Here is a 57,671-nt window from a genome sequence, read left to right as displayed (position 1 = left end):
AAGAGGATGAACTCATGGAAGCGGAAAAACTGATAGCGGAACTCTATTGTGCGGGTGCAGATGCCCTTATCGTACAGGATATGGGAATTACCCGTCTTGATATTCCTCCTATTGCTTTACATGCCAGTACTCAAACTGATAACCGGACTCTGGACAAAGTCAGGTTTTTACAAGAAGCCGGATTTTCGCAGGTCGTACTGGCCCGGGAATTATCGTTGGAGGAAATACGTAGAATAGCCCGTGGCACGGATGTGCCTTTGGAAGTTTTCATTCATGGGGCACTCTGCGTTAGTTATAGCGGACAATGTTATCTTAGTCATGCTATGTGCAGTCGTAGCGCCAATCGGGGGGAATGTGCCCAGTATTGCCGTTTGCCGTATACATTGAGAGATGGAGACGGAAAAATTCTTGCGAAAGATAAGCATCTGCTTTCTTTGAAGGATCTGAACCAGAGTGATAGGCTGGAACAATTGCTGGATGCAGGTGCTACCTCTCTTAAAATAGAAGGACGGCTCAAAGAAATTTCGTATGTAAAGAATTGTACGGCTTATTATCGTCGTATGTTGGATTCGATTTTTTCCCGCAGGTCTGAATATGTCCGGGCGTCATCCGGTCGTATCAGTTTGGATTTTGAGCCTGATCTGGCGAAAAGTTTTAATCGTGGTTTTACCCATTATTTTTTGGATGGCCGGACGAAAGAAATGATTGTTTCCCAAGATACCCCGAAGTCATTAGGGGAATATGTCGGGAAGGTGGCTCGTACCGGAAATAATTTTATTCAGGTACAAACTAAAATTACGTTACATAATGGAGACGGGATTGGTTATTTTAATTCTAACGGTGAGTTTTCCGGTTTTCGGATCAACCGGGTAGAGGGTGATCGGATATATCCTGCATCTATGCCCCCGGTTTTTTCCGGTGACGTATTGTATCGCAATTTTGACCAGGAATTTGAAAAACGATTATTGCGTAAAACGGCAGAAAGGCGGATAGGACTTGATATGCATTTATATCCGTTGTATGATGGAGTAGCTTTGTCTCTGCAAGATGAGACCGGAAAATGTGTTACGGTTCGTAGAGATATGGTATTGGAGCCTGCCGGTAAAGATCAAGGGGAACAACAAAAGCGGCTATTGGAAAAATTGGGAAATACTATTTTTGAACCTCATAATATAGATATTTCTGGAAGTAAAGGCTGTTTTATACCTGCTTCACATTTATCGGAGCTGAAAAGGCTTGCCATAGAACGCTTGATGATGGCGCGCCGTTTGGCTCATCGTCCCGATCTCAGGAAAAAAGAAAATGGAAGAATCTCATATCCTGAAAAGATTTTGTCTTACAGAGGGAATGTCGCTAATAGTCTGGCTGAGAAATTTTACCGGGAACATGGTGTTGAAAAGATAGAACCGGCTTTTGAGTGTAAACGGGTAGAACAAGTACCTTTGATGTTTACCCGGCATTGTATTCGTTTTATGCTGGGATATTGTACACGCAAACCGGCCGGAGGAGAATTAAAAGAACCGTTGATGATGAACTATGGTAATAAGGAACTGATATTGAAATTTGATTGTACTCGTTGCGAAATGCAGATATATGAGAAAAAATGAGATTTATTTGTCTGTTATACCTGATAGTTTTTTTGAAAGCATCTTTTTTACTTATTTAGCTATATAACATAAATATCCCAGTTTATAAAAAGCAAAGAGTCTCATACGGGGATGCTTTCCTGTAAGATGAAGAGACAACGGTTTGCGGAGAATAATGAAAACCAGGCGGACGACAGGGGATAATTTAATGCTTTTAATTTTTTTATAGGTATACATCAGGCGGGATTTAACTTTACTTGCGGCGGGTAAAGCAATAAGATTTTCAATGGAAATCTCGGTTTTGCGCAGGAAATTATCGTTTGTTTCCAATCCTTCATGGTAGAGAGGGTTGTCTATGTGGAGAATTTTTATTTTACGCTTTTCCAGTTCTGTTCCGAAAACCGAATCTTCATGTCCGTATTTATAGAACGATTCGTCAAAACGTATCTGTTGGAATACCTCTCTTTTTATCAGGAAGCTGAATGTTGTGAATTTATCATATGGTGTTTTATTCCGCATCTCTGCCGTACGTTCTTCTGCAGAAATACCGTAATAATAGCGTAATGAGAGATCGTACGAGGGAAGAGGACGACGGTATTTGAGACCGCCGCATACGACATCGTATCCGCTGGTCGCTTCCATATAGCATGCCAGAAAATTGCTGTTTATTATGGCTGCATCGCAATCGAGAAACAGTAGCCATTCGTAACGGGATATTCCGGCCAGATAATTCCGGATGACGGCGCGTCCCGAATTATACTCCATCCTCAGGAATCTGCAATTCTCGAGTGCATTTATCTTATTTTCCAGTTGTGATATATCCATGGATGAAGCATCATCAGCAACCAGTATTTCAACGGGATAAGGTAATAATTTAGTCTGTCGGTACAATTCCTGCACCAATGCCGAACAATCATAATTATAACAAGGAATGAGTATCGACAGCATAATAGTCCGTTAAATTTCCAACAAATATAGTAAGTTCTGTCGGTTGATAAAATTTTTTTATTCTGTACGGGTTGCTATCTCTAAAATAATAGAAATAAATATTTATTTGATAACAAAATATTGCATAAAATGCTTTGTTTATTTATGTATATTTTTTAAATTTGTATAAATGAATGGTTGAAGATTGATATTTACAAGATAGAGATCGAACTTGAAATCTTCTATAAGAGGGTGATACGTGATAAATATACTAAGAGCTATAAAAAAGGTCGTTAAATGTAGCTATGACAGCATAAATAATACTTCTTTTCATAATGGGAATTATGCTGTTTCATCATATAAACAGGATTATTTTCCTGTATTCGCTCTTACTACATTACAAAACGAGGAGGCCCACGGAAAGCATTATTTCTTCAGGACATCTTTTGAGATGGGACGAAATGTGGATGGTTCTAAAACGCCCGGTGATTTTGTGCAGGATTCCGATGCACAATTATTTATAGAATCCAGAAAAGGCACTTTAACGCTGGATAAGGGTTTTGAGTTGAAAACAGGAGCAGAATTGGAGTTTAAAAATCAGGAATAATATTTTTAAGGCCGATATTCTGCGTTATATTTTGAAGGAAAAATTTGATAAAAAGCTTATTTGTAATTTTATATATGAAAATATATAATCAGTTTAATCATTGATAATTAATAAATAAACAATATAAAAAATATTTGCGTATGAAACCTTTAAGTTTATCTGGATTAATCATGATGCTCTCATTTTTTCTAACGGTTAATCTGCCATGCAAGGCAGAACAGATTATCGTAACAGTAGATGATCCGGGAACTTTATCTCAAAAAATCTCTCCGGATAAGAAATTTCAGATTACCGATCTTAAAGTAAACGGAAGTCTGAACGGAATAGATATCAGATTTATTCGTGAGATGGCCGGTTCGGATTACTATGGGAATGAAACTGATGGAAAACTGGCTGCTCTCGATTTGGGGAATGTGAATATTATAGGAGGCGACCCTTATTATATGAACGAAAGTCAGGCTCTTATGTATATTGCAGTGTCGGACAAAATAGGGCCGTATATGTTTTATGCCTGTAAGTCTCTTCAAACAATCGTATTGCCGTCCGGTATTACAGCGGTGGAAGACGGTTATTCGTTTATAGATTGTCCGGGTTTAATCTCTGTTTCGATAGATCCGGCGAACCAATATTATAAAGCAGTGGATGGAGTTCTTTATAACAAGGCGGGAACGGAACTTACTTATTTCCCTACGGGAAAATCAGGGCACTATCCGGTTGCTAATGGAGTTGATAAGATTGCGGCTCGTGCGTTTGCGGGTTGTAAAGGTCTGACCGGTGTAACGATTCCTAACAGTGTTCGTGAAATTGAAGAATCCGCATTTATGGAGTGCTACGCATTAGCGTCGATAACTATACCCGATAATGTACAAACTGTCGGGAAAACTGCCTTTTCGATGTGCTTTTCTCTTGCTTCAGTAACGATCGGTGCCGGAGTATCTTCTATAGGAGAAGAGGCGTTCAGTATGTGTAGCGAACTTGAATCGTTAATGGTTTCAGAAAGTAATGCGGCATATAAAAGTGTAAATGATGTGCTGTTTAATAAACAGGGTACGGTTTTACTCTGCTTTCCGGGGAAGAAAGCCGGTAATTATGTGATTCCTGAAGGTGTTGAGGAAATTGCAACTTATGCGTTCGCGTCCAATACGGGATTAGTCTCCGTTATAATGCCGCAGAGTGTTACGTCTGTCGGTAATGCAGCTTTCTGGGGTTGTAGCGATTTGAACTCGGTAACCATGGGTAACGGTGTTTCAACCATAGGACAATATGTTTTCGGGTATTGCAATAATTTGCAAAGAATCGAAATGGGAGAAGGAAATGTTTCTTATAAAAGCATCGATGGCGTTCTTTTTAATAAAAGCGGAACGGAATTGACTCTTTTCCCGACAGGAAGAACCGAATATGTAATTCCTGACGGTACATTATCTGTGGGCATGTCAGCATTCGCTTATGCACAGCATTTGCTTTCGGTTACGATTCCGGATGGCTTACACACAATTTATTCCGGGGCATTCCTGTACTGTTCAAATCTGTCGAAGATATATAGCGTACCGTCGACACCTCCGGTATGTAACGGTTATTTACAGTTTATGGGAATAGACCTGTCTACATGCGTTTTATATGTTCCCAAAGGAGAATTGAATACATATAAAACAACAGCGGGCTGGAATATTTTTCAGAATATTGAGGAATACAATTTTTCCGGAACAGACAAAATCGCGGCAGACGGTATATATGAAGTTGCCCGTTATAATACTCTCGGTCAACGTTTGAACGAGAAAACGGTAAAAGGGATAAATATCCTGCAAATGTCCGATGGAACCACGCGGAAAATATTTATACCGTAAGGATTTTTGTTCTCATTCGGTGGTAACCGTCAATTTATAAGATAGGTTACGGGAGACCGAAAATAAATAAACAGGGGATCGAAGTGGAGATCCCCTGTTTATTATTCCAGGCTTGTTCCCGAATATTACTAAATCATATTATTTATAATCTTTGAGTAAAACTTGTAATCTTTGACGTGCAAAAAATATCCGGCTTTTCACGGTTCCCAAAGGCAATCCCATTTTCTCCGCTATCTCGTGGTATTTGAAACCTGCGACATGCATTGAGAAAGGAATTTTGTATTCGTCGGAAAAACTGTTTATGGCTTTGGTTATTTCTTTTACGGTAAAGGAGCCTTCAGGAGTATTGAAACCCGATTCTTGGGGCAGATTCAGGTGGTAGAGATCCTCTGTTTGGTCTACAATGGTCTGGTTCCTAACTATTCTACGGTAATTGTTGATAAAGATGTTACGCATAATGGTAAACACCCAGCCTTTAAAATTGACGTTGTCGATGTACTTTTCTTCATTGTCAAGAGCTTTAAGTGTCGTGTCCTGCAATAAATCTTTCGCTTCTTCTCGATCGGAGGTAAGCATGTAGGCAAAATTCAGCAAATTGTCTTGCAATCCCAGCAGTCGCTGTTGAAATTTAATTGAATTCATAAAAGCTTAATTCATTAAATTAATAACTCTGTTTATTCCAATGCTACTGCTCTATGACAAAGCTAAGCATATTTGGGAAAATACAAAAGCAAATTTCTTTAAAAGGAATGTGTTATTGTTAAATATAACTACTTCACAATGAAAATATTCCGTAATAATCAATATATTCCGATTAAAGAAAAAGTAGAAAATGAAATTTCTTTGTTTCAGTATTTTAATTATCCACAAAAAAATTATATTTTCGTGTACTAATAACATAACAAGAAACCGATGAAAAAGTTCTGTTGCAGAATTACAATTATTCTATGCTGCCTTTTTTGTTATTTTTATCTATCGGCGGAAGAAAAATTACCGCTTGTATATAAGATCGACTTAAAAAAAGAGATAGGTAGTACTACGTGGCGTTATGTACAATGCGGTATGAATGAAGCGCGGCAACTGGGAGCTTCGGCGGTTCTTGTGCATATGAACACGTATGGGGGAACGGTCGTACATGCCGATTCTATCCGGACCATGTTTTTGAATAGTTCTATACCTGTATATGCTTTTATCGATAACAATGCAGCCTCCGCAGGGGCTCTTATCGCGATAGCCTGCGACAGTATATATATGAGGCCCGGCGCGAATATAGGAGCTGTTACAGTCGTGAACGAGACCGGAAGTGCCATGCCCGATAAATACCAGTCATATATGCGGTCTACGATCCGGGCTACAGCCGAAGCCCATGGAAAAGACACGGTTATTACTGCTCAGGGCGATACGGTAATTAAATGGCGCCGCGATCCTCTGATTGCCGAGGCTATGGTGGATGAACGTATCGTTGTTCCTCATTTGAGTGATTCGGGGAAAGTTTTAACACTGACAGCCGAAGAAGCCTTTCAACATGGTTTCAGTGAAGGGATGGCCGGCAGCGTGGATGAAATTATCAGGAATAAACTGGGATATAAGCAGTATGAATTGAGAGAATACCGTCCTTCTGTTTATGATGAAATCGTCGGTTTCTTGCTCAATCCCGCATTGCAAGCAATACTTGTCATGATTATTATCGGAGGCATTTATTTTGAGTTGCAAACGCCCGGTATCGGTTTCCCTTCGGCTGCCGCACTTATTGCTGCAGTATTATATTTTGCCCCTCTTTATCTCGACGGTCTGGCTGCCAATTGGGAGATCCTGTTGTTTGTTGCAGGGGTCGTTATGCTCATATTGGAGATATTTGTCATACCAGGCTTCGGCATAGCGGGTATCAGCGGTATCGTATTGATGATAGGAGCTCTTGTCCTGGCTCTACTGGGGAATGTCAATTTTAATTTCGATTATGTAGAAAGCGGGGACATAAACCGCAGTATACTCATCGTTGTCATAGGTCTGATAATGGGAACGGCCGTAATGATATATCTTTCGCATAAAATCGGTCGTAAAGGTATTTTTAATCGCCTGGCGTTACATGCTACACAGGATATTGATGAAGGTTTCATCGCTGTCCCGTCCGGTTTGGATAAAAGGGTAGGGGCTATAGGCATAGCGTCTACTATATTGCGTCCTTCCGGGAAAATCCGTATTGAAGATGTGGATTATGACGCCGTCGCTTTATACGGATATATAGAAAAAGGAACTCCGGTCAGAGTGATAAAGACAGGTAACAGCCAGTTATATGTTCTGCCGGTGGATAAGAAATGAGTTTTTAATACGACAAGATATGAATTTTATAGGGATCATTCCGGCCCGTTACGCCTCTACCCGGTTCCCGGGAAAACCGTTGGCCGATATGAAAGGAAAATATATGATACAACGCGTATATGAGCAGGTACGCTTGGTTCTGGACCATGTATATGTTGCCACGGACGATATCCGCATATATGATGCTGTTACCTCTTTCGGCGGCATGGCCGTAATGACATCGGATGAACATAAAAGCGGAACAGACCGTTGTTATGAGGCTTATACAAAGATAGGTGGAACCAGCGACATTGTTATTAATATACAGGGTGACGAACCGTTTATCAAGCCGGAACAGATAGAATCTATTATGGCTTGTTTCGATTCACCCGGTACGCAAATCGCTACTTTAGTCCGGGCTTTTGAAGAGTGCGAAGGCTGGGAAGCCTTATCCAATCCCAATTCTCCGAAAGTCGTATTAAATGACAATTCCGAAGCTATGTTGTTCAGCCGTTCGGTAATTCCGTATATACGAGGTTGTGAACCGGATGAATGGCTGAAACACCATACGTTCTATAAGCATATAGGCATGTATGCTTACCGTTCCGATGTATTGGGAGAAATTACACGTTTGCCGCAGTCCTCGCTGGAGTTATCGGAGTCACTGGAACAATTGCGCTGGCTACAGAATGGATATAAAATAAAAGTGGGGATTACCACGCAGGAGACTGTGGGTATAGATACCCCTGAAGATATGATTAAAGCCCTAACCCTATTATCGTAAAATATGACACTGGACCGAACGATACCTCCGCAGGTAAAAGAACCGGACATGTTCCGGCTGCCACAGCCGCGCCGCGTAGTATTTCCTAATGCAACCGAGCTATATATACTGGATATGGGTGAACAAGATGTCTGCCGGATAGACCTGATGTGGGAAATAGGGAATTACGAAGAACCTGTACATTTATCGGCCGATATGGCTAATAAAATGCTGAAAGAAGGAGCCGGCGGTATGTCGGCTGCCGCTATAGCGGAAAAGCTGGATTATTACGGAGCCTGGTTGCAAACCACCGTAACCAGTCATTGTTCTTATGTAACCCTGTATAGCCTTAACAAATATTTCGATGAAGTGCTGCCTTTGCTGGAAACCATCGTTAAATATCCCGATTTTCCCGAGCAGGATTTTTATACGCTTAAGGAACGGCGTAAACAACAATTACGTATCTCTCTGGAAAAAGTACAGACGTTGTCCAACAATGCTTTTAGAAAACAGATATTCGGAAAGGATCATCCTTACGCTTATGCACCTTCGGTTTCCGATTATGAAAATCTGACTGTAAACCATTTGCGTAAGCTCCATAAATTATATTATCGGCCGGAACGGTGCCGTATCGTAATATCAGGTAAAATATCCCGCAACATATTGAAAGGAATAGAAGAAAAGTTCGGAAGATATACTGTTACTGCTACCGAAGAGCCGTTGGCAATACCTGATTATCCGGTACTGCCAGCCGATAAATTCGAATATATAGAAGATAAACCGGGTGCTTTACAATCTTCGGTAAGGGTGGGCCAACACGTAATATTGAGGTCACATCCCGATTTTCAGAAGCTGCGTGTCGTTAATACGGCGTTAGGAGGTTATTTCGGTAGCCGTCTAATGGCTAATATCCGGGAAGAAAAAGGATATACTTACGGTATATCGTCTGCTGTTGCCGGTTTACGGCATGGTAGCTATTTTACGGTCGGGACACAAACGGGGACAGAATACACACGTCCGCTTATCCGTGAAGTGATCCGTGAAATAAAACGCATGCAAGAGATCCTTATGGATAAGGACGAATTGACAATGGTACGCAATTATATGAGCGGAGAGCTGGCCCGGGGATGCGATTCTCCTTTTTCCGTAGCCGATATGTATATAGGATTGCTGGCGAACGGTCTCCCTTTTGATTATTATTCGCGCCAGGCCGAGACTATCAGAGAAATTACCGCAGAGGAAATACGCCGCGTAGCAGCAGAACATCTGGACATCTCCCGTTTGTATGTAGCCATAGCCGGAGATAAAGAAAAGATAGGGTTTTAACATTTGATTAAAACGTGGGGCGCCATTAGTTCAATGACGTCCCAGGAGAATATATTGCACACACAAATGTTAAGTGTTATTTATTAATAAGCTGATTTGAAGTAAATATAAAGGCTGTATATTATTCCTTTATCCATATACCGGTTATTTCGGCAATGTACATTTTGTGGAGATTCCCGTGTGTTCCTCCGTACCATTGTCCCAGTGGAACTTTGTCTGTGAAGTTTTTTTGATTCAGCATTGTGTCGTATAATTTTTTACATTCCAGTGTTAAACGGGACTGTTTATAAGTGATTTGGTTATTCTCCAGTATTAAGGGGCATAATCCGCTTTCCTTTATTTTATCTATGTCCCTCCCCGATAGAGAACCGCATATTTTATGAATAGCTTTATTTTCTTCACCTAAAAAAGAAAGAGTAAAATACTCGTTACTCTCCATAAATTCATAGGTATATCTCTCGGGACGGATAAAGACAAAAACGACAGGCCTGTTCCATAAGAAACCTGTACCTCCCCAGTTGGCTGTCATTGTATTGAAATGTCCCGGTGTTCCGGCAGTGACAAGCATCCATTCTTTGGATATGATATGGAGAAAATTTTCCTGTAGCGCATCAAGTGTTATTCGTCTCATATTATATAGTTGGGTTTAAAATAGAAATATATATATTATTGTCGTTTTGTATACGTTCGTGTTTATAAACAGCATTTTCAAATATAGCCAAAAATAATGATTAAAAGAGAATTGATAGTATTTCGAGAGCTATTTCCCGTTAGATAAGCATTTTTCTAAAAACGCCGTGCGGTCGAAATCGCTTCGTCCGCACGGCTGGCTTACACAATAATATAACCTAATATTCACTTAAAAAATCAGTTCAAGCATTCAGATTCCAGTAATTCCACCCAGTGGCGTATCCTTTCGTCTGTTTTTTCCGGCTCGTTAGTCTCGTCCAGAGGAAGACCGACAAAACGGCCGTCTATGAAAGCTTCCGATTCGTCGAAGGTATAATCGGCCGATTCGAATGCTCCGCAGAAACGGGCTCCGGTCTTTTGCATCCGTTTGTATATGATGCCTATCGCATTGCAAAACGTATCGCTCATCGATTCATCACCGCAGCCGAATATGGCAATACTTTTATCTTTAAGATCGAGTATTTCTATACCCGTAAGAAAATCGTACCAGTCATCCTGTAGCTCTCCGCTTCCCCAGGTAGAACTGCCCAATAGCAATATATCGTATTCGGCAATTTCCGAAGGCTTAGTTTCTGCTACGTTATGTATATCTTTATCGGCAATGCCGGCTCTGGCAGCTATCCGTTTCGCCACATCTTCGGTGTTTCCGGTCGAAGACCCGTAGAAAATTCCGGTTTTTTTCATCGTTTATGTTCCTTTCTTTTCTGTTAGCAAATTTAGTATGCTTCAACGACTTGTGAAATCACTAAATTCAGTTATTTTTTTATTGTTTTATCCCTAATATCAGGTATATTTTCCTGTTTTTATCGTGTACCTCCCGCCCACCATACCGGATCGGTTTTTACGTAGTCCCCGTTTCCGTAAGCTGCAGCCACATTTTTATTGCTCACAACGTCGCTGTTTCCATAAGTAAAACGTAACGGGAAAGGTTTCGTGTTTGCCAGGGGTATAAGATCCTCTCCCATAGCTTTGAGCCTGCGATAGTCGTTGTATGCTTCAACGGCTTCATCTTCATAGAACGATAAATATTTTTGTATCATGATCTCTTTTAACGGATGGGCACTGAATCTCGCTTGGACGGATTGGGTGTAGTATTCTTCCGCTTCATCCGCGGTGAGGCCTACTTTTTCGAATGCCGCGTTGATACCGGCCTTCAGAGCTGCTTCCGCCGGAGTATTTTCTCCCAGTCGCGCATAAGCTTCTGCTGTCAGGAATTGTAACTCATGGTAACTGAGCATATGAGTAGGAGCCAGCGGATTCAATAATCCTGATATCGCATAGTATCCTTGTCGTTGTTCCGGCTCGCCGTTAGGTGCGAAAATAATGGTTTTCCCGCTGCGGGGATTCGCCTTGAAAAAGACGGCGGAACGCGGATCGTTCATGGACGTAAGTTTATCATTCAGGCTCTGACTGGCTCCGAAATAGTTCCTGTTGGTATAAAAAGCATAGAACGGGTTAATAGAGGTCGAGCCGTCGTAATTAAATTTGAAATCTTCGTCGGCCGAAGTAAAAGATTTTTCGGCGTAGCTGATAACATTCCTGTACTGCGGACTGCGGTATGATAAATGCATGGTATAACGGGCCATCAGCCCGTATGCCGTTTTTATCCATAGTTCTTTTTGCCGGTCTGCGGTCAGATGGCCGTAAATGAGGTCCTGAGCTCCCACGGGAGTGAGGGCCGGGTCATCGTTTTTCTGCAGGTTTGTCACGGCATTGTCCAGTAACTCGAATATGGTTTTATATATATCTTCCTGTTTATCTAATTTGGGTTGGTAGATAACACCCGGTTGCAGGGCTTCCGACCAGGGTATATCCCCCATAAGGTCGGTTAAGATAGCCAGATTGTAGGCTGTAAGTATCTGTGCCATGCCTAACAGGTGGTTAGCCCCTTGTTCCGAACCGCCCGGAGAACATTTCTCCCTGATAATTTTCAAGTTGAGCAATGTCCGGTAAGCTTTATTCCATACGTTATTATATGTCGTAGAAGCATAAGGTTCGAGATTCCTTATCTCTGCATTATATAATTGATTGAAAATTCCCACGTTATGCTCTATATAAGAAGACGCATAAAATGCAAAGTCGCTGGCCGTGACACTAAAGGCCGAAGCTGTTTCGGTATCGGTGAACAGGAACCTGGCCGGCACGTCATGAGGGTCATTTTCGTTCTTGTTGAGGTTGTCCATCGTATCTTCACTGCAGGCAGCCATTAAGATAGCAATGGGTATGATAAAATACTTTTTCATATTGTACATGTTTTATCGGGTTAGAAAGTGACGGAAAGTCCGCCACCGTAGCTGGATGTCTGAGGCATTGAGAATTGTTCGAATACACCTCCCATATTGTTATTTCCCTGAGAAGACTCCGGATCGAAATTCGGCATCTTGGCCCATATGAGCACGTTACGCGCGAATGCGAATACCGATATGTCGAACCATCCTATCTTAGGCAACTGATATTTTACGGTCAGATCTCGCATTTTAAAGAATGAAGCGTCATGTACCGAGTATTCGTTGATGTTTCCCAATACGTCGGAATATAAGGTCTCGTAAGCTCCCGGATCATCTGCTCCGCCGCGTACGATATCGTTGGGAGTTCCATCCGCTTTGTAACCCGGATAGACAAATGCATCCGTTCTGTTTTCAGTCTTTTTACTTACTCCGTACAAATCGAGCAATCCGTTCGTTCCTGAGTACATTTCTCCTCCGTGCTGCCAGGAGAATGTTGCGCTGAGAGAAACCCGTTTATATCTCAAAGAGGTATTTATACCCATAACGAAGTCGGGAGAACATTTGGCGATGACTTTCGGATCTCCCGCCGTAAGAGGCATACCGTAGGTTTTGCTGTTCGGGTTTTCGTCTACTAAAATGCGTCCCTGATCGTCACGCCGGAATGCAGTACCGTATATGACCGGATAAGTATCTCCGATACCGGCTCTTACTTGCGGGGTGACAAATCCTCCCAGGAAAATATTTTCGACTCCCGGCGCCAGTTCATCGACCATATTTCGTATAAATGACCAGTTCATCCCGATATCCCAGGTGAAGTCTGCCGTATTGATAGCTTGTCCGCTGATGATGATTTCATGAGCGTTCGTATGTATTTTTCCGCCGTTAGCCATGTACTGGCTGGCTCCTGTAGATCCTGCCAATGGGACGGGGAATATCTGGTTCTTGATATTCTGCCGGGAGAATGTATAATCTATGGAAAGCCTGTTATTGAACAACCTTACGTCGAATCCGGCTTCATACGAATTCGTGTTTTGCGGTTTTAGTTTGGGGTCATATAATTCCGGATATGATTCGAAAGCGTTAATGCCCCCTATAGGATAGATAATAGGCCTGTTCGTCCAGAACCCCCCTGAATAGGACGGTGAATAATAATAATTCTCATAATAAGTACCGGCTTGTCCTACCTGTGCAAATGATCCCCTTACTTTAGCGAAAGACAGTATAGGGTTCCCTTTCAAGGCTTCCAGCTCTGTAAGCACATATGCCAGAGATACCGACGGGTAAAAGAACGAACGGTTATTTCTCGGCATCGACGATACAATGTCGTTACGTCCTGTTATATTCAGAAATAACTGGTCTTTCCAGGTAAGAGATATACTACCGAAGAAACCTACGGTACGCACCCTTCTCCGTTCCCATGTAGAACTTTGGATGGTCGTGTTTTGGATGGTGGGGTTTCCTCCGAAATTGAAGGATTGCCCGTAATCTTCGTATGTACGTTTGTTTTCTTGATTGACTTCGTTACCCAGCATCGCCGCAAATTGAAGATCCTCCATCAGGTCCATTTCATAATTAGCCGTGAACAGGGAGTTGAATATATTATTGGTTACTCCGTAATTTTTAATGCTCCCTGCTTGTCCCTGTGTGCCGTATTCATATAAGTCTTTATAAAGCGATGTGTAAGAGTCGGTTCCTATTTGCCATTTTACCGAGAGTTTTTTGTCGTCGCTCCAGTTTATGTTTGGAGTATATTCAATGAATGTATTGCCGAAAAAACGATGGGTATTCTCGTTGAATTTATTGTTTTTGGTAGCCCAGTAAGGGTTATTAAATGTAAGAGACCGGAAACTGATTTGTGTATAAGGATCTTGTGGAATAGCATAGGGTATGCCTTTCAGGTCATAACTTGCAGGAGAACCGTATACGGCGGCGAGAACTCCCGAATTTGCAGTAGGTGCTTTATCGACGTTGGTGCGTACAAAATTTCCGCTGAAACCGGTACGCCATTCGTCCGTCAGGTTCAGTTCCACGGTTCCGCGAGCCGAATACCGGGTCATCCCTGTAGAGGGAACGATACCGTTTTGATTCGCTGTTCCTATACCGAAAGAATAATTACCTTTTTCCAGCCTTTGACTTACATTGATAGACGTGTTGAATGTAAAACCTGTTTTAAAAAAATCTTTGGTATTATGGTATACACCTGGTTTTACCCAGGGATCAAGTCCGGCCTGGGCACGTTGAGGTACATAATATAATCCTTGAGTTTGTGAGGGATCCTGGTTGTTGAATGAATTCGGAGTATTGCCACCGTAGACGGGGTCATTGGGCAGTTCCGATATACGTGGACCCCATGACATGGAAGAGGTCGGTGAATACATTTGCTGGCCGTTCGCTGTACTGTAATATCCTTGTGCCCAGGTAGTCTGGAATTCCGGCATGCGTGAGTTGGTTTCCGCGCTAATGTTCGTTGTGAATGAAATGGTGGGACGTCCCTGTTTCAAACCTTTACCGCTTCGGGTGGTAATGACAATAACACCGTTGGAAGCTCTGATACCGTATAATGCGGCGGCGGCTTGCCCTTTGAGTACGTTTATGGATTCTATCTCATTCGGGTCCAGGTCCAAGGTACGGTTCGCTATGTCCGTTCCGCTCACGCTTTGTCCTGTACTGAAATCGGCGGTTGATTGTATAGGCATACCGTCTACAACGTACAGAGGCATGTTATTTCCGGTGAAAGAACGTGCACCCCGGATGACGATCTGGGATGACGCTCCCGGCATACCGCTGGACGGGCGTATCTCAACGCCTGCCAGTTTCCCTTGCAGAGCGTCTGCCAGACTGGTCGTTCCCGCTTTGTTCAATTCGTTGGCTTTCAAGTCTTGTGCAGCATATCCCAGCCCTTTCCGGTCGCGTCTCATTCCCAGTGCAGTGACGACTACCTCGTCGATTTGGTGTTCACTGTTCTGTAATGCGATTTTTAAGCCGTTTCCTACAGGTACTTCCTGTGACTGCATACCTACATACGAGACAACAAGAGTATTTATTCCGTCAGGAACTTGTAACCTGAAATTTCCGTCGATGTCGGTAATAGTACCCTGTGTAAGCCCTTTAGGTATGATAGTGGCACCTATTATCGGATGCCCGTCATCGGCATATACCACAGTTCCGCTTACGCTTCTGCTTTGTGCCTTTGCTTGCAACGAAATGGCGCATAGCGTAAAAAATAAAAGAAATAGTTTTTTCATACATTCTTTTCGTTAGAGATTTTAAAATCATATCGGGCGGGTATCCTTCGCGGTCCTGCCTGGTGTTATTCGGTTGCTGATGAAAAAATAACAGGATTTCACATAGCTTTGTTCGCTCGGTTCTCTTGGAAAATATAATTTTGTTATCTTTTCTGAAAAAGACTGTAAACAGCTTGTGGGTAAACTTCGTGTTTTTTTCAAAAACTTTCTGATTTTCTTATCGTTGGATATGACATTATTTTGTATTTTTGTAGGGTAAATAAAGAATGTTTTGTTATATGTCTGGAAACAAGAGAATTAAAACCGCTTTAGTATCGGTGTTCCATAAAGATGGTCTGAATGAGATACTTAAATTGCTTCATGAACAAGGTGTGAATTTTATTTCTACAGGTGGAACGCAAACGTTTATCGAATCGCTGGGATTTCCCTGTGGTGCCGTGGAAGATCTTACGGGATATCCTTCTATTCTGGGAGGGCGTGTGAAAACATTGCATCCTAAGATATTCGGTGGTATTTTGAACCGTCGTGAGAATGAAAATGATGCCAGCCAGATTGCCGAATATGAAATCCCTTCGATAGACCTTGTGATCGTCGATTTATACCCCTTTGAAGAAACCGTGCTTTCAGGGGCGTCAGAAGCCGATATTATTGAAAAAATAGACATAGGGGGAATTTCTCTTATCCGGGCTGCTGCCAAAAATTTTAACGATGTGGTAATCGTTGCTTCTAAGGCACAATATGGTCCGTTACTTGACCTGCTGCGTGAAAAAAGAGGTGAAACTTCTATTGAAGACCGCAGGTGGTTTGCAAAAGAAGCTTTTGCTGTTTCTTCGGGATATGATACGGCTATATTTAATTATTTCGATAATGATGAATATAGTGTATTCCGTTGTGCCGGAGACCATGCCAAAGTTTTGCGTTATGGGGAGAATCCTCACCAGAAAGGATTCTTTTTCGGGGATTTCGATGAAGTCTTTGAGCAGATACATGGTAAAGAAATATCATACAATAACCTGTTGGATATTGACGCGGCTATTTCCCTTATCAGTGAATTCGAAGAACCTACGTTCGCTATACTAAAACATAACAATGCGTGTGGGATCGCCTCCCGTCCGACTGTTTTGGATGCGTGGAAAGCCGCATTGGAGGCGGACCCCGTATCTGCATTCGGAGGTGTTCTTATTACAAACAGGCCTATAGACAAGGCAGTAGCCGAAGAAGTAAACAAAATATTCTTTGAAGTAGTTATAGCTCCTGATTATAGTGTGGATGCCCTGGAAGTACTCACTCAGAAGAAGAATCGTATTATCCTCATTCAGAAGGAAAATGCAATAAAGCCCAAGCAATTCCGTTCATTGCTTAACGGAGTTTTGGTACAAGACCGTGATTTATATCAGGAAAGACCGGATGAGTTGCGACAGGTGACCGAAAAAGGTGTTACGGATGAGGAAATAGAAGATTTGCTTTTTGCCAATAAGATAGTAAAACATAGCAAATCTAATGCCATTGTGCTGGCAAAGAATAAACAGCTTTGTGCCAGTGGTGTGGGACAGACTTCCAGAGTAGATGCATTGCGTCAGGCGGTGGAGAAAGCCCGTTCGTTCGGTTTTGACCTGAAAGGGGCGGTAATGGCTTCCGACGCATTTTTCCCCTTTCCCGATTGTGTCGAGATTGCTCATGAAGCAGGCATCGATACAGTGATACAGCCGGGCGGGTCTATGCGTGACAACCTTTCGGTAGATTATTGCAACGCCAACGGTATTGCTATGGTAATGACCGGGATCAGGCATTTTAAACACTGATAAAGGCACGGGTCGTTAGAAATCCGTTTCTTTTATAAAAACGAAACTTAATTATTCGAAAAGATAAAAATGGGATTATTTTCTTTTACACAAGAAATAGCGATTGACCTGGGAACGGCCAACACCATTATCATACATAATGATAAAATCGTGGTGGACGAACCGTCTGTGGTAGCTCTCGATAAACGGACCGATAAATTGTTGGCCGTAGGAGAAAAAGCCCGTCAGATGCATGGAAAAACGCATGAGAATATTCGTACGATAAGACCGTTGAGAGATGGTGTGATCGCTGATTTTTATGCGGCAGAGCAGATGATACGGGGAATGGTGAAGATGGTGAGTACCAAGGGACATTGGTTCGCTCCCTCTTTGCGCATGGTAGTGTGTATCCCTTCCGGCAGTACCGAAGTCGAGATACGTGCGGTACGTGACTCTTCGGAACATGCGGGGGGACGTGACGTGTATATGATATACGAACCGATGGCTGCTGCAATAGGTATTGGCCTCGACGTACAGGCCCCGGAAGGTAACATGATCGTGGATATAGGAGGCGGTAGTACCGAGATAGCTGTTATTTCGCTAGGAGGTATCGTTTCCAACAAATCTATCCGTATTGCAGGAGATGACCTGACCGCCGATATACAGGAATATATGCGACGGCAACATAATGTGAAGGTAGGAGAGCGTACGGCTGAACTTATTAAAATAAATGTGGGATCGGCCCTGACTGAACTTGCCGATCCTCCTGAAGATTATATCGTACATGGCCCTAACCAGATGACCGCTTTACCTATGGAAGTCCCTGTTTCATATCAGGAAATTTCTCATTGTATAGAGAAATCTATTTCAAAGATAGAGGCAGCCGTATTAAGTGCTTTGGAACAGACACCTCCCGAGTTGTATGCCGACGTTGTACGTAACGGTATTTATCTTGCGGGAGGAGGAGCTTTATTGCGGGGACTCGATAAGAGGCTGACCGATAAGATAGGTATTCCTTTCCATATAGCGGAAGATCCGTTGCATGCCGTAGCTAAAGGTACAGGTATCGCTCTGAAAAATATTTCGAATTTTTCGTTCCTTATCAAGTAAGAGCCGCGCTTCCGGTATATCCGGTTTAAAGGATTTTGCGAGTTACAACAACGGTTTGCTTCGGGGCGACGCTGTTGTAACTCGTTGTAGTAACGACAGACAGCCTATTAAGAATATATGCGCAACTTATTATATTTTCTTTTGAAACATAGTTCGTGGATAGTATATACTTTCTACGTGATACTCAGTTGCGTTCTTTTATTTCGTTTCAATCCGTATCATCAGAGTGCATTTTTTAGTTCCGCAAATGAAGTTTCGGCCCGTGTATACGATGCTACGGATAATGTAACTTCATATTTTAATTTGCGCGATATAAACAGCGACCTCCAGGTTCGGAACGGTATGCTGGAAATGGAAGTCGTATCGCTCAGGGAACAATTACAGAAATATAAAAACGAAGCTCTTGCCGATTCTGTTGCGGCGGATACTGCATACCGGGATTATACATTTATCATAGCACAGGTAATAAAAAACAGCGTAACGCATAGCCGGAATTATATCACCTTGGATAAAGGAAGTAAAGACGGTATTCGTCCCGAAATGGGTGTATTGGACCAGAACGGGATAGTGGGGATTATTAATGTGGTTTCTGAAAATTATTCTCAGGCTATATCATTACTCAATTCTAAGTTACGTCTTAGTTGCAAAGTGAAAGGCAGCGATTATTTCGGTTCTTTGGTTTGGGACGGAAAAGACGCCCGTTACGCCGTGCTGGAAGAATTACCCCGACATGTGAATTTCTCTAGAGGGGATACTATTATAACAAGCGGTTATTCTGCCGTATTCCCCGAAGGAATCATCGTAGGGACAGTGAGCGATTACAGCAAACAGAAAAATGACAATTTTTACGCTTTGAAGGTTCGGCTTTCATCAGATTTTGCTTGTTTAAGCACAGTAAGGGTTATTGCCAGCCATCGTCATCTTGAACTTAAAAATTTGGAACAGGAAGGAGCAAGACATGAGTAAGATGATATTACACTATATATTCCTGTTTATTATATTGGTGCTGGTTCAGGTCGTTATCTGTAACAATATATCGGTTATGGGGTTAGCCATACCCTTTATCTTCATATATTTTATTATCAGTATGCCCTTATCTGTTCCTGTAAACTGGCTGCTTACCCTTTCCTTTTTATTGGGATTGGTTGTGGATATATTTGGCGATACGCCTGGGATGAATGCTTTGGCGTGTGTAACTCTCGCTTTTGTACGCCGTCCGGTTTTATCTCTTTATTTATCCCGGGGCGATGAAGATTATTTATCTACATTACCGTCGATAGGGACGTTCGGCTTTAGTTTATATGCTCGTTATACTTTTACGCTGGTATTCGTATTTTGCACCCTGCTGTTTTTTATCGAATCGTTTTCATTGTTCAATCCGGCGCAATTGATAGGGAAGATTGTCATGTCTACTATATTTACATTTATCCTCATTTTAGGAATAGATTCTTTATTAGGACGTAAACGTGAGAAAAGATTATAATCTTGAAAAGCGCAAGTATGTGATTATCGGGATCATTTTTACAGTGGTTCTTATTTATCTTGTGCGCCTGTTTTCACTACAGGTACTCGATAATGATTACAAACGTTTTGCCGATAATAATGCTTTTCTTAAAAAGATACAATATCCTTCGCGCGGACTCATCTATGACCGTAACGGGAAGCTGATGGTATATAATCAGCCTGCTTATGACGTTATGATGATTGTACGCGAGGTACAGTCTTTCGATACGCTCGATTTTTGCAAAACAGTGGGGATAACCCGTCAGCAGTTTGATAAAAGGATGGAAGATATGAAAAATCCGAGGCTCAACCCCGGCTATTCTTCATATACGCCACAAACATTTATGACCCAGCTTTCGGCACAGGATTACGGCCGCCTTCAGGAAAAACTGTACCGTTTTCCGGGTTTCTTCATACAGAACCGTATGCTTCGTCAGTATGCTTATCCGGTGGCTGCAAATGTATTGGGAAATATCAGGGAAGTTTCTCCCCGGGATATTGAACGGGATGATTATTATATTCGTGGAGATTATACCGGCGACCTTGGGGTAGAGCGTTCTTATGAACCGGTTCTGCGCGGAGAAAAAGGAGTAGAGATACTTTTGCGTGATGCTCACGGGCGTATAAAGGGAAAATATGAAGACGGCATGTTTGATGTTTCTCCCGTGTCGGGCAAAAATCTGAAGCTTTCTATTGATGCCGATTTACAGGCCTACGGAGAAGAACTCATGAAGAACAAGATAGGTGCTATAGTCGCTATAGAGCCTTCTACCGGAGAGATACTGGCATTAGTTTCCAGCCCTACTTACGATCCTTCTTCTTTGGTCGGACGTGAACGAGGCAAAAATTATGCCCGTCTGAATAGAGATCCTTATAAACCGTTGTTTGACAGGGCTTTGTTGGCCGCCTATCCTCCCGGTTCTACTTTTAAACCTACTCAGGGACTTATATTTTTGCAGGAAGGTATAATAACGCCTAATACCATGTATTCTTGTATGCATGGTTTTGTAGCAGGCCGTCTCAAAGTAGGATGTCATGCGCATGAAAGTCCTTTATCCCTTTTACCGGCTTTGCGTACTTCTTGTAATGCATATTTTTGTTACGGGCTGAGGGCCATGATAGATAATAGAAAAAAATATGGTTCGCCGGCAAAAGCTTTTAACCTGTGGAAAGATTACCTGGTGTCAATGGGATATGGTTACCGGTTGGGTGTTGATCTTCCGGGCGAGAGCCGGGGGTTTATTCCTAACAGTGCTTACTATAGTAAGGCTTACGGAGAGAACAGGTGGAGTGCACTCACTATTATATCGGTAGCCATAGGACAGGGAGAGGTACTGGCTACTCCTATTCAAATCGCTAATCTGGCGGCAACAATAGCGAACCGGGGATATTTTTATACGCCTCACGTAGTAAAAGAGATACAAGATACGGTTCTGAATCCTGAATATACGGTTGCGAAACATACCCGGGTCGATAAACATTATTATGATTATATCGTGGAAGGTATGCGTATGGCGGTACTTGGCGGTACCTGCCGTATCGGGGCGATACCCGGTATCGATGTTTGCGGCAAAACGGGAACTGCACAAAATCCTCACGGGAAGGATCATTCCGCTTTTATGGGATTTGCTCCTATGGACAACCCGAAAATCGCAATAGCCGTATATGTAGAGAATGCAGGTTTCGGGGCGACGTTCGGCGTACCTATCGGAAGCCTTATGATGGAAAAATACCTGACAGGGAAAATATCTCCTGAGCGGCAATATCTCGAAAGCCGCATGTTGGAATCAAATACAATAATATATAGTGGGGTCAAGAAACATTAATATATGGAAATCGGTCGACTGGGTGACGGTCGTCTTATACGCCCTTCTGGTTTTTGCCGGATGGATAAGTATATATGCCGCCAGCTATGATTTCGATCATGCCAGTATCTTCGATTATGCAGAACGTTCGGGCAAACAATTGTTGTGGATAGGTTTGGCTTTTGTTATGGCATTTATGATTCTTATGGTAGAAGCCCGCGTATATGAGACGTACGCGTATCTGATATATGTCATACTTATTGTTTTACTTGCGGCTACGATATTCCTGGCACCGGATATTAAAGGTTCTCATTCCTGGCTGAAGTTGGGGCCGGTGAGCCTTCAGCCTGCGGAATTTGCCAAATTTGCTACCTCTTTGGCCCTGGCCCGTCTTTTTAGTACCTATAATTTTGTTTTGACCAAACCGGCAAATTTTATACGGGCAGTAATTATTATAGTTTTACCTATCCTTCTGATTATGATGCAGAAGGAGACAGGCTCGGCATTGGTTTATACGGCATTAGTATTTGTCTTGTACCGGGAAGGAATGAGCGGAATGGTTCTGTTCGGCGGATTTTGTGCAGTTCTTTATTTCGTCGTGGGTCTTAAATATTCCGATGTGATGTGGGGGGCATCTTCTTTGGGTGAAACGATTGTCCTCATTTTTATATTGCTGGTTATGGCCGGGATGGTTCTTGTTTCCTGCCGTAATCTGTATGTCTTCCGTAATCTTTTCATAGGTTACGCAATAATTGCTATCGGTTGTTACGTGACGACATTGTTCGGTGTTCCGGTACATGGAGTATATGTAGGATTAGCGGCGGTACTATTGACTTCGTTATATCTGTTATTGTTGTATTTACAGAGCAGAATAAGCAAGTGGCTCGTAATTATAAGTTTTGCATTAGCTTCTGTAATCTTTTTGTTTTCGGTCAATTATGTATTTAATGACATTCTGGAATATCATCAGAGAATGAGGATTGAAGTTGCGCTGGGAATGAAAGAAGATCTCCGAGGGGCCGGATATAATGTCAATCAGTCCAAAATAGCTATCGGGTCGGGCGGCTTTTGGGGCAAAGGTTTCCTGAACGGAACCCAGACCAAATTAAAATATGTGCCTGAACAGGATACAGACTTTATATTCTGTACGATAGGCGAGGAGGAAGGATTCTGGGGATCGGCTATCGTACTCATACTTTTTGCCGCTCTTATATTCCGGGTGATTGTACTGTCCGAACGGCAGCGTACGTCATTTGGACGGGTGTATGCTTATTGTGTTGCATCTATCTTGTTTTTCCACGTAGGGATTAATGTAGGTATGGTCATAGGATTATGTCCGGTGATTGGCATTCCGCTTCCGTTTTTCAGTTATGGCGGTTCCTCATTATGGGGCTTTACTATTTTACTTTTCGTGTTGTTGAGTATCGATGCCCGTCGTTCCGATCATTATTAAATGAACCGGTTGATCTAATTTTTTTCTTTTTCGACTTTAGGTATTAAAAATGCAGTATATAATTGTAATACAGCTGCTACGGTCAGGAACATGATCCAGTCTCTTTCTCCCCTGAACAGAAAAAATGAGGCGATGAGCAATGCGAAAGAAGAGAATAATTCTATGCGGTATAATCGTTTTAACCGGAAATTTTTTCCTGTATAATTACGTGTGAGCCGGGCGATTGTGGTGCCGGCGGCACCTACGGCAAATAAATAGGGAGTTACAGTCCATTGTACCATAAAAATAGGTAAGGCAGCCGATATCATTACAATCGTAAGAGACAGGGTGAGCAATAGATTACGTGCTTTTTCATTCATCGTTTTCGGGTGTTTTGTTTTTGTCTGTTATTATGTAAATATCTTCGGTCGCACGTTTCATCCTATATTGTTCACGGGCTACCTTTTCCAGGTATTTTTTATCGGTATTTAATTTGAAAACACGTTCGTTATATTCTTCCGTAAGTTTATTATACCGTTCTACTTCTCCGCGTAACTCTTTGACTTGCATGTCGTACCGCAGGTTTTTTATTACATTATATTCGTCTATAAAGATTATATATATAGTGAAACCGATAGCAAATAATTGTATCAATGATACATGTTTGCGAACGAACGCCCATATATTTTTAAACTTTTCTTTCATTTTTATACCGGTACTTGATAGTACAAACTTACATATTCTTTTTTGTTTCCCCAATAGTTTCTTTTTTTTGCCATGAATTTTTCCTGTCCCGGAAGTTATTTATAGTCCGAAAAAACAAAAAAATGGCTATTGGTCGGTGAAAACAGGCGAAATAGCGGTTGAAAGCTAAATTTAACGACTTACTGGATGTTTATAAAAGCCGTGTTTTGTATATTTGCACAAAATATTAGCAGTGAATTTAATCATAGATCAGGGAAATACTTCTGCCAAATTGGCTCTTTTCGAAGGAAGAGAGCTGGTGAAAGTGCGACAAACAGTGCATTGGGACGAGAGCTTCGTTGATGAACTGATATCGGGCAGAAAGGTAGACGCAGCTATTTTTTCTTCTGTGGCACGCTATGATATTTCTCTGCTGGATATGCTAAGGAATAAATTCCCTCTATTTGTAGATTTTAATAAAGATACCCGTTTGCCGGTAACTTTGGGCTATCGTACTCCGGATACTTTGGGACGGGACCGTATAGCCGGAGTAGTCGGAGCTATGGAACAATATCCGCAGTCCGACGTGCTGGTAATAGATGCCGGAACAGCTATTACCTACGATTTTTTACGAAGTGACGGTTGTTTTTTAGGAGGAAATATCGCTCCGGGCATTAACTTGCGTTTTACGGCTCTTAATCAGGGTACAGGACGCTTGCCGATGGTGGGACCTGAAGGAGATTTACCTTTATTGGGGTATGATACTCCTACTGCTATCCGTTCGGGTGTGGTTAGGGGCATATTATTAGAGATAGAAGGATATATTAGGGATTTGCAATTGAAATGTCCCTCGCTTTTCGTTTTTTTAACGGGTGGGGATGCTTTATTATTGGCAGCTAAATTAAAAAGTCCCATATTTGTAGATAAAAATTTAGTTCTGAAAGGTTTAAACAGAATACTTTACGATAATGTTGAAATATAACAAACTGATTATTTGCTTGTTAGCTTCTCTTCTGACAATACCAGTCGTTGCGCAAAACGGAACAAACTCCCCTTATTCACAATTCGGATATGGTCTTTTAGATGATAATGCTATAGGTGCGCAGAAAGCGATGGGCGGCGTAGGTTATGCTATGCAGGGGAAACGACAGATAAATGTTATGAATCCGGCTTCGTATGCTTCAATGGACTCATTAACATTCCTTTTCGATATGGGTATTAATTATCAGAGCATATGGTCTAAGGAAAATTCTGTTTCCGAACAATCGCAGGGAGGAGGGTTGGATTATATAACCATGCAGTTTCCTTTGGGGCGTTATATGGGAGGGAGTATTGGATTGCTGCCTTATTCGTCGGTGGGTTATGCTTTCGGAAAAAGTATTAGCAACGGTTCCGATTCCCGTTCAGGAGAGGGGGGAATCTCCCAGTTATACATAGGAGTAAGCGGCAGATTATGGAAAAGGTTATCATTGGGCGTGAATGTGGGGTATCTGTTCGGTAATATTGTTAATAATATATATGCCACTACCGACGGTTCCAGCCAGGGTTTATTCGAGACGACTATGGCAGTAAAAGACTTTCATCTTCAATTTGGTTTGCAATATACACACCCGTTTAATAAAAAGAATAAAGCTACTGTCGGTCTGGTCTATTCTCCTTCAAAGAGTTTGTTGGGCAAGGCTACGTCGAGTACTTATGACCTTACGGCCGGAACTTCTACTTTGGATACTACGGTGAATATGAAAAATAATTACAAATTGCCTCATACTTTCGGAGCCGGTATTTCATATATTTATGATAACCGGCTGACGATAGGATTGGATGCAACTTATCAAAATTGGGCCGATATGCCTTATTATAATGTTTCGACGAATTCAGGATATTCCTTGAATAACCGTTATAAATTGGCGTTAGGAGCAGAGTATCTGCCTTCTTTAATGAGTGGCGGATATGTTCAGCATATACGTTATAGGGTGGGTGGTTTTTATAACCGCTCCTATTTGAATATCCGGGGTAACGACCTGAATGAGTATGGCGTATCGTGCGGTTTCGGTTTTCCTCTGCGTAACGATAAATCTATCGTGAACCTTTCTTTTGAATATGTCAATCGGCAGGGAAGCCCTTCGAAACTTATTAAAGAAGATTTTTTCAGGATTTCGCTCGGGATAACGTTTAATGAAATGTGGTTCTGGCAACGCAAGTTTGAATAATTGAGAGAGAAACCATATATTTCTTTAAGGCAACTCATGAGGGTTGCCTTTTTTTAGGTTGCTACCGTGTATTTCGGCTAAGAAACTTTTACTCTTAATATTTGGCATGCTTATCAACTATTTGTAATTTTGTCCCTCATACGGAGTTTCGGGACGTAACCAGAAATTTGATATAGTCCGTTCCGGTGATGTGCATTAATATAACATGACGACTGATAAGATACATAACAATATAAGTTTGGTACGGGGTGCATGGTCTGTTGTAGCGGCGTTAATAATAATACCGCTTTTTTTCTCTGCATGTTCCAAACCGAAAAATGAAATAGTCGAGGGTTTCAAAGATGCCGCCGCCGTACCTACTCTGCGCTCTCTGGATGTACTCACATTCATTTCCGATTCAGGGGTAACGAAATATCGTATTACGGCCAAAGAATGGCTGATGTTTGATAATGCCCCCGACCCCTATTGGCTTTTTCCTCAAGGTATATATGTGGAAAAATTCGACCCTATGTTCCGTACCGAAGCTTCTATTAAGGGCGATACGGCTACGTTTTTCAAAAACAGGCAATTGTGGAGAATAGACGGAAATGTGCATATCGAGAACGTAAAAAAAGAACTGATACTTACCGAACAACTTTTCTGGGATCAGCGTAGCCGGACGATTTATTCCGATTCCTTTATTCATATAGAAAAACCTGAAGAAGTAATTGAAGGAATTGGTTTCGTATCGAATGAACAAATGACCAATTATGTTATACGTCAGCCTCAGGGTATATTTCCTTTTAAGAGGGCTGCGGCAGATTCGGTAGCGGCAGATTCCTCCGGGGCTGTTGCTGTAGCTCCGGTCCAGAGAACCAATCACAAAATAAGGGATAAACAACCAGAGAAGTCTGTGTCAAAAAAATGAACTGATTGTAATGAATTGGATTGTTATTATACTCGTGTCTTTGCTTTTCTCCGCGTTCTTTTCAGGGATAGAAATTGCATTTGTCTCGTCCAATAAAGTTCGTGCCGAATTGGATATGAAGCAAAAAAATCTTATCAGTTCTATTTTAAACGTATTTTACCGGAATGAGGAGATGTTTATCTCTACGATGCTGGTAGGAAATAATATCGCACTTGTAATTTACGGTGTGGGAATGGCTATGCTTCTGGAGCCGGCAATTAGTAGGGTGTGGAATAATCCTGCGTTTGTCGTTACGATGCAGACCCTTCTTTCCACAATAATCATTCTTTTTACCGGCGAGTTTATTCCTAAGACGGTTTTTCGGGTAAACCCCAATCTATCGTTACGTTTTTTTTCATTGCCTCTTTATTTGATATATGTCGTACTTTATCCGGTATCTCGTTTCACTTCGATGGTTTCGAAAGGAATTATGCGGTTGTTCGGAGTGAAGATCGAAAGACAGCCTATGGAAAATATGATGAGCAAAGTAGAACTGGACTATTTTATACAGCAAAGTATAGAAGATTCTCCTGCAGATACCGGTATGGAAAAGGAGGTGAAAATATTCCAGAATGCGTTGGATTTTTCCAATACACATGTCAGGGATTGTATGGTTCCGCGTCCTGAAATCGTAGCGGTGGATATTGATACTGTCGCCATATCGGAATTATTGGATTTGTTTATTAAAACGGGCATATCCAAGATCGTTGTTTACAGGGATAATATCGATAATGTGTTGGGATATATCTATGCTTCGGAGATGTTTCGGCAGTCCGAAGACTGGAAGAAGAGTATCAAACCTGTCGTTTTTACTCCTGAAACGATGCCCGCCGATAAGCTGATGAGAAGTTTGATGCAGCAAAAGAAAAGCATGGCAGTAGTCGTGGATGAATTTGGAGGAACAGCCGGAATAGTAACACTGGAAGATTTGGTAGAAGAAATATTCGGAGATATTGAAGATGAACATGATATGAAAAATCTGGTGGCCCGCCGTATCAACGAAAAAGAATTTGAGTTTTCCGGCCGTATGGAAATCGAGAAAATAAACGAGATGTTTGATCTGGGTTTTCCCGAAAGCGACGATTATATGACAATAGCAGGATATATACTTTTTCATTATCAGACTCTTCCTAAACAAGGCGAAAAGATCAGGATAGAAAACTATGAATTCACCATTATAAAATTGAATACTACTAAAATAGAACTGGTGCGCATGAAAATTGAGGAATGATGGATTTTTTTTTGCTATTCATTGTCATATAAATTCATTTTTTGTATCTTCGTGCCCTTACAGACTTGAAATAAAAAATATAAAATAAAAAATATAAAATAACAAAGTAACACAATGGCTACATTAGAAAAAATCAGGGGTAAAGCCGGCCTTCTCGTTATTGTGATCGGGGTGGCTCTGCTTGCTTTTATTGTAGGTGACTTTTTGAATTCGGGTCACACCTTTTTTATGATGAACAAAAACAAGGTTGCGGAAGTAAACGGAACGAAGATTACAACCGAAGAGTTCCAGCAAAGAGTTAAAAGCAGGACGGAAGAACTGCAGCAGATGTATGCACAAAGAGGTATGACGCTTCCCGAAGGTTCTACTTCCCGTATAAATAAAGAAGTTTTTGACCAAATGGTCAATGAGCTTGTCCTGAATGACGAAATAGAAAAACTGGGTATGACCGTAACGAAAGAGGAATTGTTCGATTTACTTCAGGGAGAGAATATTTCTCCTATGGTACGTCAGTATTTTACCAATCCTCAAACCGGACAGTTTGACCGTCAGGCATTGAATAACTTTGTACAGGTAATTCTGGATCCTCAGGCTCATGGCTATACCGCAGAGAATATGGCACAGATCGAGCCGCAACGTCAAATGTGGTTATCTCTCGAAAAACAAGTAAAGGAGAATCGCGCTATAGAAAAATTCGCTAAGTTAATCACGAAAGCCATAGCGCCTAATAATCTGGATATCGAGTCATCGTTTGAAGATGGTAAAGTAAGTGCAGACATCGTTTATGCGGTACAGTCTTACAATACTGTTTCCGATTCGGCTATCGTCATATCCGATAGCGAACTTAAAGCTGCTTATAATAAGGATAAAAAACGTTTCGAGACACCGGAACGCCGCTCTTTGAAATATATTACTGTAGATATTGTTCCGGGTAAAGCTGATTTTGCGAAAGTAAAAGAAAAATTTGATATGGTACAGGAACAGTTTGCTACTTCCGCTGATGTTGCCGATGTAGTGAATAATAATTCAGATATACCTTATTCCGATATCTTTGTTTCAGAAAGAGCCTTGACACCTGATGTAAGGAAATTTGTAGAAACTGCGCAGATTAATGCGGTTAATGGCCCGGTTTTTGAAAACAATACATATACGATGTATCGTCTTATGGCATCTAAAGTTGCTCCCGACTCTGTAAAAGTACGTTTATTATCTTTTCCTATCGCTGTAGCCGGAGCAAAGAACACTCAACTTGACAGTGCTATGAACGTATTGAAGAATGGCGGAGATTTTGAAGCTTTGGCTAAAAAATTAGGAGCGGGTGAAGAAGGTATCTGGATCACCGAAAATATGGCTCCTTCTGTAGGTAAGGCTTTTATCAAGGCTGTATTCGGAGAACAAGGAAACGGATATTTCCAGACAGAAAGTTTGTCCGGATCGCATATTGTACAAGTTTTGGAACGCACGGCTCCGGTGAAGAAATATAAAGTTGCAGAACTTTCTATGGCTGTGAATCCCAGTACAGAAACTTATACCGACCTTTATAATGGTCTAAGTAGTTACATAGCAAAAAACAACGATGCTAAATCTTTTTCTGAATCGGCAAAGGAAAGCAGCTTCAGCGTGATGGATATGGAAGTTACACCTGAAAGTTATTCTCTTCCCGGAATTGAGGATGCCCGTCAGGCTATTCGTTGGGCGTTCAATGCAGGAAAAGGAGATGTTTCCGAAATTTATACTGTGGGGGATAAATTCCTGGTAGTAGCTTTGGATAAAGTGACTAAAAAAGGATATGCTCCGCTGGATGAAGTTAAAGATTATGTGAAAGCTCAGCTGATGAACGATAAAAAAGCAGAAATGATCATGAAAGAACTGGCTGCTAAGAATGCTACTACTTTGGAAGCGTATGCACAGGCTATGAATTCGAAAGTAGATACAGCCAAGTTTATTTCTTTCTCCTCTCCTTCTATTGCCGGAGTAGGCTATGAACCTGTTTTGAGCGCTTTGGCTCCTTATGCCGACAATGGAAAACTTCAGGGACCGGCTAAAGGTAATCGTGGCGTTTATGTATTCTCTGTATTCAATAAGAATGTTTCTGCTCAGCCGTTCAACCCTGCTGTAGAGTCACAGAAACTGGAACAAAGCTATATGTATTCTATCAACAGTCAGTTGTTGAATGTATTGCGCGATAAAGCCGATATTGAAGATACACTTATAAAATTCTTCTAATATAGATTATATATTTTTGCCGGGGCTGTCTTACCATAAGACGGTCCCGGTTGTTTATTATATTGTGACAGAATGAATGATAAGGTTCGATTTTTAAGAAAGAACTTTTAGAACCCGAAAACTTTATGTACGTTTGCGAAAAATTAGGAGACGATAATATGGAACATTTAGCAGGAAAGACTATCGAAGAATTGCAAGAGATTGTAGTCCGGTTAGGAATGCCTCGTTTTACAGCAAAGCAGATAGCGTCCTGGATTTACGGACACCGTGTAAATTCGATTGACGAAATGACTAATCTGTCAAAAAATAATCGGGACAATTTATCTTCATTATACGATGTCGGTTATTATGCTCCTGCGGAAGATATGCGTTCTGTTGACGGTACCGTGAAGTATCTTTTCGAAACAGGGCAGGGCAGTTCAGTAGAATCGGTTTATATTCCCGATAAAGAGCGGTTTACCCTTTGTGTTTCCTCCCAGGTGGGATGTAAGATGAATTGCCATTTTTGTATGACTGGGAAACAAGGTTTCCGGCGTAGTCTTACGTCCCATGAAATTATAAACCAGATAGTCTCTGTTCCGGATAGCGAGATGTTGACAAATATTGTTTTTATGGGAATGGGAGAACCTTTTGATAATATGGACGAATTGCTAAAAGTTTTGCGTATCCTTACGGAACCCTGGGGATTTGCCTGGAGCCCCAAGCGTATTACAGTTTCCACTATCGGGCATATTCCGGGTTTACGTCGTTTCCTGAATGAAAGCCATTGTCATCTTGCCGTAAGTCTCCATTCTCCTTATCCGGATGAACGGATGAATATTATGCCTGTGGAGAAGGCTTTTCCTATGGATAAAGTTCTGGATATGTTACGTGAAACCGATTTTTCGGGACAACGCCGTCTCTCGTTCGAGTACATTCTTTTCAACGGGTATAATGATTCCCGTCGGCATGCCGAAGATTTGTCCCGTCTTCTCAATGGGATGAATTGCCGGGTGAATTTAATCCGTTTTCATGCAATACCCGGTGTAGAACTTAAAACTTCGGATGAACAGGCAATGATTGATTTTCGTAATGTTCTGAATAAAAGAGGTGTGACCGCAACGATACGATCTTCCCGGGGAGAAGATATATTTGCTGCATGCGGTATGCTTTCAACAGCCCGTAAGTCGGGTAATCAAAATGGTTTTACTAAATAGTTGAGCCTAATTTTTTACGATATCGTAAATTTTGTCTATCTTAGTCGGTTCATTAAGGGAAAATATTTAAAAATGATTTTTCCGGGAGTACGATGAATGAAAGAATAATTGATAAGTTATTATGGATCAGGAATATAAAATAAAAGTCGGTATTACTCAAGGTGATATTAACGGAATAGGTTACGAAGTCATACTTAAAACGCTGAGCGATCCGCGTATAGTAGAGCTATGTACTCCTGTGGTATACGGTTCGGCCAAAGTTGCGGCATATCATCGTAAAGCTTTGGATATGGCTCCTGTTAATTTCAATATCGTGAACAGTGCCGACCAGATAGACGAAGGTAAGCTCAACATTATAAACTGTATAGACGAAGAAGTGAAAGTGGAAATAGGGCGTTCTACCCCCCAAGCGGGTGAAGCGGCTTTTGCAGCTTTGGAAAGAGCTACGGACGATATGGAATCCGGGCTGATTGATGTGCTCCTTACGGCTCCTATCAATAAACATAATATCCAGTCCGATAAATTTGATTTTCCCGGACATACCGAATATCTGGAACGGAAATTGGGAAACGGCGCCCGTGCGTTGATGATACTTCTTAATGATACACTCAGGGTAGCTTTGGTAACAGGTCATTTGCCTTTATCGGAGGTATCGGCCCATGTAACGAAAGAGGCGATTATCCAAAAATTACAGGTTTTTCATAAATCCCTTATACAGGATTTCGGTATTGTGAAGCCCCGTATAGCTGTTCTTTCTCTAAATCCGCATGCCGGTGATTCCGGTCTGTTAGGAACGGATGAGGAAGAAAAAATAATTCCTGCTATACAGGAATGTAATGACAAAGGATTGTTATGTTTCGGACCTTATCCTGCTGATGGATTTTTCGGAACAGAACACTATAAAAGCTTTGACGGAGTATTGGCAATGTACCATGACCAAGGATTGGCTCCGTTTAAGGCTATAGCTATGGATGACGGCGTGAATTTCACAGCCGGACTTCCCTACGTTCGCACGTCTCCCGATCATGGTACCGCTTACGACATTGCCGGGCAGGGGAAAGCTTCGGAAGAATCATTCCGTCATGCTTTGTATCTGGCAATAGACGTGTATCGGAACCGGAAAAATTATATCGAAATGCATGCCTCTCCTCTTCGTAAGCAATATTATGATAAGAGTGGCGATAATGAAGTGCTGGACCTGACTGCCGATACCGATAAAGATTAAGTGACAAGAGGAGCATAAGATATGTTCCGATGGCTTTAAAACAAAAGTAAATGAAATATGCGATTATTGCAGCAGGCGAGGGATCTCGTCTGGTGGAAGAGGGTGTGAAAACTCCGAAGCCGTTGGTGAATATCAACGGCGAAACGATGATAGGGCGTCTTATACGTATTTTTACGGAGAATAATGCTGAAAGTATAAGCATTATTGTCAATCAGGAAATGACCGGGGTAAAAGAATATCTCGATGCCGTTTCATGCCCTGTTCCTTTGAACCTTGTAGTAAAATCTACGCCTAGTTCTATGCATAGTTTTTATGAGTTGCGATCATTTCTGAAAAACGGGAAATTCTGTCTTACCACAGTGGACACTATGTTTCGCGAAGATGAATTCGCGTCGTATATACAGGCTTTTGAAGCAGATAACAGGCTGGACGGCTTGATGGCCGTAACCGATTATATAGACGATGAAAAACCATTGTACGTATCGACAAGGGATGATTTGAGCATAGATGGATTTAAAGATAGCTACTATGAAGGAGCCCGGTATATATCGGGCGGTATTTATGCTCTGACTTCTCCTGCTATAAATGTATTGGAGAATACAATAGAAGCTGGAGTTTCACGCATGCGTAATTATCAGCGTGCTTTGGTTGAGTCGGGATTGATACTCCGGGCTTTCCCTTTTGGAAAAATAATAGATGTGGACCATGCCGGCGATATACCAAAGGCGGAATCTTTTGTAAAAAGATAAATACATAAGGAGCATGAAAAAAATGAAAATAGCCGGGATCATGAGAGCCGGGGCATATTCTCCTAATCATATTGGCAATGATGCCGCGATTTTCAGGTTAACTATGGAAAATCTGGAAAAAGAAGGATATGGAATAACATTCTATTCCGAAGATCAGTTCTTGCAAGGAGAAGTTTCTGAAGATGTGATTGTGAATATGTGCAGAGAACAGGCGTCGATAAAATTATTGCAACAAAAAGAAACGGAAGGGGCACTTGTCGTTAATTCAGGCTTTGGCATAGAAAACTGTACACGGGAAAAAATGACACGCATCTTGATAGATAATCGGGTACCATACCCCGAAAGCCTGATCGTTTCTACAGAAGAAAATGTGACCGGACAATTGGAAGCCCATAATTTTACGAACTGTTGGATTAAACGAGGTGATTTCCATGCGATGCATAAAGAGGATGTGAGCTATGTTCGTCATGAGCAAGAAGCTCAAGACGTATTAAGTGAATATGCTTTGCGTGGAATTAAAAGAGCCGTTATTAATAAACATCTGGTAGGAGACCTTGTTAAATTTTACGGAGTAAAAGATTCACCGTTTTTTTATTGGTTTTATCCTTTTGATATGAATCATAGTAAGTTCGGTTTGGAAGCTATTAATGGGAAGGCGACCGGTATACCATTTGAAGTGGCAGCAATGCGAGAGATATGTGAAGTTGCGGCCGACGTATTAAAAGTACACGTGTATGGCGGTGATTGCGTAATATCTCCGGAAGGGGTCATACGCATTATTGATTTTAATGACTGGCCTAGTTTTGCGCCTTGTCGTAGCGAAGCTGCTCCGCATATAGCGTCGTGTATAAAAAAATTGATTGAAAAAATATAAGTATAGAAAAAGTATAAAGGATGAAAGAATCGAGACCTAAAGTTTCATTACAGGATACGCTCAAATCGATGGATACCGAAGAAACTATAGATTTATGGTTTTATCGGCCTGTCGGTTACCGGTGGGCGCTTCTTTTCGAACGTTTGGGGGTAAAACCTAATGCCGTTACCATTGCTTCGATATTTTTGGGGGTAGCGGCTGGTGTGTTATTTTATTATAACGATTTATGGTTGAATGTATTGGGTATGTTTTTGCTCGTTTGGGCCAACTCGTATGATAGTGCAGACGGCCAATTGGCCCGCATGACAAAACAATTTTCACGTATAGGCCGCATACTGGACGGAGTCAGCGGAGATTTATGGTTCGTTACCATATATGTGGCAATATGCTTGCGCATGATGCATTTTGAAGGCTGGAGCGGATATATTTTTGTTTTGGCTGTAGTCGCAGGCTATTTTCATGCAACCCAAGCCTCTATGGCCGATTATTACCGGAATTTTCACCTCTATTTTTTAAAGGGGAAATCGGGCAGCGAATTAGATGATACGGAACAATTGACCCGTAATTTCAAATCCCTGTCCTGGAAAAGAGATTTTTTCAGGAAACTGGTGTTGTTCTTTTATCGCAATTATACAAAGACTCAGGAAAGTTTTACTCCTAACATGCAACGGTTTCGCAAAGTATTGAAAGAAAAATACGGAGAAGAAATCCCACTGGAATTCAGGGAACGTTTCCGTGCCAAAAGTAAACCGTTGATGAAATATACCAATATGCTTTCTTTCAATACGAGAGTTATAGCGTTATTTATAGCGTTATTTATCGACATGCCGTGGCTATATTTCGTATTTGAGATTACGGTCTTGAATATCATGTTGATATATATGGTACGGAGGCATGAAAATATATGTAAAGAATTTACTCTTGAGCTTACTGCCAAATAAACCGGATGATGATGGATGTAAAAGGAATAATTTTTGATTATGGCGGAACAATAGACTCGAATGGAGACCATTGGAGTGAAGTTATTTGGGATGGGTATCAGGAGAGTCGGATTCCGGTGAATAAAGAACAATTTCGGAATGCGTATGTTTATGCCGAAAGGGCATTGGCCCGTAATCCATATATTAAGCCGGAACATAATTTTAGAGATTTGTTGCGGATCAAGATGGAGTTGGAACTGCGGAATCTTACCGATGAAGGTTATTTAGATAAGAAGTATCGGTTTTTCTCCTCCGATATAGCAGAATACTGCTATAATCGGGCAAAATATTGTGTTAATAACGCAAAAGAGTTGATATGTGAAATTAAAGTTAAATATCCTGTGGTTTTGGTTTCCAATTTTTATGGCAATATAGAGACAGTACTTAAAGATTTCGGGCTTTTGGGATTGTTCGATTCCATTATAGAATCGGCAGTAGTAGGTGTACGGAAACCCGACCCGGCTATATTCGAAATGGGGGTGAAAGCGTTGGGCTTATTACCTTCAGAGGTAGTAGTGGTGGGAGATAGCTATAAAAAAGATATTTGTCCCGCCGAGAGTTTGGGATGCCAGGCAATATGGATCAAAGGTAAACCGTGGAGTGAGGAAGAAAATGCTGTAAAACATAAAAATATAATTACGAATTTCGGACAGTTGAGGGATTTTTTATTGTGATATTTTAATATATGGTGCTTTATAACGAGTAGTTTTAATATAAAAGTATTTTTTAATACAAAAAATTGCAAATATTAATGTTGCTCATGCAATAATTAGGCGTAAAAGATTTTTTATCATAAAAAATCGCCCTATCTTTACTAAGTTTTTTGGATAAAGAAAGCAAAATAAACTATAAATACAGTTATTTTTTAACGAGAAGAAGATTATGGAAAAAATTAATGTGGAAAAAGCTGAAGGAAAATTGGGCGTACTTTGTGTAGGCTTAGGTGCTGTTACTTCAACTTTTATGACAGGAGTTTTGATGGCTCGCAAAGGGTTGGCAAAACCTGTCGGCTCTATGACGCAATACGATAAGATTCGTGTAGGAAAAGGAGCGAATAAGCAGTATAAACATTATGGTGACATTGTTTCATTGGCCAACTTGAATGATATTGTATTCGGTGCATGGGATGTTTATCCTGCAAATGCTTATGAATCGGCTATTAATTGCGAAGTATTGAAGGAAAAAGATATCAATCCGGTTAAGGATGAACTGGAAAAGATCGTTCCTATGAAGGCTGCTTTCGACCATAACTATGCAAAACGTCTGGACGGTGAAAATGTAAAGGATTGTAAGAACCGTTGGGATATGATGGAGCAGCTTCGCGAAGATATTCGTAAATTCAAGAAAGATAATAATTGCAAACGTGTTGTAGTTATCTGGGCGGCCTCTACCGAAATATATGTACCTGTATATGAACCGGTACACGGTTCTTTAGCTGCTTTGGAGCAGGCTATGAAAGATGATGACAAGGAACATATTGCTCCTTCTATGTGCTATGCTTATGCAGCTTTAGCCGAAGGAGCTCCTTTCATTATGGGTGCTCCTAATACAACTGTCGATATTCCTGCAATGTGGGAAATGGCAGAAAAAACAAAAATGCCTATTGCCGGTAAAGACTTTAAAACAGGTCAGACATTGGTTAAATCAGGATTCGCACCTATTATCGGAACCCGTTGTCTCGGTCTGGACGGTTGGTTCTCTACTAACATATTAGGTAACCGTGACGGTCTGGTGCTGGACGAACCTGCGAACTTCCGTACAAAAGAAGTTAGTAAACTATCTACTCTGGAATCTATTCTTATTCCCGAAGATCAACCTGATTTATACTCCGATTACTATCATAAAGTACGTATAAACTATTATCCTCCCCGTAATGACAATAAAGAAGGATGGGATAATATCGATATTTTCGGATGGATGGGATATCCTATGCAGATAAAAATCAATTTCCTTTGCCGTGATTCTATCCTGGCAGCTCCTTTGTTGCTTGACCTTGTATTGTTGAGCGATCTGGCTGCACGCGCAGGACGTTATGGAACACAGCGTTTCCTGAGTTTCTTCCTGAAGAGCCCTATGCATGATTACACTCAGGACGAAATCCCCGTGAACCATCTTTTCCAACAATACGTTATGTTGAAGAATGCTATACGTGAAATGGGTGGTTATGAAGCCGATGAAGAGATCGATTAATCATTATTCGATATAAAATGGAACCGGGGAGCTACATTGTGGTTCCCCGGTTTGTTTTTCGGGATAATGTTCACCGTGTAAAACTCTTTCGGAGTTAAGAAAAGTTTTCCGATAAATATTATCTTTGCAGGTAGTTTGATAGAATATAACTATAACGTAAAAACGATATAATTTAAAATAGAAATAAATGGGAAAAGTTCTTATTATCGGGGCCGGTGGAGTCGGCTCGGTGGTTGTGAATAAAGTAGCTCAGAATCCGGACGTATTTACCGAGGTCGTTCTGGCAAGCCGTACTAAGTCCAAATGTGATGCTTTAGTAGAAAAAATAGGGGCGAAGAATATTAAAACCGATCAGGTGGATGCCGATAAAGTCGAAGAGCTTGTTGCTTTGTTTAAGAAACATACCCCCGATATTGTAATTAATGTGGCGCTTCCTTATCAGGATCTTACGATTATGGATGCCTGTCTGGAATGTGGAGTTAATTACCTCGATACGGCTAATTATGAACCTATTGACGAGGCTAAATATGAATATAGCTGGCAATGGGCTTATAAAAAGCGTTTTGAAGATGCCGGTCTTACAGCTATTCTCGGATGCGGGTTTGATCCGGGTGTAACCGGAGTATATACGGCTTATGCCGCTAAACATCATTTTGACGAGATACAATATCTTGACATCGTGGATTGTAATGCCGGAGATCACCATAAGGCTTTTGCAACGAATTTTAATCCGGAGATCAATATACGTGAAATCACACAACGTGGTAAATATTATGAAAACGGTGAGTGGAAAGAAACGGATCCGTTGTCGGTACATATGCCGTTGACCTATCCTAATATAGGGCCTAAAGAGTCGTATTTGATGTATCATGAGGAGTTAGAAAGTTTGACTAAAAACTTCCCGACATTAAAGAGAGCCCGTTTCTGGATGACTTTTGGCCAGGAGTATCTTACGCATTTGCGGGTTATTCAGAATATCGGTATGTCCCGTATCGATCCGGTGATGTATAATGGCCATGAGATTGTACCTATACAGTTCCTGAAAGCCGTATTGCCTAATCCCGGAGATTTAGGAGAGAACTATACAGGAGAGACCTCTATCGGTTGCCGCATTCGGGGACTGAAAGACGGAAAAGAAATGACTTATTATGTATATAATAATTGCAGCCATCATGCCGCTTATCTGGAAACCGGAGCTCAGGGCGTAAGTTATACTACCGGGGTGCCCGCAATGATAGGAGCAAAATTATTCCTGGAAGGGATATGGAAGAAACCGGGCGTTTGGAATGTAGAAGAGTTTGATCCGGATCCTTTTATGGAACAACTTAATAAACAAGGATTACCTTGGCATGAGATATTTAATGGCGATCTAGAATTATAACTTATTAAAACGTTATTAAATAATAATTAGAGCCTGTGTGCAATATAAGTGCACAGGCTCTTTTTTATCTTTGTACAGTAAGAATTTAAGAACGGTACGAGAGTATGATAATTGAAATGCGGGAAGACCGTAGTTATTCTGTACGAAATTATGTATATTTGTTGTTCCGGATAAAAATAAATATTATGGCATTGAATATAGGAGATAAAGTTCCTGAAATATTGGGAAAGGACCAAAATGGAAAAGAGGTTAGGACGAGTGATTTTAAAGGGCGGAAAATAGCACTTTACTTTTATCCCAAAGATAATACACCAGGATGTACAGCCGAAGCTTGTAGCCTGAAAGACGGTTATGAAGAACTGCGTAAGGCCGGTTATGAAGTGATAGGCGTAAGCAAGGATAATGAAAAGTCGCACCGTAATTTTATTGAGAAGCAATCTCTGCCTTTTACCCTAATTGCCGATACCGATACAAGTCTTAATCAGGCTTTCGGAGTCTGGGCGTTGAAAAAAATGGCCGGCCGTGAATATATGGGTACAGTACGTACGACTTTTATTATCGATGAAAAAGGCGTGATAGAAAATATCATTACAAAGGTAGATACGAAAGATCATGCCCGTCAGATACTGAATTATAAATAAAGAAAAAAATACGTTATGTCAGAAAAACAAACTGAAATTACAGAGGAAAAAGCCGCTGGCCGAGTACCTGTGCCGAATGAAAAGCTCAAAGCGCTGCAAGCCGCTATGGAGAAAATCGAAAAGAATTACGGGCGTGGAGCTATCATGAAACTGGGAGATGACCACGTAGAAGAAGTAGCAGTGATTCCTACCGGATCTATAGGGTTGAATGCAGCCTTAGGAGTAGGAGGTTTTCCGAGAGGGCGCGTAATTGAGATATATGGTCCGGAATCATCCGGTAAAACGACATTAGCTATCCATGCTATTGCAGAAGCCCAAAAGGCAGGCGGTATAGCTGCCATTATCGATGCTGAGCATGCTTTTGACCGATTCTATGCCGAGAAATTGGGGGTCGATGTGGAGAATCTATGGATTTCCCAGCCCGATAGCGGGGAACAAGCTCTGGAAATAGCAGAACAATTGATTCGTTCTTCCGCAGTCGATATTGTCGTGATAGATTCGGTTGCTGCCCTTACGCCGAAAGCAGAGCTTGAAGGCGACATGGGAGATTCTAAAATGGGGTTACAGGCGCGTTTGATGTCCCAGGCTTTACGGAAACTTACGGCTACAATCAGCAAGACCAATACTACCTGTATATTTATTAATCAGTTGCGCGATAAATTGGGAGTTATGTTCGGTAATCCCGAAACCACGACAGGAGGTAACGCCTTAAAGTTCTATGCATCGGTACGTATTGATATACGCCGTATAGGGCAAATAAAAGATGGCGATGAAGTTACTGGTAATCAAACCCGGGTGAAAGTAGTGAAAAATAAAGTTGCACCTCCGTTCCGCAAAGCAGAATTCGATATTATGTTCGGGGAAGGTATTTCCCGGTCAGGTGAAATAATAGACCTGGGAGTGGAAAAGGGAATTGTTAAGAAAAGCGGTTCATGGTTCAGTTACGGAGATACTAAGCTGGGGCAAGGACGTGATGCCGCTAAAAAATGTATAAATGATAACCCTGAATTGGCCGATGAACTGGAGGCACTTATCATGGAAGCACTGGCATCTGTAAAATAATATTTAGTAGGACAATATATTAAAATCCTTTATCCTGTTCAGGATAAAGGATTTTGTATTATATGTACTTTACTCAGTCGTGCAGGAGACTTGGGTAAAAAGAGTTTTGTTTTCTAAAGAATATAGTTCTCAACGGGAGAATAGAGGGAACAAGAAAAGCACCTTCATTTTTTATGAAGGTGCTTTTTAATATATAAGAATAAATTTTACTGAGCGTTTTCTGCAGGTGCTTCAGTTGCTGCCGGAGCAGTAGTGGCCGGAGCAGTTTGAGTTTCAAAGTTTGGAGCTGCTACAGGAATTTCTGTTTTTACCATATCTTTAATTTCCGAATCACCATTAATATCTTTATTGTGGGACGGCAAAAAGAAAACGGTAGAAATACTTAAAACAACAATAACTATAGCCAAAGTCCATGTGGCTTTTTCTACAAAATCATTGGTTTTACGTACACCCATGATTTGGTTCGATGAAGCGAAATTTGAAGCAAGTCCGCCCCCTTTGGATTTCTGAATCAGTACGATGCCAATCATCAATATAGATGCGACAAGGATTATTACTGTAATTAATGTAGACATTTTTATTATTTTGTTTTTATGTTAATAATCAATTTTTCCAAAAATCTTATTTGGTCTGCAAAGTAAACATTTTTTTCCGGATATTTCAAACTTAATTTTTTAATTATTTCCAAAGCTTTGGAATATCGGCGTTGTTTGATATAAATTTTTGCCAGGCTTTCCGTCAGGAATGTATCTTCATTGCTTTCATCTCCTTCGGCTGTACTATTATCTCTGTTCTCTTCTTTAAGAGAATTAGAAGTTTGAGGGGCCGAAAGCCGTATGTTCAGATTCTCCGACTGTGAAATAAGTCGGTCTATTTCGTTTTCCGTTCCTTCATTATTGGTTTCGGCTATAGTTTTGAGTTTTTCTTCCGACTGTAATAACGATATGTAATCGACCGAAGGGGCGAGTAACGATTCGAGAGTATTTTCTTCCTCTTTATTACCAGAGTTGTATTTTTCGAGAAACAAGTCAATGGCCGACAGAGTTTTATCTTCCGTTACTTCCGGTATATTTTTTTCCGGATATAACGAATCATAACGGTGGCTCTCTTTACAAACAAGTCTGTAGAGCGTTTTCCGGTTTCCCGAATATATAGAGGCCCGTTGCAGCCATTGTGAATGATCGGATATCCCGTATTGTTTGAGGTAAAGAAGAACGGGAATCTCGAAATAAGGGTATTCTTTTATAAGCTCGCGGATATCTTCTTCCGTTAGTTTATAATCGTTTTTTTCTTGTAATATATTTCGTAATTCTTCTCCGTTCATAGCTATTTTTACCAGTTGGCTACGGTTGCATTAAAAATAAGGTCGACAAGTTCGTCACTGATCTCTTTGATCAGTTCATCCTGTACATCGGTTAGCATCCGCGTACTGGAAAAGTCCCGGTAAGCAGTAAATTCCTGATCCAAGTCGAATTGAGGTTCTTTCGTATTGGTATAGCGGACTTTTACTCCGATGGTGAGTCTGGTTTGGGATGCATAAGCATTTTCTGTAACAGCCTGAGGACTCAGGTCATACCGTGTTATCTCTCCTTCGACCTGGAGGTCTCCGTTATTTTTTACCATATTCAGGCGGGTCTGCTGAATATAGATATTCTTTAATGCGTCGGTGAATACCTGAGATAACGGTGGATATACTAATGCCGCTTTTATGGGAAAGTCCGATACCGATATAGTTTTGATCTTATTGTAATCGATCGATGCACCGTTGAATTTATATGAGATGGTGCATGATGATAACATTACAAGTAAGATGGCTATAAATTTTTTCATAAGTTTATTCCAGATTGTATTCTTTGATTTTGCGGTACAGCGTCCGTTCCGATATTTTCAGCTCTTCGGCGGTTTTTTTCCTTTTTCCGTTATTACGAATCAGGGCCTTCCGTATGGTTTCACGTTCAGTATCTTCGAGTGAGAAAGGTGTTTCTTCTTCAATATAGTCATTGACAGGATGTACTATTTCGCTCTCTACATGTTCAAAATGCCGGCTGTGTACCGGAACCGTGACACTGCTGGGAACAATAGCCTGGGGCAGGTTGGGTGTTTCTTGCGTGAACATTGCGCAAGGTTCTACTTTTTCGGAATGATTCTTCCGGGACATATCTTCCACTGTGGCCCGTAGTTCCGTCATTTCTTTTTGTAGTTTTACAATAATTTTGTAGAGCATTTCCCGTTCCGTATCGTTGAAACCGCCGTCTTTGTTTGATAGTACGGCAGGAACCGATGATGCGTATTGCGGCAGATAAGTCTGCAATACTGAACTGTTTACATCCCGGGTGGTTTCAAAAATAGATATCTGTTCAGCTATATTTTTTAATTGACGTACGTTACCGGGCCACCGGTAATCGAGTAAAACCCGTTTTGCGTCCTCAGTGAGTTGGATTGCCGGCATATGGTAGCGTTCTGCAAAATCACTGGAGAATTTTCTGAACAGGAGAAGTATGTCATCACCCCTTTCACGCAACGGCGGAATTTCTATCGTAACCGTACTGAGACGGTAATATAGGTCTTCCCTGAATTTGCCTTCCGATATGGCTTTTAGCATATTCAGGTTTGTTGCGGCTACAATACGTACATTGGTTTTTTTAACGATCGAGGAACCGACTTTCATAAATTCTTTACTTTCCAGTACGCGGAGTAATCGTGCCTGGGTCGTAAGAGGGAGTTCCCCCACTTCATCCAGGAATATAGTGCCTCCGTCTGCTTCTTCGAAATATCCTTTACGGTCGGATATAGCTCCGGTAAACGAACCTTTTTCATGGCCGAATAATTCGGAATCTATTGTTCCTTCCGGAATAGCACCGCAGTTCACTGCTATATATTTACCATGTTTGCACTGGCTGTTGGTGTGTATAATTTTAGGAAAAAATTCTTTTCCCGAACCGCTTTCTCCTGTGATAAGCACCGAAAAGTCGGTAGGTGCTATTTGCAGTGCTCGGGTAATCGCCCGTATAAGTCCGGGAGTATTACCTATGATTCCGAAACGTTGTTTTACTTGCTGTATTTCGGCTGTCGTCATTTTATTTGTTTTCTCGCTAAAAAATCATTTACTATAGAACAAAGATACAAAATTAAATTTATATCCTGTCGTCCTTTTCCGGTGCTTTTAATAGGTCGATACTTATTTCAGTTTTCGCATTTTATAAGTTTCGGCTTTCAGGAAACTTCCTAATTCTTCTACGCTTTTATATTCCTTCTGTCTTTCCCAGGAGATAGGTTCTCCTATTGAAATATGCATTTCGCTGTTTTCTTTTTTATAAACTTCCATAGGTAACAAAAAGGTACGTAATTTCCAACTGATAAGGCTCAGAATATTGAACATTACCGAATTGCTACCATGAAAATAGATAGGTACCACCGGAATTTTCATCTGCTGAATAAGCCGTATAATATTAGGTTGCCATTGCCGGTCGCATAGTTGTAATTTGTGATTCCATTTAGAAACTGCTCCTGCGGGGAAAAAACCGATAGGATGGCCGTCCCTTACCTGTTTCAGAGCTTCCCGGATTCCTGCCATGGATACGCTCCTTTTGTCGGGATTGGAAATGGGGTCTACGGCGATAAAATTATCCGACATGGCTTGTATGTAATTCAGTATCCAGTTTACCATGACTTTGAAATCAGGACGTTGCTGGGCAAGCATCTTTATGAGTATGACACCGTCCAGTGCACCGAAAGGATGGTTGGAAACTGTAATGAAAGCTCCTTCAGGTAAGCGGTGAAGGATATTTTCATTATCTATTCTTAAAGTTATTCCCAGATCATTTAAAATGGAGTCTACAAAATCGGCTCCCCGTTTTTCGCAATTACGGCCATATAAGCCGTTAATGCGGTCTAAGTCACATACGCGCATCAGCCATTTTATGGTTTTTTCTCCGTTCTTGCTTCTCAGTGCCGGAATAATATCCTGTATATCGTTGATGTCAAGTATTGTTTGTTTCATAAGTCTGATATAAAAAAGGGTGCTGTAACAGAAATAAAGCCCTTATGTATTTTATTGATAATAAGTTTACAAAAATAATAAAAACCGGCTTCTTAAAGCCGATTTTTACTTTAAAATTTAATATGTACGGGTCGCCGTTTTTCGTTTTTTACCGTATTTACATGAGTGCGAAACTGATACTCATGTAGATAAGCATACCGATAATATCGTTGGTAATAGTTATGAAGGGACCTGTAGCTATTGCCGGATCTATTTTGAAGCGTTCCAGTGTCATAGGCACGAGTGTTCCGAATATGGATGCGAATATCACTACCGTAAAAAGGGAAAGCGATACCGATATCGTAGTGGAAACGTTGCCGAGGAGAAACCAGTTATATACAAAGACCAGCAATGAGATCATACAGGCGTTGATGAGGGCAACCCCCAGTTCCTTCAGCAACTGTTTTCCTGCATTCTTCATTTCCAGCGTACCGTTGGCAAGGCCTTGCACTACGATAGCGGAGGATTGTATACCTACATTACCTCCGGTTCCTCCGATCAAGGGAATAAATAATGCCATGGCAGGGTTAGTGATAAAACCGGCTTCGAAGTTTCCCAGGATAACGGAATTTGTAATTCCGCCGAACATACCTATGAGCAACCAGGGAAGGCGGGCTTTTGTTTGCATGAAAATAGTATCGTCCGATTCAACGTCCTGAGACAAACCGGAAGCTAATTGATAATCCCTTTCCGATTGTTCCCGCACTTCATCCATTATGTCGTCTACCGTAATTCTTCCTACCAGCCGGCCTATACTGTCTATTACAGGAACGGCTACAAGATCATATTTTTCGAACGTAAGAGCCACTTCGTCTATAGGAGTGTCTGTTTTTACCGAAACAGGATCTTTCCGCATCACATGCTTGATCTTTGAAACAGACGGATGAGTAATCATCTTTTTTAAAGGGAATACGCCTTGTAAACGAAAATCATCGTCAACTACATACACGTAATAAATCTCATCCATATGTTCGGCTTGCTGCCGCATCTGTTTCAGGCATTCGGGCATACTCCAGTTTTCGTTTACGACAACCATTTCAGTTCCCATAAGACCGCCGGCCGTATCTTCGTCATATTTCAACAGATCTACGATATCTCCCGCCTGGTCTACGTCGTCAATATGGGAAAGTATCTCTTCCTGAGCCTCCTCGTCCATTTCACGGATCAGGTCTACGGCATCGTCCGTATCCATATAGTCGATAAACTGCTTGGCAATGACTTCGTTAGGAAGCTGTTTCAGCATTTTCTTACGATCGTCGTCGTCCAGTTCCATCAGTACGTCCGCGGCCTTTTCTCCGTCCAGCAGCAAGTAGATGTATTCGGCTTCATCGAGATTAAGAACCTGGTATAACTCGGCAATGTCTGCCGGGTGTAGTTCTTTGAGCAGCTCTTTTGCTTTCTCTTTATCGTCGTTAAGAATGATTTGTTGGAAGTTCTGGATATATTCCGGTGTGAATTTTTCCATTGTGTTCCTCCATTTTTTTAGAAGAAAGATATTTTCTTCTGCATGTTACTATTCGGGTATGTATTTCTCGATTCGGTTTGTCAGCTCGACAAATTGAGCGACCGATAATTGCTCGGGACGTTTGTTGAATATTTCATCACCGAAAATCTCACTCTCTTTTCCCACCAAGGGTTTAAGCGAGTTCCTCAAGGTTTTTCGTCGCTGGTTAAAGCTCGTTTTGACGACTCGTTTAAATAAGGTCTCGTCGCAATCGAGTTTTTGAGTGGTATTGCGAGTCATTTTTATGACTGCCGATTTGACTTTCGGAGGCGGATTGAAAACATGTTCGGGTACGGTAAACAAATATTCGATGTCATACCATGCTTGCATGAGTACGCTTAATATACCGTATGTTTTGTTTCCCGGAGAAGCCGCCATGCGTTCCGCTACTTCTTTTTGTATCATACCACTGCAGCAGGGTATATGATCCCGGTAATCTATTACTTTAAAAAAAATTTGGCTTGAAATGTTGTAAGGATAATTTCCTATGACACAAAACTGGCCGGGAAAAAGTTGGTCCAGTTTTAACTTCAGAAAATCTTCTCCGATAATTCTTCCTTTGAGTTGGGGAAAATGCTCTTCCAGGTAAGTTACCGATTCCCTGTCTAACTCAACGACCGTAAGGTCATGTCCGGCTTCAATGAGAAATTGAGTAAGAACACCCATGCCAGGCCCGATCTCGAGTACAGGAATATCTTTGTACCCGCTTATCGTGTCGGCTATACTGCGGGCGATATCCATATCTCTCAGGAAATGTTGCCCCAGTGATTTTTTGGGTTTTACGTTATTTATCATTACTTTTTCGGTTCGTTTCCATGACTGTTAATCAATGTGTAAACTTATTACCGGAGTTAAATTAAATAGTTCCGGACGTACCAAAGTTACAGATTATCTCGTATCTTTGCGAGACACAAAGGTACAATAATATTTTTTAAAACAGGAAAATTGAAAAAAATACTCAGTAATATAGTAAAGTACGTCCTGCCTTTGATATGCGGCGTGGCTCTCTTTTGGTATTTATACAGTAAACTCGACACGAAAGAGATTTTTTCTATTCTTAAATCAGATATTAATTATTTTTGGATAGCCGTATCTATGGTTATCAGTATTTTCAGTCATATCGCCAGGGCTTTCCGGTGGCGTTTGCAGTTACGGGCACTGGGGCTATCACCCTCGATGAGAAGCCTTGTAAATGCCATATTCGGCACGTATGCGATGAATTTGGTTTTTCCCAGGTTGGGAGAGGTTTGGCGTTGCGGATATATAGCACATAGAGAGAAATCTTCTTTTTCACAAGTATTCGGTTCGATGGTTTCGGATCGTTTGACCGATACTTTGACGGTACTTATACTTACCATTTCGGTATTTTTCCTTAACATGAACGTATTTCTTAAATTCCTGAGCGATTATCCTTCGGTACAGCAGGGATTGGTCAATACCGTTACGTCACCCTGGTTATATGCTATATTGCTGCTGGCGATAGGTTCTGTTTTATGGCTTTTCCGTAAGAATACGACTAATAAATGGGCTTTAAAAGTAAAAGCTATGGTGCAAAATCTGTGGACAGGTTTCAGTACGGTACTTAAAATGAAAGGTAAATTTCAGTTCTTGTTTTATACTATATTTATCTGGACTTGTTATTTTCTCCAGCTATATGTTTGTTTCTTTGCCTTCCAATGGACAAAAGATCTGGGAATACTGGTTGCCCTTACCTTGTATGTGTTGGGCAGTTTAAGTATGGGCTTGCCCGTACAGGGGGGGCTCGGGCCCTGGCACCTGGCGATTATTGCCGGACTCTCTTTCTACGGAGTGGGAGCTACAGAAGCGGGGGCATTCGCTTTGGTTGTTCACGGTTCACAAATGGTGTTGATCGTATTATTGGGAATATATACCTTTTTCTCCATTGCCTTGGACCGGAAAAAGAACGATTTACCGGAAAAAGATCTGGTTTCCTGTGAACCGGCAGAATAGAAATATGTTAAACCTATAAATTTGATAGTTATGGATAATACCTTATCATCGCTTCAGCCTCAGGCTATCTGGAAGCATTTTGCCGAAATTTGCAAGATTCCCCATCCATCGGGACATTTAGATAAAATAACCGAGTATATTATGCAGTTCGGGAAGTCTCACGGGCTTGATACTTATCGGGACGAAGCGGGTAATGTGATTATCCGCAAACCTGCGACACCGGGTATGGAAAACAGATGCCCGGTTATTTTACAAGGGCATATGGATATGGTTCCTCAGGCCAACGGCAATGTAAAACATAATTTTAAAACCGATCCTATACTCCCCCGTATCGACGGAGAATGGGTGACGGCTCAGGAAACTACACTGGGAGCCGATAACGGAATAGGCGTATCGGCTATTCTTGCGGTTCTGGAATCTGATGAATTGAAACATGGTCCTATCGAGGCCTTGTTCACTTATGACGAGGAGACCGGAATGTATGGAGCGATAGGTCTGAAACCGGGAGAACTCCAGGGAAAGATACTGCTCAATACCGATTCTGAACAAGACGGTGAATTATATATTAGCTGTGCTGGCGGTATAGATGTCAATGTAAGCTTTCGCTATAAAGAAGAACCATATACTCCTCAGAATGAGGTTGCCTATAAAGTTATTCTGGAAGGGCTGCACGGAGGTCATTCCGGTGTGGATATTCATCTCGGACGGGCTAATGCCAATAAAGAAATGTTCCGTTTCCTGAAAGAAGTCGTTTCCGCCCATGAAGCACGCCTGGCTTTCTATGAAGGCGGGACATTGCGTAATGCAATACCCCGTGAAGCTGTAGCTGCTGTAACAATTCCTGTTGAGGAAAAAGAAGATTTCCTGAAAACAGTAGATATATTTGCCGATACATTGAAACATGAGTACGGATATATCGAGGAAAATCTTTTGTTCCGTGCCGAGGAAGCCAATCTGCCTCTTTCGCTTATTCCCGAACCTATACAGGACGATCTTATCAATGCTGTTGTGGCATGTCCTAATAATGTGTACCGCATGATTCCGGAGTCTCCGGAAGTAGTAGAGACATCTTCCAATTTGGCTATCGTAAAAACATCCGGAGGGGCTATTGATATCAGTATTTTGGTACGAAGCTCAAGCGAATCGATGAAGATGGCCCTGGCATCTTCGCTGGAAAGTGTCTTTTCTTTAGCCGGAGCGAGAGTCGAATTTTCCGGAGCGTATCCCGGCTGGGAGCCGAATCTTGAATCTCCGGTACTTAAATTGATGGAAGAGATATACCCTAAAGTGTTGGGACGTAAACCCGAAGTCAAAATGATGCATGCGGGATTGGAATGTGGAATAATCGGTTCCGCTTATCCCGGTTTGGATATGATTTCATTCGGACCGACTATTAAGCATCCGCATTCTCCCAATGAGAAAGTAGAGATAAAAACAGTAGCCGATTTCTGGAAATTGCTGGTGGCAGTTCTGGAAAATATCCCTGAGAAAAAGTAAGATGATTATTAACCATATAAGCTTTTCGGGGATGGATAGAATATTCGATCCCCGTTTTTTATGATTATGAAATATTTGTTTTTACAATATCCTGCGTGCGATACATGTCGTAAAGCCCGTAAATGGCTGGACGAATCCGGAATAACCTATGAAAGTCGCCATATTACCGAAAATAATCCTACATATGCCGAACTCAAGGATTGGATTCTCCGAAGTGGAGTACCCGTTAAAAAGTTTTTTAATACGAGTGGGCTTTTGTATAAGAGTATGGGACTTAAAGATAGATTACCCGCCATGAGCGAAGAAGAACAGATTGCTTTACTGTCTACGGATGGAATGCTGGTTAAGCGTCCGCTATTAATAAATGATAATCGGGTATTGATCGGATTCAGACCGGAGGAATGGAGTGAGTTGGTTTGATGTAAACAGAAAGGCAAGAGCGAATATTTTTAAGACTATTTTTTAGTATCTCCTACGATTTCCGGTTTTGCTTTGGATATTTTACCTTTTATGGGTAGCCGGTACATGAGGTTATAGGTAAAACCCAGGGAGGAACCTTTGGTACCGTATCCGGGTATAAACCAAGGATCGGAATTTATGTTCTTCTTGTAAGAAAGCATATATTTATACCGGACCGACCATCCCATGAAAAAATTCTTGTATATCTGTACCCGTAGGCCTACCAGGCCTTCGAGCCAGTGTGCATGTGATTTCTGGTCCGGAATATTGATAACCTGGGACTCCTCCCAGTATGGAGAATTCATAGTGATATCATTGATATCGTAAGAAAACATTGAGAATCCGTAGCGGAGTCCTATATAAAAAAAGCTGGGAGAATCGCTCTTATATTTAAAATTATAGTTTAATCCTATGCGATTATACAAAGCTCCTTTAGTCAGATAAGTAAAGTTCATGTCTTCGGGAGTACTTTTGGCATGTCCTATTCCTATTTCCCATACGGGGAAAAAACGGTTCAGAAGATCCACCTCTATTCCTATTTCGTAGTTACCGTATTTTTGCCCGCATAGATTCGCAACAGGATCAAATACATTTACTCCTACCATTATACCATTGAATAACGGGTATATTTTAGGGGGCTTTTCTTCTTCCTTTTCAGGAGCGACTGAATCTACGGCGGTTTGTGTTATATACTTCTGTTCATAGCCCGGTTCCACCGGAGTAATGACACGCCGTTGGGAATATGCCGGAAACGTGCACGTCAGCAATCCGGTAATTAATATGAGCTTATTTATTAATTTCATAGAACAGTTTTATACTTTCAACGTTTTCGTTCGTGATCTCAGTTACCACAACAGCCATGGAATCGAGTACGTTACGGGTATATTCCCATTTGTCCATGATATAGTTGAACATTGCTCCGCATTCTGCCGATACGAAATAAGGATAAGGATGATAGATGAATGTGAGCGTATCGTTATACTGGTCGAAAGAAAGATTATGCTGGTTATAATGTATTACATACTGGGTCGTATCATGAGAGTTTCGGAATGGCAGGGATATTTGAGAAACGTTTCGTGCACTGTCCAGTAACAAAGAATCGTTGATTTGCCCCAGGCCGTAAACCGATATGGAATCTATGCTAAGCTGTTGTGATGGGCTGTTGGTGTTGTAGAAATTGGCAATGGGCATACTGCTGCGATTATCCAGACAGCCTGAATCGCCGCAGCCGTAAAGAAAGACTGTAACGATACAGAGCAGAAACCCTGCAATTGCTATTTTAGTTAAAGACTTTCCCATTTTATAATTTCGTTTATCGCTTTTCTTTTTTTAGGTGTTGTGGCGAATACGTCGGCATCTGCCGGATATCCTACGGGGATAATAACGGCCGGTTCCAGATTTTTTGGCATATTGAATAATTCACGGCATAAATTAGCATCGAAATTGCATACCCAGCATGTTCCCAGTCCTGCATCGGTTGCTGCCGTACACAGGTGGTCAGTTGCTATAGCTATATCTATATCGCCATGATCTTTCCCGTCATTAGCTCTTTTCCAACTGGCGTCATGATCTATGCAGGCAATAATATATACAGGTGCTTCGCGGAACCATTCGCGCGGATAACAGCGACGTAATTTTTCAGCTTGTTCCTCTTTTCTTATTACAAGGAATAACCAAGGTTGAAAGTTCACCGCCGATGGAGCTACGCTGGCTGATTCAAGGATATATTCCAGTTTCTCCTGCTCTACGGGAGATTTTGAGAACCTTCGTACCGAACAACGTTTCTGGAGCAATTCCAATACGGGCAATGAGGAGGCTTCTGGATTCATATAAACAATATTTTAAATTTCTTTTTCTATTTGATAATGATTCCGGTCTTGTGCATTGCGTGAAATAAGTTCACCTATAAAACCGGCCAGAAATAGTTGAGTTCCTAATATCATGGCGGTGAGCGACAAATAAAAATATGGTGAATCGGTTATCAGACGATAAGGATTGCCCGAATACATGTTGTATAACTTGGTCGTACCTACTATAATGACAGCTATAAAGCCCAAGGCGAACATAAAACTTCCCAACAATCCGAAAAAATGCATGGGTTTCACTCCGAAACGGGAGAAAAACCATAAAGTCATTAAATCGAGATAACCGTTGATAAAGCGATCCAGACCGAATTTAGTCTTGCCATATTTACGAGCCTGATGACGAACAACCTTTTCTCCTATTTTGGTATAGCCTGCATTTTTAGCCAGATAAGGGATATAACGGTGCATATCTCCATAGACCTCTATATTTTTAACCACCTCATTCCGGTAAGCTTTTAATCCGCAGTTAAAATCATGTAGGTATATACCGCTTACTTTTCGGGCGGTAGCATTATATATTTTGGTAGGAATAGTTTTGCTTAACGGGTCATATCTTTTCTTTTTCCATCCTGAAACAAGATCGTATCCCTCTTCTGTTATCATGCGGTAAAGTTCCGGTATCTCGTCCGGACTGTCCTGAAGATCTGCATCCATTGTGATCACTACATCTCCCTGTACCCGTTGGAACCCGGTGTAGAGAGCTGGTGATTTTCCGTAATTCCTTCGGAATTTGACGCCCTTGATCTGCGGATTCTTTTTTTGCAACGATTCTATAACCTGCCAGGAGCCATCGGTACTACCGTCATTGATGAATAGAATTTCATAACTGTAATTATGTGCTTTCATCACCTGTTCGATCCAAGCGGTAAGTTCGGGAAGCGATTCGGCTTCGTTAAAAAGGGGGATGACCAGAGAAATATCCATAGTGATGCTTAGTTTTCTTTATTGAAACCGGATTTTTGGCGTGTATTATTGAGTATAAGTGCTAAAAGAATGGATAACAAAGAACCGACGAATGTGTTAGCCCAGATCGTTTGCATGATCATTCCAAACGGAGTGGGTGTAGCTCCGTTTGCCATTGCATCCTTCATCATGTTCAGCGTTTCATTACCCTTGAGCTGCTCCATATCGTCCAACATTGCCAACATTGCCGTTATTTGTGTATTCAGATAGTTGGGGTCTATATAGATATATTCGCCCAGACAGCTAATTAAAGATGCGAAAAAAAATAATAATATTCCGAACATCCAAAGCTGGGAAAAAACATTTGTTTCGATGATTGTCTTTTTGAACCGTAGCATCAGATAATATACGACGAACGGAATAGCAAAAAGCATCAACAGAGATGCCAGGTTTAAAAGCGGATTATTCAGACTTTGCGTCGCTAATAGGAACTTGACCAGCAGAAAGAGTCCGAAATAAGCTCCCATTTCCATTGCTTGTTTTAAAAGTCCTTTCGGTTTCGCTGTTTCTTCCATCGGTGTTATTTATTTTCTGTATAAAATGCAAAGTTATCACTTTTGTGACAATCCTCCTCCATTTGTTCCCTAAAAAGTATTTATTCATGGACAAAATATCCCGATATAAAAAATCCGGCGAAAATAAAGTACGCCGGATTTTTTTAAGATTATCAACAATATCCTTATCGCGTCGTATCATATCCCGATTCCCGGAACATTTCCATATCTTCTTTAACGTTATTGCCTATGGTCGTGAGCAGGTCACCCACCATACTGGCGTTGAGCCCCGATAATAATGCTTTTTTCTGCGATTCTCTGGAGAGCCGGGCCCGGCCTCCTGCAAACATCAGCCGTGTTCGGGGCAGTATGAAACGGAATATGGCTATGGTAAGCAAGACGTCGTCTTCCGAAATAAGAGGAGTATTCTCGAGTTTTGTTCCCGGTATAGGGTTCAATATATTCATAGGAACCGATTCTGCTCCCAGTACTTTTAACTCGAATGCCATTTCTATACGTTGTTCTATCGTTTCTCCCATACCTATGATGCCGCCCGAACAGATTTCAAAGCCCAGCTCTTTTGCTATCCGTATAGTTTTCTTCTTATCTTCGGTCGTATGCGTTGTACACAAGGTAGGGAAGTAAGAAGATGCAGTTTCCAGATTACAATGATAACGTTTTACTCCTGCTTCTTTGAGCATTTCCAATTCTTCCCGGTTCAGTAATCCCATCGAAGCACAAGTTCTCATTCCCGTTTCGGCGTGAATGCGGCGGAACATCTTGCAAAATTCGGTCATTTCGGTTTTCCTGACAGTTCTTCCGCTGGTTACCAGGGAAAAACGTTTTATACCTTGCCTGTCATGGACCCGGGCCATTTTCATAACTTCTTCTTCGGGGAGAATAGGATATATCTCTACTCCTGTTTGGTGATGAGCCGATTGGGAGCACCATTTGCAGTTCTCGGGACATTTGCCCGAGCGAGCATTGACAATGGAACATGTGTCCAGTTTGTTTCCACACAGAGCCCTGCGTATTTCATCGGCGGCGGCGTACAAGGATTCCCTGTCCGTGACCTTCGATAATTCCACGGCTTCTGCCGGGGTTATTTCACCTCCCGCAAGAATTCTGTTTTTAATTTCTTCGATCATGTCAGATTAGTTTAATATGTGTTTCTTAGGGAAATCCTCCTTAAAGAAGGTATGGAGCCACGGTGAAAGTGTGGTTTATTCTGCATTTCTGTTCGTATTTCCCTGTCGCAAAGTTATGGAAATAGTTCTTTGATGGCAATAAAAACGTTTTTTTTTCAGGAAAACGAAAAAAAACGTTTTTCTAACTCTTTGGTATATAGTACAGAGTGTAAAAAAATGAGGCTTTTTTTTACAGACCTATTGCAGAACGAAAAAAAATATCTACTTTTGTGCCCGGGTAAGTCCTACACGACCAGCTCCCTGCGAATTCCCCCAGGGCTTGACCGCAGCAAGGGTAGTAGGTTGTAGCGGTGCGATGTAGATCGCTTACCCGCCTGCCGATATAGCTCAGTTGGCCAGAGCACGTGATTTGTAATCTCGGGGTCGTGGGTTCGAATCCCTCTATCGGCTCAAAAAGCTGTCCGTTTTATGGATAGCTTTTTTGTTTTTATATATTTCTATGGTTTTTCGGTAAGTTCGTTATCGGGTATCCAGTAATATAGTTTTCCGTAAGGTTTTCCTATTCGTAGCTTTTTGTTGAATTTCAGAATTAATTTTATATATTCTTTTAAAGTTTCCGGATTCAAAATTTTTGGTTTTTTATCGGAAATTTCCATTAATTTTCCAATAATCAAATTTGTATCATTTATCTTATAAATATTGCTTGATGTTTCATCGATGATAAGAATATAATCGACATCATCATATATATTACAATAATTGAAACGATAAACGCCAAATTTTTCGGATATAAATAAGCTATCTGAACGTATTTCTTTTAGACAAATGTCTGTTTTCTCAAACTCGGAAGAATTTTTGATTTTTTCTTCTTTTTTTAAAAAAGAATATAATTCTTTTCGTAGAAAATAATCATAGGTGTTTTGAGTATGCCCTTGAAATACAAGACAAATGAAAAATATGAGTATTGTAATTTTCATATATTTATAGATTTATATATTGAGGAGATACAGGTAACATTTTATTATATTCATTAGTCTGAATGATAGATTGCATTTCTTTTTGAATTGCAGGTATTTCAGGATCAGAACTGCAGTTGCCAGATTGAGCATTGGGATTTAATACGTGTTCAGATTCATGAACACCGACTTGTCCTATTCTTTCTGTTAAAGTTGGCACGTTTTTTAATAGAAGCTTATCTTGTTGAGATGCCCCAATAATTTGTAATAATGAATTTAATTTTAATTGTTCGTTTATCGATTTATATTTTTGTAAATCGTTTTTGATATTTTCAGGAAATATTGTTATTATAGTTTTTCCATTTTTTGTATATTGTGTTAATCCTAAATATGAATTAGTTGTTTCATTGCTCAAATGCATGGTTATAATTTTTGAATGGGATATCATCTTTGTTAATTGCTCATTTCCTATAGGAGTAAGCATCATTGCTTGCCCTATAATTTGAACATCATTAGTAACATTAGAAGACCAACCTGCTTTAACTGAGTACGTAATAGGATTACCTTGAGTATCCACAATTCGCTTTCCATCATTGTCTATATATTTTATAGGATTATTGGCACAATTTGCATATGGACTTATTGAGTAGTATCGTTCTGCTTCTGGATCAATAGAGATATATCTACTCCTTGTATAAAATAATAATTTAATAGAATAGTGTGTTATAAAACTATCAATTCTATTTATTTCTAGATTAAAATAGTTAGGGTCTATATTAGCTATATTTTCATTATTGCTTGTTATATTCTTTTCTGTTATTTGATTCTGTTTTATAAATGAATTGTCTGAATAACAATTTAAATTTATAATTAAAAAGAATATGGAAATAAGGATATTTTTCATAAAAAATATAAAGATAAGAATTGATGCAATATATTTGGAATAAAATAATTATGACATTTTGTTTACAGTTTTGACATTAAGGCCGAATGACGGTTTATAAACTCCTGAAAAGCGGCTTTATAAGAATCGGATATAGGAATGTACTGTTTGCCGAATATGATCCGGTTACGTTCTATTACTTTTATTTTTCCGGGTTGTACGATGAATGAACGGTGAACGCGCAAGAACTTGTTCGTCGGCAAAGTCTCTTCCAGCGATTTCAGGCTCATCAGGGATAGGATCGGGTGAGATTCGTTTTCGACATATATTTTTACATAATCTTTCAATCCTTCAATATAAACGATGTCTTTTAGAGGGATCTGTACCAATTTGTAATCGGCTTTCACAAAAATGAATTCTTTTTCTTCGGTGTGAGGCACAAGTACGGAAGAAGATCTTGTCATCTCGAACCATTTCAAAGCTTTGTTTGCCGATTGGAGGAAATCGGTATAACTGACAGGTTTCAACAAATAATCGAGGGCGTTCACTTTATAACTGTCCAGAGCATATTGCCCGAAAGCCGTAGTGAAAATAATGCGGCATTTGTCTCCTATGATTTTAGAGAATTCCATACCGTTTAATTCAGGCATTTGAATATCGAGGAATATAAGGTCTATATTTCCTGATGTGACTGATTCTACGGCTTGTACAGCCGATGAATAACTGCCTTCCAGTTTGAGGAACGGCGTTTTTTTGATATAACTTTCCAACAGTTCTGCTGCCAGAGGTTCATCATCTACGATACAACAGTTAAGGGTCATGGTAATTCCTCCTTTTCCTTTAGAATAATAGTAAGCCGACAGAAATATTTTTCATTGTCGTGTTCTGTTTCCAGTTGATAACAGCCGGGATAAAGCAGATTGAGTTGACGTTTCAGATTATCGAGGCCTATGCCTGATCCGCTTTTGTCCTGAGCATTTTTAGGATAATAACTATTTTCCGTATAACAACTTATCATATTAGGGGCCAGTTCCGAGATTTTTATGATTAGATAAGACGGCTCGCTGGCGCTTATGCCATGTTTAAATGCATTTTCTATGAGTGAAATGAATAATAAAGGGGCTATGAAATGTCCGTTGCATATTGGGTCGG

At 41.0% G+C, this 57,671-nt stretch carries 55 protein-coding genes and 1 tRNA gene (2 of these 56 only partly in view); 31 read left to right on the top strand and 25 right to left on the bottom strand.

The annotated features are described in order from the left end of the window. Positions 1–1,607 carry the 3' portion of a peptidase U32 family protein gene (locus OCV73_RS10105; protein ID WP_147551836.1) on the top strand. Its footprint begins 217 nt before the window's first position, so the window shows 1,607 of its 1,824 coding nt (coding positions 218–1,824); the start codon falls outside the window, past its left edge; it ends in the stop codon at positions 1,605–1,607. A gap of 51 nt (positions 1,608–1,658) precedes the next feature. On the opposite strand, the gene OCV73_RS10100 is transcribed toward OCV73_RS10105, so the two are convergent. Further along, complete coding sequence (locus OCV73_RS10100) at positions 1,659–2,534, bottom strand: glycosyltransferase family 2 protein (RefSeq protein ID WP_147551834.1); 876 nt, start codon at positions 2,532–2,534, stop codon at positions 1,659–1,661. Between the two features lie 238 nt (positions 2,535–2,772). Between OCV73_RS10100 and OCV73_RS10095 the strand changes: the two genes are divergently transcribed. Beyond that, on the top strand, positions 2,773–3,120 hold the full coding sequence (locus OCV73_RS10095) for a hypothetical protein (protein WP_147551832.1): 348 nt from the start codon (positions 2,773–2,775) through the stop codon (positions 3,118–3,120). A 140-nt stretch (positions 3,121–3,260) separates the two neighbouring features. Then, entirely contained in the window at positions 3,261–4,964 is a 1,704-nt protein-coding gene (locus OCV73_RS10090) for a leucine-rich repeat domain-containing protein (RefSeq protein WP_147551830.1), read from the top strand. A 138-nt stretch (positions 4,965–5,102) separates the two neighbouring features. On the opposite strand, the gene OCV73_RS10085 is transcribed toward OCV73_RS10090, so the two are convergent. After that, positions 5,103–5,606, bottom strand: coding sequence for an RNA polymerase sigma factor (locus tag OCV73_RS10085; protein ID WP_147551829.1), 504 nt, complete (start codon positions 5,604–5,606; stop codon positions 5,103–5,105). Between the two features lie 270 nt (positions 5,607–5,876). Here OCV73_RS10085 and OCV73_RS10080 point away from each other — a divergent pair, with 270 nt between their 5' ends. Genes OCV73_RS10080 through OCV73_RS10070 form a run of 3 tightly spaced genes read left to right on the top strand, consistent with a single transcriptional unit; the run spans position 5,877 to position 9,351 of the window. Next, a complete protein-coding gene (locus OCV73_RS10080; protein WP_147551827.1) occupies positions 5,877–7,283 on the top strand; it encodes an NfeD family protein in 1,407 nt (468 codons plus the stop codon). Positions 7,284–7,302: 19 nt separating this feature from the next. After that, entirely contained in the window at positions 7,303–8,046 is a 744-nt protein-coding gene (kdsB, locus tag OCV73_RS10075) for a 3-deoxy-manno-octulosonate cytidylyltransferase (protein ID WP_147551825.1), read from the top strand. Between the two features lie 3 nt (positions 8,047–8,049). Then, complete coding sequence (locus OCV73_RS10070) at positions 8,050–9,351, top strand: M16 family metallopeptidase (protein WP_147551823.1); 1,302 nt, start codon at positions 8,050–8,052, stop codon at positions 9,349–9,351. A 121-nt stretch (positions 9,352–9,472) separates the two neighbouring features. Here OCV73_RS10070 and OCV73_RS10065 read toward each other — a convergent pair whose 3' ends face one another. From OCV73_RS10065 to OCV73_RS10050, 4 genes are all read right to left on the bottom strand, one after another. Further along, the gene (locus OCV73_RS10065; RefSeq protein ID WP_147551821.1) at positions 9,473–9,982 is read right to left on the bottom strand and encodes a flavin reductase family protein; all 510 of its coding nucleotides are present in this window, start codon (positions 9,980–9,982) and stop codon (positions 9,473–9,475) included. Positions 9,983–10,218: 236 nt separating this feature from the next. Further along, the gene (gene fldA, locus OCV73_RS10060) at positions 10,219–10,725 is read right to left on the bottom strand and encodes a flavodoxin FldA (RefSeq protein ID WP_147551820.1); all 507 of its coding nucleotides are present in this window, start codon (positions 10,723–10,725) and stop codon (positions 10,219–10,221) included. 119 nt (positions 10,726–10,844) lie between these two features. Continuing rightward, the gene (locus tag OCV73_RS10055) at positions 10,845–12,284 is read right to left on the bottom strand and encodes a SusD/RagB family nutrient-binding outer membrane lipoprotein (RefSeq protein ID WP_147551818.1); all 1,440 of its coding nucleotides are present in this window, start codon (positions 12,282–12,284) and stop codon (positions 10,845–10,847) included. 20 nt (positions 12,285–12,304) lie between these two features. Next, positions 12,305–15,514 carry a SusC/RagA family TonB-linked outer membrane protein gene (locus tag OCV73_RS10050; protein ID WP_147551817.1) on the bottom strand — a complete coding sequence of 1,070 codons (3,210 nt, stop codon included), beginning with the start codon at positions 15,512–15,514 and terminating at the stop codon, positions 12,305–12,307. 278 nt (positions 15,515–15,792) lie between these two features. Here OCV73_RS10050 and purH point away from each other — a divergent pair, with 278 nt between their 5' ends. The 6 genes from purH to rodA all read left to right on the top strand — a co-directional run bounded on the left by purH (position 15,793) and on the right by rodA (position 23,166). Further along, positions 15,793–17,316 (top strand): bifunctional phosphoribosylaminoimidazolecarboxamide formyltransferase/IMP cyclohydrolase, encoded by a 1,524-nt coding sequence (gene purH, locus OCV73_RS10045; RefSeq protein ID WP_147551815.1) that lies wholly within the window; start codon positions 15,793–15,795, stop codon positions 17,314–17,316. Positions 17,317–17,385: 69 nt separating this feature from the next. Beyond that, positions 17,386–18,405, top strand: coding sequence for a rod shape-determining protein (locus tag OCV73_RS10040; RefSeq protein ID WP_147551813.1), 1,020 nt, complete (start codon positions 17,386–17,388; stop codon positions 18,403–18,405). Between the two features lie 117 nt (positions 18,406–18,522). Continuing rightward, positions 18,523–19,371: a rod shape-determining protein MreC gene (gene mreC / locus OCV73_RS10035; RefSeq protein ID WP_147551811.1), complete on the top strand. Its 849-nt coding sequence runs from the start codon at positions 18,523–18,525 to the stop codon at positions 19,369–19,371. Continuing rightward, positions 19,364–19,888, top strand: a complete 525-nt coding sequence (locus OCV73_RS10030) for a rod shape-determining protein MreD (RefSeq protein WP_147551809.1) — start codon at positions 19,364–19,366, stop codon at positions 19,886–19,888. The genes mreC and OCV73_RS10030 overlap by 8 nt, the downstream gene beginning before the upstream one ends. After that, entirely contained in the window at positions 19,872–21,734 is a 1,863-nt protein-coding gene (gene mrdA, locus OCV73_RS10025) for a penicillin-binding protein 2 (RefSeq protein ID WP_147551808.1), read from the top strand. The genes OCV73_RS10030 and mrdA overlap by 17 nt, the downstream gene beginning before the upstream one ends. Next, positions 21,715–23,166: a rod shape-determining protein RodA gene (rodA, locus tag OCV73_RS10020; RefSeq protein WP_147551806.1), complete on the top strand. Its 1,452-nt coding sequence runs from the start codon at positions 21,715–21,717 to the stop codon at positions 23,164–23,166. Before mrdA ends, rodA begins: the two co-directional genes overlap by 20 nt. Before the next feature lie 14 nt (positions 23,167–23,180). On the opposite strand, the gene OCV73_RS10015 is transcribed toward rodA, so the two are convergent. Both OCV73_RS10015 and OCV73_RS10010 read right to left on the bottom strand, forming a co-directional pair. Next, the gene (locus tag OCV73_RS10015) at positions 23,181–23,525 is read right to left on the bottom strand and encodes a hypothetical protein (protein ID WP_147551804.1); all 345 of its coding nucleotides are present in this window, start codon (positions 23,523–23,525) and stop codon (positions 23,181–23,183) included. Then, complete coding sequence (locus OCV73_RS10010) at positions 23,518–23,850, bottom strand: FtsB family cell division protein (RefSeq protein WP_147551802.1); 333 nt, start codon at positions 23,848–23,850, stop codon at positions 23,518–23,520. Before OCV73_RS10010 ends, OCV73_RS10015 begins: the two co-directional genes overlap by 8 nt. 232 nt (positions 23,851–24,082) lie before the next feature. Here OCV73_RS10010 and OCV73_RS10005 point away from each other — a divergent pair, with 232 nt between their 5' ends. The 15 genes from OCV73_RS10005 (at position 24,083) to recA (ending at position 40,740) form a co-directional block, all read left to right on the top strand. Further along, on the top strand, positions 24,083–24,811 hold the full coding sequence (locus OCV73_RS10005; RefSeq protein WP_147551801.1) for a type III pantothenate kinase: 729 nt from the start codon (positions 24,083–24,085) through the stop codon (positions 24,809–24,811). After that, on the top strand, positions 24,798–26,039 hold the full coding sequence (locus OCV73_RS10000) for an OmpP1/FadL family transporter (RefSeq protein WP_147551799.1): 1,242 nt from the start codon (positions 24,798–24,800) through the stop codon (positions 26,037–26,039). Before OCV73_RS10005 ends, OCV73_RS10000 begins: the two co-directional genes overlap by 14 nt. Positions 26,040–26,244: 205 nt before the next feature. Further along, a complete protein-coding gene (gene lptC / locus OCV73_RS09995; RefSeq protein WP_147551797.1) occupies positions 26,245–26,946 on the top strand; it encodes an LPS export ABC transporter periplasmic protein LptC in 702 nt (233 codons plus the stop codon). Positions 26,947–26,956: 10 nt separating this feature from the next. Continuing rightward, on the top strand, positions 26,957–28,216 hold the full coding sequence (locus tag OCV73_RS09990) for a hemolysin family protein (protein WP_147551795.1): 1,260 nt from the start codon (positions 26,957–26,959) through the stop codon (positions 28,214–28,216). A 114-nt stretch (positions 28,217–28,330) separates the two neighbouring features. Continuing rightward, positions 28,331–30,442, top strand: coding sequence for a SurA N-terminal domain-containing protein (locus OCV73_RS09985; RefSeq protein ID WP_147551793.1), 2,112 nt, complete (start codon positions 28,331–28,333; stop codon positions 30,440–30,442). A 125-nt stretch (positions 30,443–30,567) separates the two neighbouring features. Continuing rightward, positions 30,568–31,638 (top strand): 23S rRNA (adenine(2503)-C(2))-methyltransferase RlmN, encoded by a 1,071-nt coding sequence (rlmN, locus tag OCV73_RS09980; protein WP_262512943.1) that lies wholly within the window; start codon positions 30,568–30,570, stop codon positions 31,636–31,638. Between the two features lie 121 nt (positions 31,639–31,759). Continuing rightward, positions 31,760–32,863 (top strand): 4-hydroxythreonine-4-phosphate dehydrogenase PdxA, encoded by a 1,104-nt coding sequence (gene pdxA / locus OCV73_RS09975; RefSeq protein WP_147551791.1) that lies wholly within the window; start codon positions 31,760–31,762, stop codon positions 32,861–32,863. Positions 32,864–32,913: 50 nt separating this feature from the next. Further along, a complete protein-coding gene (locus tag OCV73_RS09970) occupies positions 32,914–33,612 on the top strand; it encodes an NTP transferase domain-containing protein (RefSeq protein WP_147551790.1) in 699 nt (232 codons plus the stop codon). Positions 33,613–33,625: 13 nt separating this feature from the next. Next, a complete protein-coding gene (locus tag OCV73_RS09965; RefSeq protein WP_147551788.1) occupies positions 33,626–34,486 on the top strand; it encodes a hypothetical protein in 861 nt (286 codons plus the stop codon). A 20-nt stretch (positions 34,487–34,506) separates the two neighbouring features. Then, the gene (locus OCV73_RS09960) at positions 34,507–35,427 is read left to right on the top strand and encodes a CDP-alcohol phosphatidyltransferase family protein (RefSeq protein ID WP_147551786.1); all 921 of its coding nucleotides are present in this window, start codon (positions 34,507–34,509) and stop codon (positions 35,425–35,427) included. A gap of 5 nt (positions 35,428–35,432) precedes the next feature. Further along, positions 35,433–36,140 (top strand): HAD family hydrolase, encoded by a 708-nt coding sequence (locus OCV73_RS09955; RefSeq protein WP_262512942.1) that lies wholly within the window; start codon positions 35,433–35,435, stop codon positions 36,138–36,140. Positions 36,141–36,348: 208 nt separating this feature from the next. Beyond that, positions 36,349–37,656: an inositol-3-phosphate synthase gene (locus tag OCV73_RS09950; protein ID WP_147551782.1), complete on the top strand. Its 1,308-nt coding sequence runs from the start codon at positions 36,349–36,351 to the stop codon at positions 37,654–37,656. 187 nt (positions 37,657–37,843) lie between these two features. Next, positions 37,844–39,037, top strand: a complete 1,194-nt coding sequence (locus OCV73_RS09945; RefSeq protein WP_147551781.1) for a saccharopine dehydrogenase family protein — start codon at positions 37,844–37,846, stop codon at positions 39,035–39,037. A gap of 185 nt (positions 39,038–39,222) precedes the next feature. After that, the gene (gene bcp, locus OCV73_RS09940; protein WP_147551779.1) at positions 39,223–39,678 is read left to right on the top strand and encodes a thioredoxin-dependent thiol peroxidase; all 456 of its coding nucleotides are present in this window, start codon (positions 39,223–39,225) and stop codon (positions 39,676–39,678) included. 15 nt (positions 39,679–39,693) lie between these two features. Beyond that, positions 39,694–40,740, top strand: a complete 1,047-nt coding sequence (gene recA, locus OCV73_RS09935) for a recombinase RecA (RefSeq protein WP_147551777.1) — start codon at positions 39,694–39,696, stop codon at positions 40,738–40,740. 206 nt (positions 40,741–40,946) lie between these two features. On the opposite strand, the gene secG is transcribed toward recA, so the two are convergent. The 7 genes from secG to rsmA form a co-directional block, all read right to left on the bottom strand. Next, positions 40,947–41,315, bottom strand: coding sequence for a preprotein translocase subunit SecG (gene secG / locus OCV73_RS09930; RefSeq protein ID WP_147551775.1), 369 nt, complete (start codon positions 41,313–41,315; stop codon positions 40,947–40,949). A 5-nt stretch (positions 41,316–41,320) separates the two neighbouring features. Beyond that, positions 41,321–42,064: a tetratricopeptide repeat protein gene (locus tag OCV73_RS09925; protein WP_147551773.1), complete on the bottom strand. Its 744-nt coding sequence runs from the start codon at positions 42,062–42,064 to the stop codon at positions 41,321–41,323. Between the two features lie 8 nt (positions 42,065–42,072). Further along, a complete protein-coding gene (locus OCV73_RS09920) occupies positions 42,073–42,570 on the bottom strand; it encodes an LptE family protein (RefSeq protein ID WP_147551771.1) in 498 nt (165 codons plus the stop codon). Between the two features lie 4 nt (positions 42,571–42,574). Then, positions 42,575–43,816: a sigma-54 interaction domain-containing protein gene (locus OCV73_RS09915; RefSeq protein WP_147551769.1), complete on the bottom strand. Its 1,242-nt coding sequence runs from the start codon at positions 43,814–43,816 to the stop codon at positions 42,575–42,577. A gap of 102 nt (positions 43,817–43,918) precedes the next feature. Next, positions 43,919–44,740 (bottom strand): lysophospholipid acyltransferase family protein, encoded by an 822-nt coding sequence (locus tag OCV73_RS09910; RefSeq protein ID WP_147551768.1) that lies wholly within the window; start codon positions 44,738–44,740, stop codon positions 43,919–43,921. Positions 44,741–44,897: 157 nt separating this feature from the next. Next, a complete protein-coding gene (gene mgtE / locus OCV73_RS09905) occupies positions 44,898–46,244 on the bottom strand; it encodes a magnesium transporter (protein ID WP_147551766.1) in 1,347 nt (448 codons plus the stop codon). A 48-nt stretch (positions 46,245–46,292) separates the two neighbouring features. Then, on the bottom strand, positions 46,293–47,075 hold the full coding sequence (gene rsmA / locus OCV73_RS09900) for a 16S rRNA (adenine(1518)-N(6)/adenine(1519)-N(6))-dimethyltransferase RsmA (protein WP_147551873.1): 783 nt from the start codon (positions 47,073–47,075) through the stop codon (positions 46,293–46,295). A 153-nt stretch (positions 47,076–47,228) separates the two neighbouring features. Here rsmA and OCV73_RS09895 point away from each other — a divergent pair, with 153 nt between their 5' ends. The 3 genes from OCV73_RS09895 to OCV73_RS09885 all read left to right on the top strand — a co-directional run bounded on the left by OCV73_RS09895 (position 47,229) and on the right by OCV73_RS09885 (position 50,171). Further along, positions 47,229–48,254: a lysylphosphatidylglycerol synthase transmembrane domain-containing protein gene (locus OCV73_RS09895; protein WP_147551764.1), complete on the top strand. Its 1,026-nt coding sequence runs from the start codon at positions 47,229–47,231 to the stop codon at positions 48,252–48,254. A 30-nt stretch (positions 48,255–48,284) separates the two neighbouring features. Beyond that, a complete protein-coding gene (locus tag OCV73_RS09890) occupies positions 48,285–49,751 on the top strand; it encodes an aminoacyl-histidine dipeptidase (protein ID WP_147551762.1) in 1,467 nt (488 codons plus the stop codon). Between the two features lie 66 nt (positions 49,752–49,817). Next, a complete protein-coding gene (locus OCV73_RS09885; RefSeq protein ID WP_147551760.1) occupies positions 49,818–50,171 on the top strand; it encodes an arsenate reductase family protein in 354 nt (117 codons plus the stop codon). A gap of 35 nt (positions 50,172–50,206) precedes the next feature. On the opposite strand, the gene OCV73_RS09880 is transcribed toward OCV73_RS09885, so the two are convergent. From OCV73_RS09880 to bioB, 6 genes are all read right to left on the bottom strand, one after another. Then, the gene (locus OCV73_RS09880) at positions 50,207–51,013 is read right to left on the bottom strand and encodes a DUF6048 family protein (protein ID WP_262512941.1); all 807 of its coding nucleotides are present in this window, start codon (positions 51,011–51,013) and stop codon (positions 50,207–50,209) included. After that, positions 50,997–51,509 (bottom strand): DUF6452 family protein, encoded by a 513-nt coding sequence (locus OCV73_RS09875; protein ID WP_147551758.1) that lies wholly within the window; start codon positions 51,507–51,509, stop codon positions 50,997–50,999. Before OCV73_RS09875 ends, OCV73_RS09880 begins: the two co-directional genes overlap by 17 nt. Beyond that, positions 51,494–52,039 (bottom strand): nitroreductase family protein, encoded by a 546-nt coding sequence (locus OCV73_RS09870; RefSeq protein ID WP_394802957.1) that lies wholly within the window; start codon positions 52,037–52,039, stop codon positions 51,494–51,496. The genes OCV73_RS09875 and OCV73_RS09870 overlap by 16 nt, the downstream gene beginning before the upstream one ends. 12 nt (positions 52,040–52,051) lie before the next feature. Next, the gene (locus OCV73_RS09865) at positions 52,052–52,999 is read right to left on the bottom strand and encodes a glycosyltransferase family 2 protein (protein WP_147551756.1); all 948 of its coding nucleotides are present in this window, start codon (positions 52,997–52,999) and stop codon (positions 52,052–52,054) included. An 8-nt stretch (positions 53,000–53,007) separates the two neighbouring features. Further along, positions 53,008–53,553, bottom strand: coding sequence for a DUF4199 domain-containing protein (locus tag OCV73_RS09860; RefSeq protein WP_147551755.1), 546 nt, complete (start codon positions 53,551–53,553; stop codon positions 53,008–53,010). 164 nt (positions 53,554–53,717) lie between these two features. Then, positions 53,718–54,680: a biotin synthase BioB gene (bioB, locus tag OCV73_RS09855; RefSeq protein ID WP_147551753.1), complete on the bottom strand. Its 963-nt coding sequence runs from the start codon at positions 54,678–54,680 to the stop codon at positions 53,718–53,720. A 376-nt stretch (positions 54,681–55,056) separates the two neighbouring features. Here bioB and OCV73_RS09850 point away from each other — a divergent pair. Then, a tRNA-Thr gene (locus OCV73_RS09850) sits at positions 55,057–55,130 on the top strand. 47 nt (positions 55,131–55,177) lie between these two features. Here OCV73_RS09850 and OCV73_RS09845 read toward each other — a convergent pair. The 4 genes from OCV73_RS09845 to OCV73_RS09830 all read right to left on the bottom strand — a co-directional run. Continuing rightward, positions 55,178–55,657 (bottom strand): hypothetical protein, encoded by a 480-nt coding sequence (locus OCV73_RS09845; RefSeq protein ID WP_147551751.1) that lies wholly within the window; start codon positions 55,655–55,657, stop codon positions 55,178–55,180. A 4-nt stretch (positions 55,658–55,661) separates the two neighbouring features. Further along, on the bottom strand, positions 55,662–56,540 hold the full coding sequence (locus OCV73_RS09840; RefSeq protein ID WP_147551749.1) for an RHS repeat-associated core domain-containing protein: 879 nt from the start codon (positions 56,538–56,540) through the stop codon (positions 55,662–55,664). A gap of 62 nt (positions 56,541–56,602) precedes the next feature. Then, the gene (locus OCV73_RS09835) at positions 56,603–57,340 is read right to left on the bottom strand and encodes a LytR/AlgR family response regulator transcription factor (RefSeq protein WP_147551748.1); all 738 of its coding nucleotides are present in this window, start codon (positions 57,338–57,340) and stop codon (positions 56,603–56,605) included. After that, positions 57,337–57,671 carry the 3' portion of a sensor histidine kinase gene (locus tag OCV73_RS09830; protein WP_147551746.1) on the bottom strand. The gene runs 721 nt beyond the window's last position, so the window shows 335 of its 1,056 coding nt (coding positions 722–1,056); its start codon lies off the right edge, out of view; it ends in the stop codon at positions 57,337–57,339. Before OCV73_RS09830 ends, OCV73_RS09835 begins: the two co-directional genes overlap by 4 nt.

This window comes from Barnesiella propionica (assembly GCF_025567045.1).
Lineage (GTDB): Bacteria > Bacteroidota > Bacteroidia > Bacteroidales > Barnesiellaceae > Barnesiella_B > Barnesiella_B propionica.
The sequence above is the reverse complement of the archived record's forward strand: the minus strand, read 5'-3'. Positions and strand labels throughout refer to the sequence as shown.

Bases quoted from the DNA above. Each gene is read 5' to 3' on its own strand.
- OCV73_RS10100 (WP_147551834.1), bottom strand. From the start codon at position 2,534: ATGCTGTCGATACTCATTCCTTGTTATAATTATGATTGTTCGGCATTG.
- OCV73_RS10090 (WP_147551830.1), top strand. From the start codon at position 3,261: ATGAAACCTTTAAGTTTATCTGGATTAATCATGATGCTCTCATTTTTT.
- OCV73_RS10085 (WP_147551829.1), bottom strand. From the start codon at position 5,606: ATGAATTCAATTAAATTTCAACAGCGACTGCTGGGATTGCAAGACAAT.
- OCV73_RS10080 (WP_147551827.1), top strand. From the start codon at position 5,877: ATGAAAAAGTTCTGTTGCAGAATTACAATTATTCTATGCTGCCTTTTT.
- kdsB (WP_147551825.1), top strand. From the start codon at position 7,303: ATGAATTTTATAGGGATCATTCCGGCCCGTTACGCCTCTACCCGGTTC.
- OCV73_RS10070 (WP_147551823.1), top strand. From the start codon at position 8,050: ATGACACTGGACCGAACGATACCTCCGCAGGTAAAAGAACCGGACATG.
- OCV73_RS10065 (WP_147551821.1), bottom strand. From the start codon at position 9,982: ATGAGACGAATAACACTTGATGCGCTACAGGAAAATTTTCTCCATATC.
- fldA (WP_147551820.1), bottom strand. From the start codon at position 10,725: ATGAAAAAAACCGGAATTTTCTACGGGTCTTCGACCGGAAACACCGAA.
- OCV73_RS10055 (WP_147551818.1), bottom strand. From the start codon at position 12,284: ATGAAAAAGTATTTTATCATACCCATTGCTATCTTAATGGCTGCCTGC.
- OCV73_RS10050 (WP_147551817.1), bottom strand. From the start codon at position 15,514: ATGAAAAAACTATTTCTTTTATTTTTTACGCTATGCGCCATTTCGTTG.
- purH (WP_147551815.1), top strand. From the start codon at position 15,793: ATGTCTGGAAACAAGAGAATTAAAACCGCTTTAGTATCGGTGTTCCAT.
- OCV73_RS10040 (WP_147551813.1), top strand. From the start codon at position 17,386: ATGGGATTATTTTCTTTTACACAAGAAATAGCGATTGACCTGGGAACG.
- mreC (WP_147551811.1), top strand. From the start codon at position 18,523: ATGCGCAACTTATTATATTTTCTTTTGAAACATAGTTCGTGGATAGTA.
- OCV73_RS10030 (WP_147551809.1), top strand. From the start codon at position 19,364: ATGAGTAAGATGATATTACACTATATATTCCTGTTTATTATATTGGTG.
- OCV73_RS10015 (WP_147551804.1), bottom strand. From the start codon at position 23,525: ATGAATGAAAAAGCACGTAATCTATTGCTCACCCTGTCTCTTACGATT.
- OCV73_RS10010 (WP_147551802.1), bottom strand. From the start codon at position 23,850: ATGAAAGAAAAGTTTAAAAATATATGGGCGTTCGTTCGCAAACATGTA.
- OCV73_RS10000 (WP_147551799.1), top strand. From the start codon at position 24,798: ATGTTGAAATATAACAAACTGATTATTTGCTTGTTAGCTTCTCTTCTG.
- lptC (WP_147551797.1), top strand. From the start codon at position 26,245: ATGACGACTGATAAGATACATAACAATATAAGTTTGGTACGGGGTGCA.
- OCV73_RS09990 (WP_147551795.1), top strand. From the start codon at position 26,957: ATGAATTGGATTGTTATTATACTCGTGTCTTTGCTTTTCTCCGCGTTC.
- OCV73_RS09985 (WP_147551793.1), top strand. From the start codon at position 28,331: ATGGCTACATTAGAAAAAATCAGGGGTAAAGCCGGCCTTCTCGTTATT.
- rlmN (WP_262512943.1), top strand. From the start codon at position 30,568: ATGTACGTTTGCGAAAAATTAGGAGACGATAATATGGAACATTTAGCA.
- pdxA (WP_147551791.1), top strand. From the start codon at position 31,760: ATGGATCAGGAATATAAAATAAAAGTCGGTATTACTCAAGGTGATATT.
- OCV73_RS09970 (WP_147551790.1), top strand. From the start codon at position 32,914: ATGAAATATGCGATTATTGCAGCAGGCGAGGGATCTCGTCTGGTGGAA.
- OCV73_RS09965 (WP_147551788.1), top strand. From the start codon at position 33,626: ATGAAAAAAATGAAAATAGCCGGGATCATGAGAGCCGGGGCATATTCT.
- OCV73_RS09960 (WP_147551786.1), top strand. From the start codon at position 34,507: ATGAAAGAATCGAGACCTAAAGTTTCATTACAGGATACGCTCAAATCG.
- OCV73_RS09955 (WP_262512942.1), top strand. From the start codon at position 35,433: ATGATGATGGATGTAAAAGGAATAATTTTTGATTATGGCGGAACAATA.
- OCV73_RS09950 (WP_147551782.1), top strand. From the start codon at position 36,349: ATGGAAAAAATTAATGTGGAAAAAGCTGAAGGAAAATTGGGCGTACTT.
- OCV73_RS09945 (WP_147551781.1), top strand. From the start codon at position 37,844: ATGGGAAAAGTTCTTATTATCGGGGCCGGTGGAGTCGGCTCGGTGGTT.
- bcp (WP_147551779.1), top strand. From the start codon at position 39,223: ATGGCATTGAATATAGGAGATAAAGTTCCTGAAATATTGGGAAAGGAC.
- recA (WP_147551777.1), top strand. From the start codon at position 39,694: ATGTCAGAAAAACAAACTGAAATTACAGAGGAAAAAGCCGCTGGCCGA.
- secG (WP_147551775.1), bottom strand. From the start codon at position 41,315: ATGTCTACATTAATTACAGTAATAATCCTTGTCGCATCTATATTGATG.
- OCV73_RS09925 (WP_147551773.1), bottom strand. From the start codon at position 42,064: ATGAACGGAGAAGAATTACGAAATATATTACAAGAAAAAAACGATTAT.
- OCV73_RS09920 (WP_147551771.1), bottom strand. From the start codon at position 42,570: ATGAAAAAATTTATAGCCATCTTACTTGTAATGTTATCATCATGCACC.
- OCV73_RS09915 (WP_147551769.1), bottom strand. From the start codon at position 43,816: ATGACGACAGCCGAAATACAGCAAGTAAAACAACGTTTCGGAATCATA.
- OCV73_RS09910 (WP_147551768.1), bottom strand. From the start codon at position 44,740: ATGAAACAAACAATACTTGACATCAACGATATACAGGATATTATTCCG.
- mgtE (WP_147551766.1), bottom strand. From the start codon at position 46,244: ATGGAAAAATTCACACCGGAATATATCCAGAACTTCCAACAAATCATT.
- OCV73_RS09890 (WP_147551762.1), top strand. From the start codon at position 48,285: ATGGATAATACCTTATCATCGCTTCAGCCTCAGGCTATCTGGAAGCAT.
- OCV73_RS09885 (WP_147551760.1), top strand. From the start codon at position 49,818: ATGAAATATTTGTTTTTACAATATCCTGCGTGCGATACATGTCGTAAA.
- OCV73_RS09880 (WP_262512941.1), bottom strand. From the start codon at position 51,013: ATGAAATTAATAAATAAGCTCATATTAATTACCGGATTGCTGACGTGC.
- OCV73_RS09875 (WP_147551758.1), bottom strand. From the start codon at position 51,509: ATGGGAAAGTCTTTAACTAAAATAGCAATTGCAGGGTTTCTGCTCTGT.
- OCV73_RS09870 (WP_394802957.1), bottom strand. From the start codon at position 52,039: ATGAATCCAGAAGCCTCCTCATTGCCCGTATTGGAATTGCTCCAGAAA.
- OCV73_RS09865 (WP_147551756.1), bottom strand. From the start codon at position 52,999: ATGGATATTTCTCTGGTCATCCCCCTTTTTAACGAAGCCGAATCGCTT.
- OCV73_RS09860 (WP_147551755.1), bottom strand. From the start codon at position 53,553: ATGGAAGAAACAGCGAAACCGAAAGGACTTTTAAAACAAGCAATGGAA.
- bioB (WP_147551753.1), bottom strand. From the start codon at position 54,680: ATGATCGAAGAAATTAAAAACAGAATTCTTGCGGGAGGTGAAATAACC.
- OCV73_RS09845 (WP_147551751.1), bottom strand. From the start codon at position 55,657: ATGAAAATTACAATACTCATATTTTTCATTTGTCTTGTATTTCAAGGG.
- OCV73_RS09840 (WP_147551749.1), bottom strand. From the start codon at position 56,540: ATGAAAAATATCCTTATTTCCATATTCTTTTTAATTATAAATTTAAAT.
- OCV73_RS09835 (WP_147551748.1), bottom strand. From the start codon at position 57,340: ATGACCCTTAACTGTTGTATCGTAGATGATGAACCTCTGGCAGCAGAA.